Origin of the sequence: Candidatus Nitrotoga fabula, from assembly GCF_905221025.1 — a bacterium.
Taxonomy (GTDB): Bacteria; Pseudomonadota; Gammaproteobacteria; order Burkholderiales; family Gallionellaceae; genus Nitrotoga; species Nitrotoga fabula.
In genome coordinates this window covers 57672-115160 of the sequence record NZ_CAJNBL010000002.1, presented here as the reverse complement: position 1 = coordinate 115160, position 57489 = coordinate 57672, and the positions used below count along the sequence as shown (strand labels likewise).

Annotated in this window: 56 protein-coding genes, 1 tRNA gene, 1 pseudogene and 1 CRISPR repeat array (1 of these 59 cut by a window edge); of the genes and pseudogenes, 33 read left to right on the top strand and 25 right to left on the bottom strand. The window is 50.6% G+C overall.

Going from position 1 to position 57489, the window contains the following annotated elements:
- Positions 1 to 138: 138 nt before the first annotated feature.
- Together KJA68_RS00660 and KJA68_RS10810 are read right to left on the bottom strand one after the other, a co-directional pair.
- Positions 139 to 405 (bottom strand): hypothetical protein, encoded by a 267-nt coding sequence (locus KJA68_RS00660; protein WP_213034997.1) that lies wholly within the window; start codon positions 403 to 405, stop codon positions 139 to 141.
- A gap of 38 nt (positions 406 to 443) precedes the next feature.
- A pseudogene (locus KJA68_RS10810) lies at positions 444 to 904 on the bottom strand (IS3 family transposase); the annotation flags it as partial.
- Positions 905 to 1010: 106 nt separating this feature from the next.
- Between KJA68_RS10810 and KJA68_RS00645 the strand changes: the two are divergent.
- The 5 genes from KJA68_RS00645 (at position 1011) to KJA68_RS00625 (ending at position 5828) form a co-directional block, all read left to right on the top strand.
- On the top strand, positions 1011 to 1790 hold the full coding sequence (locus tag KJA68_RS00645; RefSeq protein WP_246487003.1) for a C39 family peptidase: 780 nt from the start codon (positions 1011 to 1013) through the stop codon (positions 1788 to 1790).
- Positions 1768 to 3240, top strand: coding sequence for a RimK family protein (locus KJA68_RS00640; RefSeq protein WP_213034994.1), 1473 nt, complete (start codon positions 1768 to 1770; stop codon positions 3238 to 3240). Before KJA68_RS00645 ends, KJA68_RS00640 begins: the two co-directional genes overlap by 23 nt.
- Positions 3237 to 4487: a carboxylate-amine ligase gene (locus tag KJA68_RS00635; RefSeq protein ID WP_213034993.1), complete on the top strand. Its 1251-nt coding sequence runs from the start codon at positions 3237 to 3239 to the stop codon at positions 4485 to 4487. Before KJA68_RS00640 ends, KJA68_RS00635 begins: the two co-directional genes overlap by 4 nt.
- On the top strand, positions 4480 to 5181 hold the full coding sequence (locus tag KJA68_RS00630) for an N-formylglutamate amidohydrolase (protein ID WP_213034992.1): 702 nt from the start codon (positions 4480 to 4482) through the stop codon (positions 5179 to 5181). The genes KJA68_RS00635 and KJA68_RS00630 overlap by 8 nt, the downstream gene beginning before the upstream one ends.
- 236 nt (positions 5182 to 5417) lie before the next feature.
- On the top strand, positions 5418 to 5828 hold the full coding sequence (locus KJA68_RS00625) for a hypothetical protein (RefSeq protein WP_213034991.1): 411 nt from the start codon (positions 5418 to 5420) through the stop codon (positions 5826 to 5828).
- An 80-nt stretch (positions 5829 to 5908) separates the two neighbouring features.
- Here KJA68_RS00625 and KJA68_RS00620 read toward each other — a convergent pair whose 3' ends face one another.
- The gene (locus KJA68_RS00620) at positions 5909 to 6538 is read right to left on the bottom strand and encodes a carbonic anhydrase family protein (protein WP_213034990.1); all 630 of its coding nucleotides are present in this window, start codon (positions 6536 to 6538) and stop codon (positions 5909 to 5911) included.
- A gap of 234 nt (positions 6539 to 6772) precedes the next feature.
- Between KJA68_RS00620 and KJA68_RS00615 the strand changes: the two genes are divergently transcribed.
- The 3 genes from KJA68_RS00615 (at position 6773) to KJA68_RS00605 (ending at position 8820) form a co-directional block, all read left to right on the top strand.
- Complete coding sequence (locus tag KJA68_RS00615) at positions 6773 to 7207, top strand: cupin domain-containing protein (RefSeq protein WP_213034989.1); 435 nt, start codon at positions 6773 to 6775, stop codon at positions 7205 to 7207.
- A 51-nt stretch (positions 7208 to 7258) separates the two neighbouring features.
- Complete coding sequence (locus KJA68_RS00610) at positions 7259 to 7960, top strand: pirin family protein (RefSeq protein WP_213034988.1); 702 nt, start codon at positions 7259 to 7261, stop codon at positions 7958 to 7960.
- A gap of 164 nt (positions 7961 to 8124) precedes the next feature.
- Positions 8125 to 8820 carry an SDR family oxidoreductase gene (locus tag KJA68_RS00605; RefSeq protein ID WP_213034987.1) on the top strand — a complete coding sequence of 232 codons (696 nt, stop codon included), beginning with the start codon at positions 8125 to 8127 and terminating at the stop codon, positions 8818 to 8820.
- A gap of 90 nt (positions 8821 to 8910) precedes the next feature.
- Here the strand turns inward: KJA68_RS00605 and KJA68_RS00600 are convergent, their stop codons facing one another.
- The 3 genes from KJA68_RS00600 to KJA68_RS00590 form a co-directional block, all read right to left on the bottom strand.
- Entirely contained in the window at positions 8911 to 9105 is a 195-nt protein-coding gene (locus KJA68_RS00600; RefSeq protein WP_213034882.1) for a hypothetical protein, read from the bottom strand.
- Between the two features lie 63 nt (positions 9106 to 9168).
- Positions 9169 to 9615, bottom strand: coding sequence for a hypothetical protein (locus KJA68_RS00595; RefSeq protein WP_213034986.1), 447 nt, complete (start codon positions 9613 to 9615; stop codon positions 9169 to 9171).
- 329 nt (positions 9616 to 9944) lie between these two features.
- The gene (locus KJA68_RS00590) at positions 9945 to 10238 is read right to left on the bottom strand and encodes a hypothetical protein (protein WP_213034985.1); all 294 of its coding nucleotides are present in this window, start codon (positions 10236 to 10238) and stop codon (positions 9945 to 9947) included.
- On the opposite strand from KJA68_RS00590, the gene KJA68_RS00585 reads away from it, so the two are divergent.
- From KJA68_RS00585 to KJA68_RS00575, 3 genes are all read left to right on the top strand, one after another.
- Entirely contained in the window at positions 10237 to 10656 is a 420-nt protein-coding gene (locus KJA68_RS00585) for an outer membrane lipoprotein (protein WP_213034984.1), read from the top strand. The two genes, KJA68_RS00590 and KJA68_RS00585, sit on opposite strands and share 2 nt — an antisense overlap.
- Positions 10657 to 10811: 155 nt before the next feature.
- Positions 10812 to 11225 (top strand): nucleoside diphosphate kinase regulator, encoded by a 414-nt coding sequence (gene rnk / locus KJA68_RS00580; protein WP_213034983.1) that lies wholly within the window; start codon positions 10812 to 10814, stop codon positions 11223 to 11225.
- Complete coding sequence (locus KJA68_RS00575) at positions 11203 to 11583, top strand: helix-hairpin-helix domain-containing protein (RefSeq protein ID WP_213034982.1); 381 nt, start codon at positions 11203 to 11205, stop codon at positions 11581 to 11583. Before rnk ends, KJA68_RS00575 begins: the two co-directional genes overlap by 23 nt.
- A gap of 115 nt (positions 11584 to 11698) precedes the next feature.
- Here KJA68_RS00575 and KJA68_RS00570 read toward each other — a convergent pair whose 3' ends face one another.
- On the bottom strand, positions 11699 to 12172 hold the full coding sequence (locus KJA68_RS00570) for a CreA family protein (protein ID WP_213034981.1): 474 nt from the start codon (positions 12170 to 12172) through the stop codon (positions 11699 to 11701).
- A gap of 281 nt (positions 12173 to 12453) precedes the next feature.
- On the opposite strand from KJA68_RS00570, the gene KJA68_RS00565 reads away from it, so the two are divergent.
- Both KJA68_RS00565 and KJA68_RS00560 read left to right on the top strand, forming a co-directional pair.
- Complete coding sequence (locus tag KJA68_RS00565; protein ID WP_213035002.1) at positions 12454 to 13812, top strand: glycosyltransferase family A protein; 1359 nt, start codon at positions 12454 to 12456, stop codon at positions 13810 to 13812.
- A 7-nt stretch (positions 13813 to 13819) separates the two neighbouring features.
- Positions 13820 to 14740, top strand: coding sequence for a glycosyltransferase family 2 protein (locus KJA68_RS00560; RefSeq protein WP_213034980.1), 921 nt, complete (start codon positions 13820 to 13822; stop codon positions 14738 to 14740).
- A gap of 58 nt (positions 14741 to 14798) precedes the next feature.
- Here the strand turns inward: KJA68_RS00560 and prmB are convergent, their stop codons facing one another.
- From prmB to dapC, 5 genes are all read right to left on the bottom strand, one after another.
- Positions 14799 to 15707, bottom strand: coding sequence for a 50S ribosomal protein L3 N(5)-glutamine methyltransferase (gene prmB / locus KJA68_RS00555; RefSeq protein WP_213034979.1), 909 nt, complete (start codon positions 15705 to 15707; stop codon positions 14799 to 14801).
- A complete protein-coding gene (gene dapE, locus KJA68_RS00550) occupies positions 15704 to 16837 on the bottom strand; it encodes a succinyl-diaminopimelate desuccinylase (RefSeq protein WP_213034978.1) in 1134 nt (377 codons plus the stop codon). The genes prmB and dapE overlap by 4 nt, the downstream gene beginning before the upstream one ends.
- 7 nt (positions 16838 to 16844) lie before the next feature.
- Positions 16845 to 17201, bottom strand: a complete 357-nt coding sequence (locus KJA68_RS00545) for an ArsC family reductase (RefSeq protein WP_213034977.1) — start codon at positions 17199 to 17201, stop codon at positions 16845 to 16847.
- Between the two features lie 213 nt (positions 17202 to 17414).
- Positions 17415 to 18236: a 2,3,4,5-tetrahydropyridine-2,6-dicarboxylate N-succinyltransferase gene (gene dapD / locus KJA68_RS00540; RefSeq protein WP_213034976.1), complete on the bottom strand. Its 822-nt coding sequence runs from the start codon at positions 18234 to 18236 to the stop codon at positions 17415 to 17417.
- Between the two features lie 7 nt (positions 18237 to 18243).
- Complete coding sequence (gene dapC / locus KJA68_RS00535; RefSeq protein ID WP_213034975.1) at positions 18244 to 19434, bottom strand: succinyldiaminopimelate transaminase; 1191 nt, start codon at positions 19432 to 19434, stop codon at positions 18244 to 18246.
- Between the two features lie 46 nt (positions 19435 to 19480).
- Here dapC and KJA68_RS00530 point away from each other — a divergent pair, with 46 nt between their 5' ends.
- From KJA68_RS00530 to KJA68_RS00495, 8 genes are all read left to right on the top strand, one after another.
- Positions 19481 to 20395 (top strand): DMT family transporter, encoded by a 915-nt coding sequence (locus tag KJA68_RS00530; RefSeq protein WP_213034974.1) that lies wholly within the window; start codon positions 19481 to 19483, stop codon positions 20393 to 20395.
- A complete protein-coding gene (tmk, locus tag KJA68_RS00525; protein WP_213034973.1) occupies positions 20396 to 21013 on the top strand; it encodes a dTMP kinase in 618 nt (205 codons plus the stop codon).
- 306 nt (positions 21014 to 21319) lie between these two features.
- Complete coding sequence (locus KJA68_RS00520) at positions 21320 to 22510, top strand: cell division protein ZipA C-terminal FtsZ-binding domain-containing protein (RefSeq protein WP_213034972.1); 1191 nt, start codon at positions 21320 to 21322, stop codon at positions 22508 to 22510.
- 26 nt (positions 22511 to 22536) lie between these two features.
- On the top strand, positions 22537 to 24558 hold the full coding sequence (ligA, locus tag KJA68_RS00515; RefSeq protein WP_213034971.1) for an NAD-dependent DNA ligase LigA: 2022 nt from the start codon (positions 22537 to 22539) through the stop codon (positions 24556 to 24558).
- Between the two features lie 62 nt (positions 24559 to 24620).
- Positions 24621 to 25502 carry a UTP--glucose-1-phosphate uridylyltransferase GalU gene (galU, locus tag KJA68_RS00510; RefSeq protein WP_213034970.1) on the top strand — a complete coding sequence of 294 codons (882 nt, stop codon included), beginning with the start codon at positions 24621 to 24623 and terminating at the stop codon, positions 25500 to 25502.
- Entirely contained in the window at positions 25492 to 26040 is a 549-nt protein-coding gene (locus KJA68_RS00505) for a hypoxanthine-guanine phosphoribosyltransferase (RefSeq protein ID WP_213034969.1), read from the top strand. Before galU ends, KJA68_RS00505 begins: the two co-directional genes overlap by 11 nt.
- A gap of 160 nt (positions 26041 to 26200) precedes the next feature.
- Entirely contained in the window at positions 26201 to 26947 is a 747-nt protein-coding gene (locus KJA68_RS00500; RefSeq protein ID WP_213034968.1) for an S-methyl-5'-thioinosine phosphorylase, read from the top strand.
- The gene (locus KJA68_RS00495; protein WP_213034967.1) at positions 26937 to 27524 is read left to right on the top strand and encodes a peptide deformylase; all 588 of its coding nucleotides are present in this window, start codon (positions 26937 to 26939) and stop codon (positions 27522 to 27524) included. The genes KJA68_RS00500 and KJA68_RS00495 overlap by 11 nt, the downstream gene beginning before the upstream one ends.
- A gap of 71 nt (positions 27525 to 27595) precedes the next feature.
- On the opposite strand, the gene fumC is transcribed toward KJA68_RS00495, so the two are convergent.
- Positions 27596 to 28978, bottom strand: a complete 1383-nt coding sequence (fumC, locus tag KJA68_RS00490) for a class II fumarate hydratase (protein WP_213034966.1) — start codon at positions 28976 to 28978, stop codon at positions 27596 to 27598.
- A gap of 19 nt (positions 28979 to 28997) precedes the next feature.
- Complete coding sequence (locus KJA68_RS00485; protein ID WP_213034965.1) at positions 28998 to 29789, bottom strand: class I SAM-dependent methyltransferase; 792 nt, start codon at positions 29787 to 29789, stop codon at positions 28998 to 29000.
- Positions 29790 to 30295: 506 nt separating this feature from the next.
- On the opposite strand from KJA68_RS00485, the gene minC reads away from it, so the two are divergent.
- The 3 genes from minC (at position 30296) to minE (ending at position 32363) form a co-directional block, all read left to right on the top strand.
- Positions 30296 to 31180 (top strand): septum site-determining protein MinC, encoded by an 885-nt coding sequence (gene minC / locus KJA68_RS00480; RefSeq protein WP_213034964.1) that lies wholly within the window; start codon positions 30296 to 30298, stop codon positions 31178 to 31180.
- Positions 31181 to 31249: 69 nt separating this feature from the next.
- A complete protein-coding gene (gene minD / locus KJA68_RS00475) occupies positions 31250 to 32065 on the top strand; it encodes a septum site-determining protein MinD (protein WP_213034963.1) in 816 nt (271 codons plus the stop codon).
- Between the two features lies 1 nt (position 32066).
- Complete coding sequence (gene minE, locus KJA68_RS00470; RefSeq protein WP_213034962.1) at positions 32067 to 32363, top strand: cell division topological specificity factor MinE; 297 nt, start codon at positions 32067 to 32069, stop codon at positions 32361 to 32363.
- A 226-nt stretch (positions 32364 to 32589) separates the two neighbouring features.
- Here minE and KJA68_RS00465 read toward each other — a convergent pair whose 3' ends face one another.
- Positions 32590 to 33948 (bottom strand): MBL fold metallo-hydrolase, encoded by a 1359-nt coding sequence (locus KJA68_RS00465; protein WP_213034961.1) that lies wholly within the window; start codon positions 33946 to 33948, stop codon positions 32590 to 32592.
- Between the two features lie 259 nt (positions 33949 to 34207).
- Positions 34208 to 34621 (bottom strand): RNA-binding S4 domain-containing protein, encoded by a 414-nt coding sequence (locus tag KJA68_RS00460; protein ID WP_213034960.1) that lies wholly within the window; start codon positions 34619 to 34621, stop codon positions 34208 to 34210.
- A 130-nt stretch (positions 34622 to 34751) separates the two neighbouring features.
- On the opposite strand from KJA68_RS00460, the gene KJA68_RS00455 reads away from it, so the two are divergent.
- Positions 34752 to 34827: transfer RNA gene (locus KJA68_RS00455), tRNA-Lys, on the top strand.
- Between the two features lie 409 nt (positions 34828 to 35236).
- Positions 35237 to 35731, top strand: coding sequence for a hypothetical protein (locus KJA68_RS00450; protein ID WP_213034959.1), 495 nt, complete (start codon positions 35237 to 35239; stop codon positions 35729 to 35731).
- A gap of 377 nt (positions 35732 to 36108) precedes the next feature.
- Positions 36109 to 36506: direct repeats of the CRISPR family, unit length 37 nt; unit sequence GTTTCAATCCTCGCCCACCCCAAAGGGCGGGCGCTAC.
- 178 nt (positions 36507 to 36684) lie between these two features.
- Here the strand turns inward: KJA68_RS00450 and cas2 are convergent.
- From cas2 to KJA68_RS00410, 8 genes are all read right to left on the bottom strand, one after another.
- Positions 36685 to 36975 (bottom strand): CRISPR-associated endonuclease Cas2, encoded by a 291-nt coding sequence (gene cas2, locus KJA68_RS00445; protein ID WP_213034958.1) that lies wholly within the window; start codon positions 36973 to 36975, stop codon positions 36685 to 36687.
- Between the two features lie 5 nt (positions 36976 to 36980).
- On the bottom strand, positions 36981 to 38018 hold the full coding sequence (gene cas1c, locus KJA68_RS00440) for a type I-C CRISPR-associated endonuclease Cas1c (RefSeq protein WP_213034957.1): 1038 nt from the start codon (positions 38016 to 38018) through the stop codon (positions 36981 to 36983).
- A gap of 2 nt (positions 38019 to 38020) precedes the next feature.
- Complete coding sequence (gene cas4, locus KJA68_RS00435) at positions 38021 to 38650, bottom strand: CRISPR-associated protein Cas4 (RefSeq protein WP_213034956.1); 630 nt, start codon at positions 38648 to 38650, stop codon at positions 38021 to 38023.
- 12 nt (positions 38651 to 38662) lie between these two features.
- The gene (gene cas7c, locus KJA68_RS00430; protein WP_213034955.1) at positions 38663 to 39544 is read right to left on the bottom strand and encodes a type I-C CRISPR-associated protein Cas7/Csd2; all 882 of its coding nucleotides are present in this window, start codon (positions 39542 to 39544) and stop codon (positions 38663 to 38665) included.
- A 5-nt stretch (positions 39545 to 39549) separates the two neighbouring features.
- A complete protein-coding gene (gene cas8c / locus KJA68_RS00425) occupies positions 39550 to 41265 on the bottom strand; it encodes a type I-C CRISPR-associated protein Cas8c/Csd1 (protein ID WP_213034954.1) in 1716 nt (571 codons plus the stop codon).
- Positions 41262 to 41987 (bottom strand): type I-C CRISPR-associated protein Cas5c, encoded by a 726-nt coding sequence (gene cas5c / locus KJA68_RS00420; protein ID WP_213034953.1) that lies wholly within the window; start codon positions 41985 to 41987, stop codon positions 41262 to 41264. Before cas5c ends, cas8c begins: the two co-directional genes overlap by 4 nt.
- A gap of 18 nt (positions 41988 to 42005) precedes the next feature.
- The gene (gene cas3, locus KJA68_RS00415) at positions 42006 to 44258 is read right to left on the bottom strand and encodes a CRISPR-associated helicase Cas3' (protein WP_213034952.1); all 2253 of its coding nucleotides are present in this window, start codon (positions 44256 to 44258) and stop codon (positions 42006 to 42008) included.
- 714 nt (positions 44259 to 44972) lie between these two features.
- The gene (locus tag KJA68_RS00410; protein ID WP_246487002.1) at positions 44973 to 45899 is read right to left on the bottom strand and encodes a LysR family transcriptional regulator; all 927 of its coding nucleotides are present in this window, start codon (positions 45897 to 45899) and stop codon (positions 44973 to 44975) included.
- A 98-nt stretch (positions 45900 to 45997) separates the two neighbouring features.
- Here KJA68_RS00410 and metE point away from each other — a divergent pair, with 98 nt between their 5' ends.
- From metE to KJA68_RS00375, 7 genes are all read left to right on the top strand, one after another.
- A complete protein-coding gene (metE, locus tag KJA68_RS00405; RefSeq protein WP_213034950.1) occupies positions 45998 to 48286 on the top strand; it encodes a 5-methyltetrahydropteroyltriglutamate--homocysteine S-methyltransferase in 2289 nt (762 codons plus the stop codon).
- Positions 48287 to 48526: 240 nt separating this feature from the next.
- Entirely contained in the window at positions 48527 to 49210 is a 684-nt protein-coding gene (locus tag KJA68_RS00400; protein WP_213034949.1) for a glutathione S-transferase, read from the top strand.
- 113 nt (positions 49211 to 49323) lie between these two features.
- Complete coding sequence (locus KJA68_RS00395) at positions 49324 to 50100, top strand: M90 family metallopeptidase (RefSeq protein WP_213034948.1); 777 nt, start codon at positions 49324 to 49326, stop codon at positions 50098 to 50100.
- A 117-nt stretch (positions 50101 to 50217) separates the two neighbouring features.
- The gene (locus KJA68_RS00390) at positions 50218 to 51027 is read left to right on the top strand and encodes a DODA-type extradiol aromatic ring-opening family dioxygenase (RefSeq protein WP_213034947.1); all 810 of its coding nucleotides are present in this window, start codon (positions 50218 to 50220) and stop codon (positions 51025 to 51027) included.
- Between the two features lie 219 nt (positions 51028 to 51246).
- Positions 51247 to 52155, top strand: coding sequence for a ribosome biogenesis GTPase YlqF (gene ylqF / locus KJA68_RS00385; RefSeq protein WP_213034946.1), 909 nt, complete (start codon positions 51247 to 51249; stop codon positions 52153 to 52155).
- Between the two features lie 210 nt (positions 52156 to 52365).
- Positions 52366 to 53757, top strand: a complete 1392-nt coding sequence (locus tag KJA68_RS00380; RefSeq protein WP_246487001.1) for a LysM peptidoglycan-binding domain-containing protein — start codon at positions 52366 to 52368, stop codon at positions 53755 to 53757.
- A gap of 348 nt (positions 53758 to 54105) precedes the next feature.
- Positions 54106 to 56838 (top strand): cation-transporting P-type ATPase, encoded by a 2733-nt coding sequence (locus KJA68_RS00375; RefSeq protein WP_213034944.1) that lies wholly within the window; start codon positions 54106 to 54108, stop codon positions 56836 to 56838.
- A gap of 426 nt (positions 56839 to 57264) precedes the next feature.
- Here KJA68_RS00375 and KJA68_RS00370 read toward each other — a convergent pair whose 3' ends face one another.
- Positions 57265 to 57489, bottom strand: the final stretch of a protein-coding gene (locus tag KJA68_RS00370; protein WP_213034943.1) for a hypothetical protein. It continues 1080 nt past the right edge of the window; the window shows 225 of its 1305 coding nt (coding positions 1081-1305); its start codon lies off the right edge, out of view; its stop codon occupies positions 57265 to 57267.

Genomic DNA, 57489 nt, shown 5'->3' with positions numbered 1-57489 from the left:
GACTTTTGCAGCTCAGCCTGGGCCGAATGTCTCACTGAAAACGGCGCTATTCGATGAAAATGGCAATCTGGCAGGGAGGTAACTTACATGAATCTTCTCCTCCTCCCTTGATCCTTGCGTCCATTTGCCATACCCCCTTCAAACCCGCCCCAACCCCTCCCGCGGCTCCCGCAACATGGCATTCATGCTTCTGGCCATCGCACGAATATGTAGCTTCAAACTGTCCTTGAAAGCATTGCGTGACGATGCCGCCTTGCCTTCCGCTGTCCGTGCGCCGGTGGATTTATCCCACGGTTGCCATTGCCGGATTTTTCTGCCTGCCTTGCCAGCTGTTTGGGGGTCCAGTTCCTCGCTGCCATGCTTCACCTCTAATAGTTCGTTTGGCTGAATTTTAATTTTCCTCACGTGCGTGGCGACGGGGGAATCACTGGTTAGTTCGGGTGCGGGTTGTACCAGGCTTCAATCCATGCAAAGAAAGCATGACGTGCTTCCGTTCTGAATTTCCAGGGACGGCGGTCAATGAGTTCGCACTCAAGGCTTGCAAAGAAACTTTCCGCCATCGCGTTATCGTAGGCATCACCAACTGCCCCCATGGATGGCCTGACTCCCATTTCTTCACAGTGCTTGCCAAAGGCTACACTGGTGTATTGACTACCCCTGTCAGAATGATGAATGACTGACTGAGGTTTCTGGTCAATAGCGCTATATTGAGCGCCGCAATGACAAGGTCAGCTGTCATCCGTTCACTGAACGCCCAGCCTACAACCTTGCGGCTATACACATCGATGACCACCGCCAGGTAGACAAATCCAAACCATGTCGGAAGATACGTCGTGTCCGCAGCCCATAGCTGGTTGATCCCGAAAGCCAGAAATTTCCGGTTTACCAGATTCGGCGCAGAGCGCCTGCTCAACGCTGTGTGATCGCCTTGCTGTAAACAAAATAAATCACTTCTGTATCCTCCATTCTGAATCCGGCCGTGTTATCTTAACGGAACGAGGAATTGTATTGTGCGCGTACTGCGCGCGCTCGGTGCGGAGTGTCGCATGCTGCCAGTTACGTTGATTCTGCCTCTCCAGATCCAGCCGCAGCCGGATGAAACCACCTGCGGCCCTACCTGTCTGCATGCCATTTACCGCTACTGGGGCGAAAATGAAGAGCTTGGCGACATTATTGCTCGCACCCAAAAACTGGAGAAGGGGAGTGGCACCTTTGCCGTATTCCTGGCCTGTGATGCCTTGCGCAAGGGATACCAGGCCACCATTTACACGTACAATCTGATGGTTTTCGATCCTACCTGGTTCGATCCGGGAGTGGACATTGCGGAACGCTTGCGTCAGCAACAGGAGTTGAAAGACGACCCCCGGCTACGACATGCCACCAGCGGGTATCTGGAATTTCTCCAGCTGGGCGGGCGGTTGCTTCTTGCAGACCTCACCGGTCCGCTGATTCGCGGATTGCTGCGACGCGGGCTGCCCATTCTGTCCGGGTTGAGCTCTACCTATCTCTATCGCACGGTACGCGAATATGGTCCGAACGATCTTCCTGACGACTTGCGCGGCACGCCATCGGGACATTTTGTCGTGATCTCCGGATATGACCGAAATAACCGGAGTGTGCTGATATCCGATCCTTATGGCGCGCACCCGTATGGCCCGGTACGGAATTATTGGGTCAGCATCGACCGGGCGCTGGGTGCTGTCCTGCTGGGCATTGTCACTCATGACGCCAATCTTTTGATTATCCAGCCACGAGACGAGCCGCACCATGGACATCCTCATCGTAGTTGACACTCCCCGGGACTGGCCGCTTGCAATCCCCGGCGTCCAGCGGGTAACTGCACGCGCCTATCTTACCGATTCCTTATACGGTGCCGACCGCCCGTTCCGGGTATTCAACCTGTGCAGGTCCTACCGCTACCAGAGCCTGGGTTATTATGTTTCCCTGCTTGCCGAAGCGCGCGGCCACAAGCCGCTGCCCCGAGTGGGTACCATTGAAGACCTGCAGTCCCAGACACTGGTGAGGCATCTTACCGGGGATATGGATGCGCAGATCCAGCCGCTTCTGGCTCCTCTCGGGCCGGATGAATTCGAACTCGGCATCTATTTCGGCCGCAGCGTGGACAGCCGCTTTGACCGTATCAGCCTGCATCTTTTCCATTTGCTGCAGGCGCCGCTATTGCGCGCGCACTTTGAACGCAGGCATGGCCAATGGCATTTGCGCAGCATCCGGGCAATTTCCGGCAGCGATGTTCCGGCTGGCCACCAGGAATTTGCAATGCAGGCAGCAACCGCCTATTTCCTGGGGCGCAGGCAGCGAACGCGGAGGCGCCCCGTTCCGCGCTTTGATCTTGCCATCCTGCACGACCCTTCCAACCCAGAGCCGCCTTCCAATATCAGGGCGTTGCAGAAATTTGTAAAGGCCGCCGGGGAACTGGGAATGAGCACAGAGTTCATTACTTGTCCGGATATCGGGCGGTTACCCGAATTTGACGCATTGTTTATCCGCGATACGACCTACGTCAACCACTACACCTACCGTTTTTCGCGCCGGGCAATGGCAGAGGGGCTGGTCGTGATCGACGATCCGGACTCCATTTTGAAATGCAACAACAAGGTTTATCTGGCCGAACTGCTGGCACGGCATCACATTCCCACGCCGATGACGCTGCTGGTTCATCGCGGCAATATCAACCGGATTGTTCCCTTGCTGGGCCTGCCCTGCGTGCTCAAGCAGCCGGACAGTTCGTTCTCGCGCGGGGTGGTAAAAGTGGAAACGGAAGGGGAGCTGCTGCCAGCGGCAAACGCGCTGCTGGCGAAATCTGAGCTGATCATTGCCCAGCAATGGCTGCCCACCGAATTTGACTGGCGCGTAGGCATTCTCGACCAGCGCGTGCTGTTTGTGGCCAAGTATTTCTTTCCCCGGGGGCATTGGCAGATCATCAAGCGAGACAGCCAGCAGCACAAGCTGAGCGAAGGCGCCACGTTAGCCATCCCGGTGGATGAAGCGCCCGAAGATGTCGTCCGGTTTGCGCTTAAGTCAGCCAATCTGATCGGCGACGGTTTTTATGGCGTGGACATCAAGCAGGCGGGGAACCATTGCCATGTCATCGAGATTAATGACAATCCCAATGTGGATGCCGGCAACGAGGATGGAATCCTCAAGGACGCGCTCTATCGGGAAGTGATGGGTGTGTTCCTCAGGCGTATTGAAGCGCACAAGCTGGGTGTTTCGCGATGAGTGGGCCGCTTCATGCCTTTGCCGGGTATGGCATCGAGCTGGAATATATGATCGTGGACAGGCACACCCTGTCGGTATTGCCGGTTGCCGATAGGCTGCTGTACAGCATGGCCGGGGCCTGGGTGCCGGAGACTCGGCTTCAGCAGGGAAAACTTGGCTTGTCCAATGAACTGGTGATGCATCTCATTGAACTCAAGAATATCCGGCCGGAATCCGCTCTCAATCTCGAAGTTCTGTCTCCCTCTTTTCAGTCTGAAATCGGGCATGTCAATGAAATACTGAAACCCCTGAACGCCTGTCTGATGCCAACTGCGATGCACCCGTGGATGGTTCCGCATGCCGAAACGCGCCTGTGGCCGCATGATCATGCGGAGATATACCGGACTTACGACCGTATCTTCGACTGCAGGCGGCATGGCTGGTCCAATCTGCAAAGCATGCACCTCAACCTTCCGTTTTTTGACGATCAGGAGTTTGCGCGCCTGCATGCCGCCATCCGCCTGACACTGCCCATTCTTCCTGCGCTGGCGGCCAGTTCTCCGTTTGCGGAAGGCAGCAGCAGTGGTTTCCTGGATTACCGCATGGAAAATTACCGCCGGCACCAGTCGAGAGTACCCTCTACCATTGCAGAGGTGATCCCGGAGACCGCAGTGAGCCGTGCCGGGTATGACGCGCAGATCCTCCAGCCGATGTATCACGAAATCACCCCCCTGGATCCCGAGGGCATATTGAAGCATGAGTGGCTCAATGTGCGCGGTGCGGTTCCGCGTTTCGACCGGAACGCCATCGAGATTCGCATGCTCGACCTGCAGGAATGCCCGCTTGCCGATTGCGCCATTGCCGCTGTGGTCATTCATCTCATACGTGAGCTGTATGACGAAAAGCATTCTTTACTGGCCGAACAACAGCAGATAGCAACCGATGCCCTGGTTGCAATCATGCTGTCCTGCATCCGCGATGCCGAGCAGTCCTGCATTGACAATGTTGCCTACTTGCGCCTGATGGGGTTTCCCGGTAACCGCTGCACAGCCGGGGAGCTCTGGAACCACTTGGCTGCAACCCTGTGCAGGAGGGATGTCGGACAGCAGGAAGCATGGCAGGAAGCGCTGGACTGCATTCTGGAGCACGGCCCGCTTGCGCGCCGCATCCTGCGTGCGACCGGCGCGTCATGTACGCATTCCCGGCTGAAGGAGGTCTACCGCCAGCTCTGTGATTGTCTGGCCGAAGGCAGGATGTTCCATGGATAGGAAAGACCGGTTTCTCATTACCTGTGAACACGGCGGAAACCGCATTCCACAGCGCTATCGCCACTATTTTCTGGGCCATGAGGCGTTGCTGCAAACGCATCGCGGGTACGACCCGGGGGCACTGACCATGGCCCGCGAGTTGGCGCAGGCACTGGCCGCACCTTTTTTTTATTCCACCGTCAGCCGGCTGCTGATCGACCTGAATCGCTCCATCGGGCATCCCCGTCTGTATTCCGATGTGATGCGCAAAGCCTCCAGGCCGGATCGCAACCAGATTCTGGAGCAATATTACCTTCCCTACCGGCGCAAGGTCGAAGCTGCCGTTGAAGAAGCGGCAGGGCAGGGCAGACGAGTGATTCATATTGCCTCTCACAGCTTTACACCACAGCTCGATGGCGAAATACGCAATGCAGATATCGGCCTGCTGTATGACCCGCAGCGGCCGGAGGAAAAAGCAATCTGCCTGCGCTGGCAGGAGGCTTTGACGGCCGGTTCACAAAATTTCAGGGTACGCCGCAATTATCCCTATATTGGAAACTCGGATTGCCTGTGCAGCTATTTACGCCGGCGTTTTACCCCCGGGGAGTATGTGGGCATCGAGCTGGAAATCAACCAGCGGCATGCGCTTGCAGGGGGGCATTCCTGGCGTGCCTTGCGTGAAACCGTCCTGGGTGCGTTGCTTCAGGTCAGGTAGTCTCCTGTTTCTATTCCGTTCATTTTTCCATGCCGATGTTTTTTGCAGGGGGTTCGCAGGGCGCTCCGGGAAACATCAACTGTGGCGGGCACTGTGTATCCGTGGTGCAATGCGCTTATAATCGTTTTTTTCTCAGGTGAATGGAAAATGAAGTTCCCACCAGGGAATACTGGCGATTCTTGTCCGGATATTGGTTTCGGGCCTGATTCGCGCGAAACTGAACAGGAGGCATAGGTATGGCAGCAGGCTGGTTTTCGGTATTGAAATACGTTCCCTGGACGGAGGTGATCCACAACGCGCCGAAAGTTGCGGATGGCGCCAGGAAGCTCTGGGATGTTATTTCAGGAAAAGCAGCGCCGCAGGAAAATCCTTTCCCGGATATCGAGCCGGCAGTTTCGTCCGAACCACAGACCTTGGCTACACTGGAGGCCCGTATTATCCGGTTGGAAAAAGTAACGTCCGACATGCACCGCCAGATACTGGCGTCTTCCGAACTGATCAAGGCGCTGGCGGATCAGAACACGCAACTGGTCAGGCGCATCGAAACCAACCGAGTAAGGGTAGTCTGGTTAAGCGCAACCCTTGCAGTAGTGGCCATAGTGGCGCTGCTTGGTCTGATTCTGGTTTTCTGGTGGCATGGTAGCTGAGTTTATCTGCGATGGAGGCTAAACCAGGATCATCCGGGCTCCAGGCGAAAACCTGGCCATGAGCCCGGGAATCCTTTCAATTAGCTTTCGTAGAAATCAATATGTCCGGTGTGCAGGTCGTACATGGCTCCGACGATTCCGATCTGTTTCTGCTCCAGCATTTCTCGCAGTATTTCGCTCCGGCCTTTGATTTCTTCAATGACATTAAATACGTTGGCTTCGGCAACCTTGCTGACAAACTCCTCGTTTTTGGAATTCTGATCGGTTGCCTCTGGATCACGCACTTTCTCCACGACCGGCTTGATTTTGGCGAGCAGGTCGGTGAGCTTGCCCAGTTGCACGTCGTCACATGCGCCTTTGATGGCACCGCAACGGGTATGCCCCACAACCACGATGATTTTTGCCCCGCTGACTTTACAGGCAAACTCCATGCTGCCAATGATGTCGTCATTCAGGATATTTCCAGCAATCCGGATGCTGAACAGGTCTCCCAGACCCTGGTCGAAAATGAGTTCCGAAGAAGCCCGGGAATCGATGCAACTCAGGACTACGGCAAAGGGATACTGCCCATCATACGTTTCATTTAATTGCTGTAGCAGGTTACGGTTTATTTTAAGGTTTTTCATAAAGCGGGCATTCCCCGCCTTTAGAATCTGAAGTGCGATTTCCGGTGTAAGATGCTGCTGGATTTCTTTCGTTTGCGTTCTCATGCTAAAAATTCTCCCAGATAATTATTGACTGAACCAGTATGTGGAAAAAAGCGACTTTGCAAGGCATGAAATCACGGAAAAATTTGGGATGATTTGCAACGGGCCCCATAGCAGTTAACAGATTTAATACATTCTAACATATCAAAAATTGCGGTTTCTATATTGCAGTTGCGGACCGGACAGAAAAACGATGTGGTAGCATTAAAACCCGATTTTTTTCAGAGGAGGTGTATCTTGTCAAAATTGATTCAGTATGGCGCGGTGCTCCTGGCCTGTTTTTTGTTGCCACCCAGTGCCAGGGCGGAACAGGCTTATCCGACCCAGGATTTGCTGTCTACGCAGGTTACGGTAACCGGTGAAGAAATACGGTATCCAACCTCTGGGCCGGCCAGGGTAACGGTCAGTATTGTCACCATCCTGCCGGGTACAATTGCAAAAATTCATCGTCATCCAGTTCCGCTGGTCGGATACGTGCTGGAGGGGGAATTAACCGTGGATTATGGCAATCAGGGAAAAAAGACATTCCGCAAAGGCGATGCGCTGGTCGAGGCCTTGAACGTCCCGCACCGGGGTATGAATCTCGGCCAGGATATTGTTCGCATACTGGCCATTTATCTGGGTGCGGATGGGATTCCCAATGTTTTGCTGGAGGAAACGCCGCAGCCATAGCTGGCCGCATGCTGAACTGTTTTTCTATTCTATTCATCTATAGGAGGGGGCATGATAAGACTCAGAAAATCCGAAGAACGCGGTTACGCAGATCATGGCTGGCTGAAAAGTTATCATTCCTTTTCCTTCGCAAGCTACTACGACCCGGCGTTCAACGGCTGGGGCAATCTGCGCGTAATCAATGAAGACCGCATTGAGCCGGGTAGCGGGTTTGGCGAGCACAGCCACCGCAATATGGAAATCATCAGTTATGTCCTGTCCGGCGAACTGGCCCACCGTGACAGCATGGGCAATGTCAGTGGAATTCCTCCGGGAGACGTGCAGAGAATGAGTGCAGGGACAGGGGTCAGACATAGCGAATTCAACCATGCCCAGGGCAGGCAGACCCATTTCCTGCAAATCTGGATTCAGCCGGATCAGACGGATATCCCGCCTGGGTATGAACAGAAGACCATTCCGGAGGCCGAAAAGGTGGGGAAATTACGTTTGATTGCCTCTCGGGATGGAAGCATGAATTCCGTCCTGATCCATGCCGATGCCAGGCTGTATGTCGGCCTGTTTAATGGAAAGCAGACGGTCACGCTGGAGGTCCGGCCGGATCGAAAGGCCTATGTGCACCTGATTTGCGGAGAGCTGGAAGTCAATGGTTACGGGTTACACTCCGGCGATGCGCTTTTGATTGAGCGGGAGAACCAGATCCGGATTGAAAATGGAATTCAGGCGGAAGTGTTGGTATTTGATCTGGCTGCATAAACCCCAAAAGGTTGGCATTCCGGACCAGGTGCTGAGGCAGACTGGACAGACAACGTGTGTTTGATGGTGAAAAAATGAGCGTTATGCAAAATTTGCAATCATTGCAGGGCTGTTTCAGGAATTTCTGGCGGTGTTAAGAAATTACCGGATGAGCTGATATTTCCATGACCACCCGACTCATTGTCATTACCGGAGTGACCCGCGGTCTGGGACGCAGCATGGCTGAAGGGTTTATTCGTCTGGGTCATACGGTGCTGGGCTGCGGGCGGTCAGCGGTTGCGGTTGATGAACTGAATGTCATGTACGGGGACAAGGATCATCGATTTGATGTGGTGGACGTGGCCAACGACAGTGCGGTACAGGAATGGGCAAGAAGGTCTCTGGACAGGGCCGGTTCTCCCGATCTGCTGATCAACAATGCCGCGCTCGTCAATCAGAATGCGCCGCTCTGGCAAGTTCCGGCTGGTGAATTTTCTGCAGTTATTGATGTGAACATCAAGGGCGTTGCCAGTGTGATACGGCATTTTACCCCAGCCATGATAGCCAGGGGCAGGGGGGTGATCGTCAATTTCAGTTCTGGATGGGGACGTTCGGTAGATTCGGAAGTGGCACCCTACTGTGCTACCAAATGGGCGATAGAAGGATTGACTAAGGCGCTGGCACAGGAACTGCCTCAGGGGATGGCGGCAGTGCCGCTGAATCCGGGCATTATCAACACCGACATGCTGCGCATATCTTTCGGCTTACAGGCGCAGCATTTCCCGGAAGCCATGGAATGGGCGAACACGGCAGTTCCCTGGTTGCTTGGTCTCGGTCCTGAACACAATGGCCGATCACTGACAGTGGGCGACCGTTATTGAATTTGTAACCCCGCAAGCCGCAATGCACGGAATTCCAGTGATTTACCCTGCCAGAATTTCCGGTCTGGATGATCTGACTGCAAGGTACGTTTAGCGGTCACGAAAAATGTATACCATGATCCATGCGCCAATTGTCAATATCCAGGAGATTACCTGGGTCAGGGTCGATGGCTGGAATATTCCCATATAGAGTACCCCGGTAAATGCGCTGAGATTGATGGCAATCACCGAACATATCAGGTAGTAAACGCGAAACGACTTGAGCATGGCAGGTTTTCCTTTCAAACGATCTATAACCAAGCTGGATGATATATAGCCTGTCCTGACTGGCGTGCCCCAGAAAGAATTTTATTCCGGGGTGACATTCATTGGGCTTTCTTTCCGTTTTCTGCCGGGGAGCCTGTACACTCCTTTCATGATTTCTCCAATAATGCCGCCAAAGTTGGCCGATTCCACCACGAGGATGAGGCACAGACCCCAGTAGGCAAGAGGAATTCTGAAAAACAGGTCCACGTACTCATAGGAATCATCGAAGAAGGTCAGCTGGGCAAAGCTGATGGTGCGCACGAACAGCGGTGGCAGGCAGGCCAGCCATTTTCCGTGCCGGCCATAAATCAGGGAAACCACGACGCCTGCAATAAACGGCACGAGAAACACATCGATCACCCAAGGAAAAGTAAAGGTGGCAATTCCACGGTAGATTTCGATGTTGACGCCCAGTGCCATGTCGCCCAGATAGATCAACGCCATTCCGAACAGAACGGCAAATGATCCTTTCACATATTGTGAATTCATGGTTTTTCCTCCTTTCCGAATAGACCACGGGAATATTATAGTCTTTCCCCAGTTCAGGTTGCTTGCAAGACGATGCAATTTTTGATTTTTTCAGACATTCTGCTACAAAATAAAATGATCTCTGCTGTTAGGAATGCCATGGCAGAGATTGCGTGGGAATGCTGGTTTGGCGAAAATAGCATGACCCGTTTCTCATATGGGTAGCAAGGAATTTTAAAACATGGATGATTATTTTTTTTATTCGTATTAATATAAACAAGAGTAGACACCATAGAAAATCCTGTTGTGTCACGTTATTCAGCGGAGTCTGGCCGTAATAATTCAGGCAATTAATTTTCCGGGTTCGAAAGGTAAATCATGAAACAGTCTGGGTGGGCAATCATTTTTTTCGCGCTGATATTGTCAGCCTGCGGGGATAAAAGCGAGCAGGCATCGACGCCTGCCGCGCCAGTTCCGGTAGCGGGCAGTGCGCCTGCCACTGCACCGCCTGTATCCGCGTCAGGGCAGGCGCAGGCGCCAGCCAGTATGACATCCGGGGCCATGCCGGCCCAGCCGGTTGCCGTTTCACCGGCACCGGTGGCATCCCCCAGTCCGCCTGTTCCGGCAGTGGCACAGCCAGCCATGGTCCCGCCACCGCCAGGCGCTGTTTCTTCCGCCGTTCCGCCTCCGGCTGTTCCTTATGCCGTTCCGCCTCCGGCCGAAGCGGTGTGTAATTCATGCGGAACAGTAAGCGATGTCAAGACCGTCAAAATCGAAGGGGAGGGCAGCGGGGTGGGAGCAGTTGCAGGCGGATTACTGGGTGGTTTGATTGGCAACCAGATTGGTGGCGGAACGGGTAAAGACCTGGCAACCATCGGTGTAGCTGCAGGGGGTGCCTATGTTGGCCATCAGGTGGAAAAGCAGGTAAAATCCGATACTCAGTACCGTGTCATCGTGAAGATGGACAACGGCTCCAGCAAGACTTTCAAGTATTCCGATCCAGTCAGTTTTCAGGCCGGGGATCGCGTCAGGGTGAGGAATGGCAAGCTGACCCGCCTTTAGGAATTGCCTGAACGGATTTCGAGAATGGCAATCGGTTCATGTTGTCTTTTGATGTGGATGGATACCCCGCTCTGCGCGCAAGTTGTGCTGACGGTTTGATTACACGAAAGCTTGAAGGTCACAATAACAAGTTTCAATCATGCAAGCGATGAACCATGAATACCCGACCTAAAATCATTATCTCTTCCGTGGATGCGGACAGGCTTGACCGGTTGCTGGATTCCTTATCCAGCGATGTTTTTCCTGGAAAGGAGGAACTGGAAGCCGAGCTTGCGCGGGCAGAAATCGTCGATCCGGAAGATGTCCCGCCTACCGTGGTAACCATGAATTCCACCGTCACATTCCGGGTGGAATCTTCGTCCCAAAGTTTTACCATGCAGCTGGTATATCCAAAGGATATGGATTCCAGCAGCAACAAGATCTCCATTCTGGCACCTGTAGGAAGCGCCCTCCTGGGTCTTTCCCAAGGAGATGAAATTGAATGGCCCAAACCGGGGGGCGGGGTATTGCATGTCCGTATTGAAACCGTAACCTACCAGCCTGAACGTGCTGGAGAATATCACCGGTAACCCGGGATCCCTGCGTGGCGATGGATTGCATCTGGCACGTTATCCCGTACTTCGGGCGAGAACCCTCATGAATCCGGCAAAAGTCAGGCGCTCCTGTGTCCGGCAGCTGACGGACCTGCCCAATGTGGGTCCGGCAGTGGCGGGCATGCTGAAAATGATTGATATTCATTCCCCGGCACAGCTTGCAGGCAGGGATCCGTTGCAGTTGTACCGCGATATCTGCGATAAAAGCGGTAAGCGGCAAAATCCCTGTCTGCTGGATGTCATGCTTTCGATTACCCGCTTCATGGATGGAGAAGAGCCTCAGCCGTGGTGGGCTTATACCGAGGAACGCAAGCAACGATTTGACCGGGTATAAATGATTCTGCCGAATGTTGTGCCATGACTGGCTACAGGTATGGAAAACCATGCCGATTCCGGTTCATGCGATAGATCGCCCGGGCCGCTCACGGCATGCGGCAGGATGATCGACTCTATGGACGGTTTCCCCAGGGCATGACCGGTACTGTGGAGATGCTGTTCGCAGGCGCTCCTTCTATCAGTTTGCGGCTGATCGCCAGATAGATCAGGGTATTATTTGCCTGGTCCCACATGCGAATGATGCGGGTTTCCTTGAACAGAATGGAGGTATCTTCCGTAAAAACGGTTTCATCCTTCGGGAACTTTGCTGGCAGGGTAATCTGCCCTGTCTGGCGACAGGAAAGTGAAAACTGCGATGGATCTTCCGCAAGACCGAGTGAACCGGATACCCCACCTTTTCTGGCCTGACTGACATGACAGGTAACCCCGGGGAGCTTGGGGTCGTGGAAGGCTTCGACGCAGACTTTATGGCTGGCGCCAATGAGCTTCCATGCAGTGGTCACGCAGCCGATGGTTTCTGCATTCGCTGGCCAGCAGGCGATCAGCAGACAAAATGCCAGAAATTTTGCAGATGACGGGTTTTTCATAGGGGATGATCCTGTTCGGGTCGCAATTCCTGTTGCCGTATGCTAGCATTTTCTATCGATTAACTGTTTACGGCAATCCAGAATATGTATTGACTTGGATTTTGAGTGGTTTTAGTTTGAGTTACCCAATGCATTGTTACCTTGGCAATGAATTGGGGTGCAATTTCGGCATGTTGCATACCGGTAGCATTAATGCATGGCTCATTCATTGCGTGGCTCGCCATATCTGCTTTACATAAATATGACAACCCGACAGAATTCAAACACGGCAGGCAGGTGCAATGGCTAACTTGTTGCGAAATGCACCCTGTGCCTGCAACAGTGGTTTGCGGTACAAACATTGCTGCGGTTCATTGGCCGGTGAAACTTCAAAGGGTTTGAATTCCAGGCGTCAGGCTGCGCTCATATTGCAGAAAGCCGGGAGATCCTTTGAGGCGATCGAGGCATACGATGCCATTCTCCTGGAGCAGGGAAATGACTGGGAAGTTGCGCACATGAGGGCTCTCGCGTATCTGCAGATTGGCCTGATGGATGAGGCGCGCGTTGCCTTTGCGGCATTGCTCTCGACTCCTGTGGTGCATTTTGATGGTTTCTGGTCGAATCTTGGCCTGCTGCTGGCTTCTGTTTGCTCCGACCCGCTATCTGTGGCTGTCCAGAGCAAGCTGAATGCATACCGTTGCATGCATCCGGTATTGAAGGCAACCCGCGCCGGCAAGGAACAGACTGCTTGTTCATCGTCCGATAACTATCCTTCCGTATCAGTGGTCATGCCGGCTTACATGCATGCAGGTTATGTCTCCGAGGCAATCGGTTCCGTGTTTTCACAGACCCGGCCACCGCTGGAACTGATCGTGATTGATGATGGTTCCACCGATGGCACGGCTGAGTCCTGCCGTGCAGCTCTGGCTTCGGCTCCGTTTCCGGTTACATTGATCGCCCGCGAAAACCGGGGAGCCGCCACCACCCTGAATCAGGGCATCCAGATGGCAAAAGGGGACTATATCCAGCTCCTCAATTCGGACGACAGGCTTCCGGCAGATCGCATAGAAACGATGCTGGATTCCTTGCTGGAAAGAAATGCGGAGTGGGGTTTTGCGCGGGTATCTTTCATGGATGGCAATGGGCACGCTTTCAGACAGCATGAAAACAACCGCCAGATCGGGTTGATGGCACAACAGAATGCAGCAGTGATGTGCCCCACGCTTGGGCTGGCGATGCTTCGTGCAAATTCCGCCATTACCAGCGGTAATCTCATGTTCCGCAAGAATCTCTGGGAAACACTGGGTGGATTTCATGACTACCGATATAACCATGATTGGGATTTCTGCCTGCGCGCAACACTGGAAAGCGAGCCTGTTCTGGTGCCACATTCCCTGTACGAATACCGTATTCATGAACGGAATACCATCAGCGAATCATTCCATGCACCGCGCATGGAACAGCGCAAGGTCATGGCCAGCTTTGTCCGCGCAGCACTGAACCATCCCCCCCGGGCGAACCATTTTTCTCCTACCCTGGCCAATTGGGGGGGGGAGTTTATTGCACTGCTTGGCCTGACCGAGGCGTTACAGCATTTACCGATCGAAATAGTCGAGCAGGCTCTTCAGGAGCCTCACTCTTTCACCATACCTATAGGATAAGAGAATCATGATGCGCGTTTCCCTGATCGTGACGTCTGAACCGGATGATTATCACCATAAGCAGCGAGATTTCTTTTCCTCGGTATCTGCGCAAAACTATCCTTATGATGCATTTGAATTTATTCTGGTCGATGGCCTGCACAGAATCTCCACAGCAAAAGATTTTGCTGATTTTCGCCAGCACCATCCTGAAATCTCCGCTTCGCTTTTGTCCTGCTCCAGCCCGGCGCGGTCGGTTCAAAACAACCTGGGTGCCGCACATGCCAGCGGCGAATTACTGATATTCCTCGGGGACGATTTCGATCCTTCCCCAGGTTTGATTTCATCTTATGTGGAATATCACACGCTGAATCCGGATGTGAATGCAGTGGGGATAGGCCCCGGATTATTTCCGGATCCTATCCGGGAAGACTTTTTCTGCCGCTGGCTTGAAGATTCCGGTCAGGTATTTGGCTTGCCCATGCGTCGCGCCATGGCAAATTGGCCCAGCCATTTTTTTTATGTCGGCAATGCATCCATCCGGAAAGAAAAATTTCAGTCTCTGGGTGGATTTAATGAAAATTTCCTGAATGATGCCGGAGACGATTTTGAATTTGGCAGGCGTCTGGTTCAGAGTGGTGGATATTCGCAGTTTGTTTACGGGGCTATTGCGACTCACCGGCATACGGTTTCTATCGAGGAGCGTTGCAAGTCCCTGGAGATAGCCGGGAAATCTTCACAACTGCACGAAAATCTGTACCCTGGCCAGGAGCAACCCTGGCATGTCATCACGCATCGAAACGGCGAACCGGTTCTTCCTTACAGCGACGCTGTTCTTTCCGTTCCACCGGCCGGTTCTTCCAGCAGCACCCAGGTTGCCTTTTATGGCAGACGGCTGGAAAATGCATTCCGTCGTGGTTATTTTGGTTCAGGTGAAAAGACAGACTGAATCAGGATATCCCACGGCATCCCAATTTCAGGACAGTCAAAGGCGATATGGGAAGAATTCAGTCCAAATCCTCGCGTCGAAGCAAGAAGACAAACTCATTTCCTGCGGAAACTTCCAGCCAGACAAACGGAAGTTCGGGATAAGCGACTTCGAGTACAGAGCGGTTGTGGCCAATTTCCACGATCAGCAATCCGTCCGGTTTAAGATACCGTGCTGCCTGTTCCAGAATCTTTCGGGTGGCATCCAGCCCATCGTCACCACTGCCAAGCGCCAGACGCGGTTCATGCAGATATTCCGGGGGCAGCGTGTCCATGGAAGGAGCATCGACATAAGGCGGGTTGCTGATGATCAGGTCGTATTGTCTGCCCTTCAGACTTGAGAACAGATCGGATTCAATGAGGTGAACCCGAGAATCTAACCCATATTCCGTTGTATTGCGTTGTGCCACTTCCAGTGCTGCGGCAGAAATATCCACTGCATCTACTATGGCATCCGGGAAGGCATGCGCAGCCAGGATGGCCAGACAGCCGCTTCCAGTGCACAGATCCAGCACGTCCCTGATGCTTTCCGCTTCCGCAATCCAGGGAGAAAATTGTTCCCGGATCAGTTCGGCGATAAATGAACGCGGTACGATTACGCGCGGGTCCACATAAAAATGAAAATCTCCCAACCAGGCTTCACTGGTCAGGTATGCGGCAGGGATTCTTTTTTCGATGCGTTGATGCAGTAGTTCCAGCAGTGCCTCTTTTTCATTTGCAGTGAGACGAGCATCCAGAAAAGGATTCAGCGTATCCAGTGGCAGATGCAGGACGTGCAGGATCAGATAGGCCGCTTCGTCGTAGGCACTGGCCGAACCATGTCCAAAGCTGAGCTTTGCTTCATTGAATGCGCTCACTGCAAAACGCAGCCAGTCCCGAACGGTGTATAACTGGCTGGAAGCGGTATCCAAACAGTGCAGCCTGCTCATGATTGTCTGGAAAGCAGAATGGCCAGCGTGCGCCGGTAAATTTCGGACAATATCTCCAGGTCGTCTACGGCTACGCATTCATTCAGCTGGTGTATGGTTGCATTCAGCGGCCCCAGCTCGATTACCTGCGGGCAGATATCGGCGATGAAGCGTCCATCCGAAGTGCCGCCACTGGTAGAAAGTTCGGTAACGATTCCGGTGACTTGCTCGATGGCGTTGCTTACCGCATCCACAAGATTGCCGCGTGGGGTAAGGAAAGGCCTCCCGGATAGAGCCCAGGCCAGGTCATACTCCAGTCCGTGCCGGTCCAGGATGGCATGGGTTCTTTGCTTCAGGCCTTCTACTGTGCTGGCGGTTGAGAAGCGGAAATTGAATTCGATGTTTACCGTGCCGGGGATGACATTGGTTGCTCCGGTTCCACCATGTATATTGGAAATCTGCCAGGAAGTAGCCGGAAAATATTCATTGCCCTGGTCCCATACCGTAGCGGCCAGTTCGGCGATTGCCGGAGCGGCAAGGTGGATCGGATTTCTGGCAAGATGCGGGTAAGCGATGTGACCTTGCACTCCTTTTACGGTGAGCGTCCCGGAGAGGGAGCCACGTCGTCCGTTTTTAATGGTATCCCCGGTCCGGGTGGAGGAGGTAGGTTCGCCCAGAATACAGTAATCGATTTTTTCTCCACGCAGTTTCAGCTCGTCTACTACACGTACGGTGCCATTGACGGCGATGCCTTCTTCATCGGAAGTCAGCAGCAGGGCGATGCTTCCGTCATGTTCAGGGTGTTCTGCCACAAACTTTTCGACCGAGGTGACGAAGGCAGCCAGGGAACCTTTCATATCGGCAGCGCCACGCCCGTACAATTTTCCATCGCGTATCACTGGAGTAAAGGGGTCAGAATGCCACTGGTCCAGCGGGCCGGTCGGCACAACGTCCGTATGGCCTGCCAGGCATACGATGGGATGCTTCTGGCCACGCCGCGCCCACAAGTTGTCCACGTTCTCGTAACGCAATCTTTCAAGTGTGAATCCCAGCGATTCAAGGCGCGCACCAATGATATCGAGGCAGCCTTCATCCAGTGGGGTGACGGAACGGCAGGCGATCAGTTGTTTGGCAAGTTCTAGAGTGGACATAGCGTAATCAGGTCGTGATAGGGAAGAATTTTTCAAGTGTGGCTTGGTCGAAACCGATATGCAGCAATCTGCCATCCTGTTCCAGTAAAGGGCGTTTTATCAGGCTGGGATTTTCCAGTAACAAGGGTAATGCACTGGCATTGTTCGAGACAGACTTTTTCTGCTCTTCCGATAAACCACGCCAAGTCAGGCCCTTGCGATTAATCAGGCTCTCCCAGCCAGCCTGTTGCAGCCAAAGCTGCGCCTGTTGTGGCGCAATTCCATGTTTTTTAAAATCGTGAAACTGGTATGCGATGCCATGTTCTTCCAGCCAGCGTCGGGTTTTTCTGACTGAGTCACAATTTGCTATGCCGTATAATTTCATCGGGTTGAATGTGTCCTGTACCGGGTAAATTCCGGCCGCATGGAACCATGCGACCGTGATGTCATGTTTGATAGGACAGAGACCGGTTTATGCAGTCTGTTTCCTGTTTTGCCACAGACGATACCCTCCTGCATCTAGCAAACCGGGGTTGCCGTCTTTCCGAGATGAAAGAGGGAATCGATTCCTTTTTTCAGGATCTGCTACGGAGAATGGCTAGATTCCTCTCAGCAGCTCGTTGATCCCCACTTTGGCCCGCGTCCTGGCGTCTACCTTTTTTACGATCACAGCACAATACAGGCTATAGCTACCATCCTTGGAAGGGAGATTCCCGGAAACCACTACGGAACCTGCCGGTACGCGCCCATAATGCACTTCTCCGGTTTCCCGATCGTAGATTTTTGTGCTTTGACCGATATATACCCCCATTGAGATGACTGCACCTTCTTCCACGATTACGCCTTCTACAATTTCTGAACGTGCGCCGATAAAGCAGTTATCCTCGATAATGGTCGGGTTCGCCTGGACTGGCTCCAGTACCCCGCCAATCCCTACTCCACCGCTCAGGTGCACATTCTTGCCAATCTGGGCGCAGGATCCTACGGTAGCCCAGGTGTCAACCATGGTGCCTTCATCCACGTACGCGCCAATGTTGACGTAAGAAGGCATCAGAACAACGTTTTTGGCGATGAATGCCCCCTTGCGGGCCGCAGCCGGGGGCACAACGCGGAACCCGCCATCGCGAAAATCACGCGAGTTGTAATCGGCAAATTTGGAAGCAACCTTGTCGTAATAATTGGTAAATCCTCCTTTGATGAAAAAATTGTCCTCCAGACGGAAAGACAGCAGCACGGCCTTTTTCAACCATTGGTGCGTAACCCACTGGCCATCCTTTTTTTCAGCCACCCGCAACGTGCCCTGGTCAAGATGACCGATCACGGTATCCACGGCATCTTTCAGTTTGGCGTCTGCATTGCGTGGCGTAATTTCGGCACGGTGTTCAAAGGAGGTTTCAATGATCTGTTGCAGTTGTTCCATGATTTTCCTAAGTTAATTTGCGGGTAAATTCGGCAATGCGGTGCGCAGCTTCTATCGTTTCACCCAGTTCTGCAACCAAGGCGATACGAACATGGTATTCACCAGGATTGGTTCCGTTTGAATCACGCGCCAGAAAACTGCCGGGCAGTACGGCGACATTATAATCCTGATGCAGTCCTTGCGCGAAAACCTTATCCGGCACAGGCACCCGCAGCCACAGATAGAAACCGGCATCCGGGAGAGTTACCGGCAATACGGGGTTTAATATTCCACTCACTTGCAAAAACTTTTCCGCATACATGCGGCGATTTTCGGCAACATGTGCTTCATCCTGCCAGGCGGCAATACTGGCAGCCTGTACCGCGGGATTCATGGCACAGCCGTGATAGGTGCGATACAGCGTGAATTTCTCGAGTATTCTGGCGTCGCCAGCAACAAACCCGGAACGCATCCCGGGTACATTGGAGCGTTTCGACAGGCTGAAAAATGAAACCAGATTGCGAAAATCGCTGCGTCCCAGTTCTTTTGCTGCCTGGAGCGCGCCCATTGGTGGCGTATCGAAATATATTTCGGAATAGCATTCATCGGCAGCAATGACCAGGTTATATTGATCGGCCAGATCGAACAATTCTTTCCATTCTTTCAGTCCCAGAACGCGTCCGGTGGGGTTTCCGGGAGAGCAGACGTAAATAAGCTGCGCACGCTCCCAAACCTGCTTCGGCAGCTGATCGGGGTTCAGCCCGAAATTATCTCCAGGCAGCGTATTGAGAAAATAGGGCGTGGCGCCAGCCAGCAGAGCGGCTCCTTCGTAGATCTGGTAGAACGGATTAGGACAAACTACGACTGGATTGACGCGCTTGCGATCAACTACAGCCTGTGCAAAAGCAAACAGCGCTTCGCGGCTGCCATTTACTGGCAACACTTGCGATTTTGGATCCAGCGGAGGAAGGTTGTAACGTTCCTGCAACCAACTGGTCATGCTGTTACGCAGACTATCGCTACCGGTAGTTGTGGGATAATTTGAAAGCCCAGTCAGATTTGCGCTGAGCGCATCACGGATAAACTGCGGGGTTTCATGCTTGGGTTCCCCGATGTGCAGACTGATTGCACGGTAAGTCGGATCAGGGGTAACGGAGCCGAACAGTGCAGCAAGCTTCTGAAAAGGGTAGGGTTGCAGTCGGTCGAGATCAGGATTCATGATTGGTTGAATAAACTGGCTGGGTGCAATTATAAAGGCGTAACAGGTGTCATCAAAACAAAAAATTTTATCGGTTGCAGGCCTGCTTAGCGGCGCTCTGGTTTGGGGGGTGATGTGGTATCCCTATCGTTTGTTGCATGGGATGGGGGTAGGCGGTATTTTGTCCACGCTGATCACTTATTGCGTGGCAATGTTACTGGGCCTGTTCTTCATGGGGCCGATATGGCGCGAATTGAGGCATGCCGGGTGGCAGAGCATAGTCTTGCTGGCAAGTGCAGGATGGACCAATCTGGGCTATGTGCTTGCAACGCTGGAAGGCGAAATAATGCGCGTCATGCTGCTATTCTATCTCGCTCCCCTATGGACGTTGTTTTTTTCATATTGGCTGCTGCGGGAAAAATTGAATTCATTCGGCTATGCAATTATTTTGCTTTCCCTTTCCGGGGCGTTCGTAATTCTGTGGGATGCGCGTCATGGATTGCCGCTGCCGCAGAATCTTGCGGAATGGATCGGCCTTTCTGCGGGCATGAGTTTTGCCCTGATGAATGTCATGGTGCGTCGCATCCAGCATCTGAGCCTGAATTTCAAAGTGGTGAGCGCCTGGTTTGGCACGGCATTGTTCACTGCCGTGCTGGCAGGATATCAAGACAGCTTCATGACCGGTTTGCAGAACATTCCGACGGATGCATGGGGGTGGTTGCTGGCGGTCGGGCTGGCGATATGCGTCATTACCTATTCGGTGCAGTACGGTCTGACTCACCTGCCTGCCAATCAGGCGATTGTCCTGTTTCTGTCTGAGCTGGTTTTTGCAGCTGTATCTGCCTACCTGCTGGCAGGGGAAGAAATCGGCTCAAGGGAAATCATCGGTGCCGGATTGATTGTTTCTGCCAGCTTGCTGTCTGGCAAAATACATCATCATTCATCCACAAACAAAATAAAGTCAGCCTGGGAGAATAAATAAATGAATAAGGCAAAATTTATCAGCTTTGAAGGTATCGATGGTGCAGGAAAAAGTACCCATCTAGGCTGGTTTGCCGACAGTCTGCGCGATCAGGGTAAAAACGTGCTGGTAACGCGTGAACCGGGCGGCACCCCGCTGGGGGAACGCATCAGGGAAATATTACTCAGTCAGCCGATGCTGGCCGAAACCGAGACATTATTAATGTTTGCCACCCGCTTTGAGCATATCGAGCAAGTGATCAAACCAGCCCTGCAACAGGGCACCTGGGTGATTTCCGATCGCTTCAGTGATGCCAGTTATGCCTATCAAAGCGGGGGCAGAGGAATCTCTCTGCCGAAGATGGAACAGCTTGAAAGCTGGGTACACGGTCGTTTTCAGCCGGATCTGACGCTCTTATTCGATCTTCCGGTTGATGTTGCGCGTCATCGACTGTCCGCAAATGTTACCCTGGATCGATTCGAACAGGAAAAAAGGGGGTTTTTCGAGAAGGTGAGGGAAGCCTACCTGTCTCGCTGCAGAAAATATCCAGAACGCATAGTGCTGATTGACGCTTCCCGAACACCAGAGGAAATTAAAAAAGATCTGGGCCAGGCAATTCAATCCTTATTGCTAAAATAAATCGTTATATTTATTCACGAAAGCTGCTATATATATAAATATTTGAATTGCTGGCACAGTATTGCCATGCAACGGTTAGGCAATATTGGTGGTTATTGCAGAAATTTTAAACTATTTGCTGTCTGTCACGGTTACGTCCGAACGGGAATGCCATCGGTCTCATTTATAAGTGGCATCTTTATAAATAAGTGGCATCGCAACAAATCGTGTCTTTTGCCATTTCCCGGCTCTCTTGCGATAATTGAATTCAAATAGGAAAAACTATGCTGCTTAGCCAAATAATTAACCTGCCATATCATTCTCCCTATGAGTGAACTACAAATTAGTTTGATCAGCATCGGTTTGGTCGTGATTCTGATAATCTGCATATACAACTGGTGGCAGCAACGCCAGTACCGCCGTAAATTCAGGGAGGCGTTCCAGCATCAACATGAGGATGCGCTATACCACCAGTCTTCCGATGAATCCGCTTTAAATCCGGATAAGCACTTCATTCCCTCCACGGAAGAAACCCCCATCGCTTCTTCCATCGAACCAGCGGCGATTAACCAGGCAATCGAATTGACATCAGCAGGGCAGCCAGAGGAATTACTTGAAAATACAGAGAAAGAGATGGTTTCTGCTGGTCTGATGTCAGACGAGGAGTCATCCGCCAAACCGGTTGAACAATCCCTTTGCGCCTCGCTGGGCGAAAAAACCGATTATATTGCCGCAATGTCTTTTAAAGACCCGCAGGGAGCCGGAGCTTTGACCTCGCTGTGGCAGCAGAGATTCGATTTTGGCAAGAACATCCATGTGTGCGGCTGGAATGCAACAAGTGGCGAATGGGAGAAGGTAATCGCAGAAAGCAAACCGCTATATCGTTCCTTGCGGCTGGCATTGCAACTTGTCAGCCGCTCGGGAGCGGTGAGCGAACCCAAATTAAAGGATTTTCGTGAATTGATCCGGACGATTGCTACAAAACTGCATGCGGATGTAATCTTACCGGACGTATCAGAAGCAGCTGCTCGTGCGCAGGAACTGGATAATTTCTGCGCAACCGTAGACCAGATCATCGCTTTCAATATCGTGCCTGAAGAGGCGCAGCTGTTTAACGGAGATGGAGTGGCAAGAGCAGCTGAACGTCTTGGCATGCAGTTTCTGGCAGATGGTGCATTTCACATGACCGATACCCATGGGCGTACGTTATTCAGCCTGTGCAATGAAGACAACACGCCATTTCAGTATCACACCCTGAGCCAGTTGCAGATCAGGTGCCTGACCTTGCTTCTGGACGTCCCGTGTGTGGAAGAGCCCGCTCTGGTTTTTGATGATATGGTAATTTTGGCGAGAAAGCTGTCCATTGAACTGGGTGGAAACATCGTGGATGCGAACCATGTGTCACTAAAGGAAAGAAGCATCATGCTGATTCGCGATCGCATTGTTACGGTGGAGACAAACATGCAGCACAGCGGCATGGTTCCTGGAAGCGCCCTTGCACGCAGGCTGTTTTCCTGAAATTTCCTGCTTCCAGGGTAACAAAAATGAATGAACCGGCACCACAGCGGATCGATTTTTTATGTCACGAAATCGAGCGGCATAACTACCAGTATTATGTGCTGGATGATCCGCTGATTTCCGATGCGGAATATGACTCAATGTTCCGTGAACTGCAGTCACTGGAAAGGCAATATCCATCCCTTGTCGCTCCGGATTCACCCACCCTGCGGATTGGAGCTCCTCCACTGCAAGCTTTTGCCAAGATCAGGCATCGCACCCCGATGCTCTCGCTCAATAATGCGTTTAGTGAGGCGGAAGTACTGGCTTTTGATGATCGCATTCGCGAGTTGTTGAACATACCGGTGGTTGAATATGCAGTTGAACCGAAGTTTGATGGCCTGGCGGTAACTCTGGTATATCGCGATGGGCTGTTTGTTCAGGGAGCAACTCGCGGAGATGGTGAAACGGGGGAAGATGTAACCCAAAACCTGCGTACCGTGCGTAATATTCCATTAAGGTTGAATCAGGAACAAACGACCTGTCCCATTCCTCTTATAGAAATCAGGGGTGAGGTAATGATGTTCAAGGAGGATTTTTTTGAACTCAACCGCCGACAGACAGAACGGGGCGAAAAAACGTTTGCCAATCCGCGTAATGCCGCAGCAGGGTCTTTACGTCAGCTTGACCCGCAGGCTACGTCCCGCCGGCACTTGAGCTTTTATGCGTATGGAACAGGAGTAGTGGAAGGATATATCCTGCCTGACACACATTCCGGGCAGATGGAATCCCTGAAGGAGCTGTCCATCCCTGTTCCATTGCAACGCAGGGTAGTGCATGGAACGGAAGGACTTCTTGCCTTTTTCCGGGAAATTGGCGAACTGCGCAAGGATTTGCCCTATGAAATTGATGGAGTGGTATACAAGGTCAACAATATTGCGCAGCAAGCTAGGCTGGGGTACGTGGCAAGGGCACCGCGCTTCGCCATTGCGCACAAATTTCCGGCAGAAGAAGCCCTGACTACGGTTCTGGACATCGAGGTACAGGTAGGGCGCACGGGCGCGTTGACTCCAGTGGCGCGGCTTGTTCCGGTATTTGTCGGCGGGGTGACCGTAACAAATGCTACGTTACATAACGAGGAGGAAATGCGTCGCAAGGATATTCGAATTGGCGACACGGTCAGTGTCCGGCGTGCCGGAGATGTCATTCCGGAAGTGGTACGCGTCCTGATCGAACGGCGCCCTTTGGATACCATGGAATTCCAGATGCCGAAGGTTTGCCCGGTATGTGGTTCACATGTTACGAAGGAAGCGGATGAAGCAGTATGGCGCTGCAGCGGGGGGCTATTCTGTCCAGCGCAACGCAAGCGTGCGCTGCTGCACTTTGCCAGTCAGCGTGCACTGAATGTGGACGGGCTCGGGGAAAAACTGGTGGATCAACTGGTTGACCGGAATCTGGTCCACACTCCAGCGGATTTATACCAGCTTGATTTGCAGACCCTGACCCGGCTGGAGCGCATGGCTGAAAAATCAGCCCAAAATTTACTGGATGCAATCGAGCACAGCAAGCAGACTTCTCTTGCCCGTTTCATCTATGCCCTGGGCATAAGGAATGTTGGTGAAGCAACGGCAAAGGAACTGGCGCGTTATTTCGTCACTCTGAATAAACTCTTGGCAGCCGATAAGGCGAGCCTGCAACTGGTGCCCGACATTGGACCGGTTGTTGCACAAAGCATCGCAGCCTTTTTTTTCGAACCGCACAATATCAAAGTTATAAACCAGTTACGGGCTGCAGGGGTGCAGTGGCCGGAAGAGGTCAACCATGGCGTGCCTGTGGATTCATTGAACGGCAAGATTTTCGTATTGACCGGAACACTTGTCAGCATGAGCCGCGAAGAGGCAAAATCAAAAATCGAGGCGCTGGGGGCACGGGTTTCCGGAAGCGTTTCTAAAAAAACCAGTTATGTGGTGGCAGGGGCCGAAGCAGGCAGCAAGCTCGGCAAAGCAGTGGAACTGGATGTAACCGTGTTAAATGAGGCGGAATTTCTGGCGTTGTTGACGCGAAAATAATCACCCTTCGTTGTTTGGGACCGTTTCCTTGCCACACAGAGCCTAATAATTATCGAGAAAATATGAATAAGATCACTAAAGCCGTGTTTCCGGTAGCCGGGCTGGGAAGCCGTTTTCTACCTGCAACCAAGGCCAGCCCGAAAGAAATGATGCCTGTAGTGGATAAGCCATTAATCCAGTATGCCGTGGAAGAAGCAGTCGCAGCAGGCATTACCGACCTGGTTTTCATCACAGGCCGCAACAAGCGTGCAATTGAGGATCATTTTGACACAGCCTATGAAATTGAAGCCGAGCTTTACGCACGCGGGAAGACCGAGTTATTGCGTGCCGTCCAGGATGTTATCCCCAAGAATGTGAACTGCATTTACATCCGCCAGTCAGAAGCACTTGGATTAGGCCATGCTGTACTTTGCGCACAACCTGTCGTGAACAATGAACCGTTTGCAGTAATTCTGGCCGATGACCTGATCGCAGGGGATATTTCCACGATAAAGCAAATGGTAGAAGTGTATCAGCGCCATCCGTGCTCCATCCTCGGTGTGCAGGATGTTCCTCTCATGCAGACAGGGAATTATGGCATAGTAAGCAGCAGCGTTCTGGAACAAAATGTGGAGCAGGTACACGCCATTATTGAAAAACCAAGACCGTCAGATGCCCCTTCCACTTTGGCTGTCGTGGGGCGCTACATCCTGACGCCAGGTATTTTTGATCATTTGTCGCAATTACAGACCGGGGCAGGCGGGGAAATTCAATTAACGGATGGTATTTCAGCCTTGATCCAGAATGAAAAAGTTCTGGCATATCGGTTTAACGGCACTCGTTATGATTGCGGTTCCAAGCTTGGATACCTTAAGGCGAGCATCGCATTTGGCCTGAAGCATTCGGACACTAGAGAGGAGTTTGCCGCTTATCTCAAAGAGCTATGCGGCAAAAATGAATTCTGATCTGCAGGCCAAAAGCATTCTGGATCAGGCAGAGATCCTGATCCCTGCTGAACAGGTACAGACGGCCGTTGCCAATATTGCATGCAAATTGAATGCCGCATTAACGGGAACCTGCCCGCTGGTATTGTCAGTAATGGGGGGTGCAGTGGTTTTTACCGGGCAGTTACTGCCCCAGCTTACCTTCCCCCTGGATTTTGATTATATCCACGTATCGCGCTATGGCAACAGCCAGGAAGGGGGAAGTTTGAACTGGAAGGTTGAGCCACGCGAAAATGTGTCAGGCCGTATCGTGCTGGTGCTGGATGATCTCCTCGACGAGGGTGAAACTCTGGCCGCGATCCGGCAGCGTGTAATGGCTCTCGGGGCAAGCAGGTTTTACAGTGCGGTGTTTGCAGTCAAGCAGACGAAGAAAATCAGGCCTGTTCATGCCGATTTTTTTGGGGTGGAATTGCCGTGCCGTTTTGTATTCGGTTTTGGCATGGATATACAAGGCAAGTGGCGAAATCTTCCTGCTGTATATGCATTAAGGGAAAAATAAGCACAAACTCATATTATTAACAAATAACTTTATGTTTTCCAATATTATATTGATATATAAGCATATTTTTATATGACCATCACAATTTTGGTGATCTCCGCAAGGGATGAGATTGGGCGACAGGTGAACCATCGGATTTTCATAAGGTGAAGATACAGGAATGTTAGCGATTATCGGAGGTACAGGACTGACGAAACTGTCCAATCTGGAAATCATGCATCGGCAGGTGATGCGGACTCCCTATGGGGAACCTTCCGGGACAATTATCTTTGGTCGTCTGCGCCAGCATGAAGTCATGTTTATTGCCCGCCATGGCTATGGACATACTATCCCACCCCATATGGTGAATTATCGTGCCAACCTGTGGGCGCTAAGAGAGCAGGGTGCAAAAAAAGTAATTGCTGTGGCTGCAGTTGCAGGAATCAGACCCGATTTTGAACCGGGCATGCTGATCGTGCCGGACCAGATTATTGACTATACCTATGGTCGTGCTTTCACTATCTTTGATGGGTGCGACTGTCCGGTTACCAACATCGATTTTACTGAGCCGTATTCTCAGGAATTGCGCCAGAAAATCCTGAATGCCAGCAAATGTGCCAATATACCCTGCCTGGATGGAGGAGTATATGCCGCAACGCAGGGCCCCCGTCTTGATACCATAGCTGAAGTCAACCGCATGGAACGGGATGGCGCAGACATGGCCGGAATGACCGGTATGCCGGAAACTTCTCTGGCCAAGGAACTTGGATTGAGCTATGCCACGATTGCAGTTGTGCTGAACCACGCAGCAGGACGGAAGAGCAGCCGCAACCGGGTATCCCTGGAATCCATTCCTGGTGTGGCGCAAACGGCCATGGTCCATGTGCGTTCCATTCTTGAATGCCTGGTGGAAGCAGATGACGATTAGACAAGTGTTGCGTATGGGTGATGCACGCCTGCTGCGTCGTGCGGAAGAGGTTACCGACTTTGATACTCCGGAACTGCACACACTGTTGCTCGACATGAGAGACACCATGAAATCCCTGAATGGTGCCGGACTGGCTGCCCCGCAGATAGGCGTTCATTTGCGCGTGGTTATTTTTGGCGGAAGATTCAACCCGCGCTATCCGGATGCCGAAGTCGTTCCGGAGACCGTATTGATCAATCCGGTGATCACACCCCTGACAGCATCGGGAAAACCGTACAATTTGCACGGTTCAAATGCGGCCATATCAGACCGTGAAAATATGGAAGATGGCTGGGAAGGGTGCCTGAGTGTCCCGGGGTTACGTGGATTGGTGCCGCGTTTCCGATCCATTCATTATCGCGGTCAGAATGAGTCTGGAACCTGGACAGACCGTACTGTAAGCGGTTTTCATGCTCGCGTAGTACAACATGAGTGCGATCATCTGGACGGAATACTTTATCCTATGCGCATGCGCGACCTGAGCCAGTTCGGATTTACCAGTGTGCTGTATCCCGACTCACATCTGGTAGAAGAATAGCTATCCGGAAGGACCCGGCTGAACTGCACCCGGTATGCAGAATATAGCCGCGGGAAAGTGCGCCGGGTAAGTCAGGTCATGTTCGCTGGTTGTACCCAACGATCAAATTCTTCTTCAGTGACATAACCAAGCAGCAATGCTGTCTGCTTGAGTGTGCTGCCGTCCCGGTGGGCTTGCTTGGCAATTTTGGCTGCCTTGTCGTAACCGATATGCGGGGTCAGGGCAGTTACCAGCATCAGGGAACGCTCCACCAGTTCCGCGATACGCTCATGGTTGGCCTGGATGCCGCGTATGCAGTGTTCCTCAATACTGGTCATCCCATCTGCGAGCAGCCGAACACTTTGCAGGAAATTGTGGGCAATGAGCGGTTTGTAAACATTGAGTTCAAAATTTCCGGCAGCCCCGCCCATGTTGATGGCAACATCATTGCCAAAAACCTGGCAGCAAAGCATGGTTAATGCTTCGCACTGGGTAGGATTGACCTTTCCCGGCATGATCGAACTTCCCGGCTCATTTTCCGGAATGCTGATTTCTCCAAGGCCAGAACGCGGCCCCGACGCCATCCAGCGTATGTCGTTCGCAATTTTCATCAGGACGGCGGCAAGTGTTTTGAGCATACCATGGGCAGCCACAAGGGCATCATGCGCAGCCAGTGCCGCGAATTTGTTGCTGGCGCTCCGGAAAGGCAGGCCGGTGCTGCGAGCCAGATCTTTGGCAACACGCTCCCCGAATTCTGCATGTGTGTTGAGTCCGGTGCCAACTGCAGTGCCTCCGACTGCAAGTTCACACAGAGAGGGCAGGGAAGTCTGGATCAGGGATTCAGCATATTCCAGCTGAGCCACATAGGCAGAAAATTCCTGACCCAAGGTCAGTGGGGTTGCATCCTGCAGGTGTGTACGGCCAATTTTGACAATGTCATGAAAAACGCGGCACTTTTCCTCCAGAGACTGGCGCAATTTACCTAATGCGGGAAGCAGCGCCTGCGCGATGCCGAGGCTGGCTGCGACATGCATGGCAGTCGGAAAGATGTCATTGGACGACTGGCCGAGATTCACCTCGTCATTAGGATGAACCAGCCTATCCTTACCCCATTTTCCCCCGAGCAATTCCGAAGCACGGTTCGCGAGTACCTCGTTCAGATTCATGTTGGTCTGCGTACCAGAACCCGTTTGCCAGACAGAAAGGGGAAATTCATGTCCGTTCCGGCCGGCAAGAATCTCATCTGCCGCCTCCACAATGGCTTTCGCCTTGGCTGGGTCTAATAAACCCAGGTCACGATTGACCGATGCGCATGCCCGCTTGACCATGGCCAGGGCAAGAATGATTTCCTCAGGCATACGCTCGGTCGAAATGTGGAAATATTCTAGAGAACGCTGCGTCTGCGCACCCCAAAGGCGATCTGCTGCAACCTCGATAGGGCCAAAAGTGTCATACTCTGTTCTGGTTTGGGTCATACCGCTATTTTTCAGTTTATTATTTGGTAATAATATAAGCTTGCTGAATGCCAAAGCCTCCACCCGAAAAATCTTTCTCTATGTCAAAGAAAATCCGGTTAATCGGGTTGAAACCCGGGTATGCAGATGGATCGGTTACCAGTTCCCTCAAGAAGCGCGAGCCCAGGTAATAAATGGACGAGAACTCGTTCATCTTGTAGGACAGTACTTTCTTTTCATCAAGAAATTCATTCAGCTGATCTTTTTTCAGAAAACGGTTGGAATCATGCTCGATCAGGGGAGGCATATCCTTGAGCTGTCTCATTGCATTCAGCAAATTGAACGGCTCCAGAAAAGGCTCGGAGAAAATCACTTTGCCTCCCGGCTTGGCAACCCTCAGACACTCGTTCATGGCGATTTTCTGATCTTCCCAGGTAGGCATCAGCGTGATTACCCGTGTGGCATAAACGACATCGAATTTATCATCCGGAAATGGCAGTTCATTTATGTCACCGACCTGGAAATTTACGATATCATCCTTAAGCCACTGCGCTTTCTTCAGCAGGTTGGCCTGCTTAATCATGTTTTCAGCAAAATCCACTCCGGTAATGGAGCCTACATCCCTGTGTCGCTCCAGTTGCTGGAATGCAGAATATCCATTCGCGCATCCAACATCCAGAACATGATCCCCAGCCGAGATATGTTCGCTGATGGCTTCTATTTCCAGCTCGATCATGAACTGATCGCTCCATGATGCTAAAAAAGAGCCTTTATGGGTTTTCGCCTGATTTTCCCAGTATTCTTTAGCAGCATCTCTTTCGATCTTTTCCACTCTCTCTCCTTACGGGTTAAACTTAAAACAATGAATGATATAGGTTACTAGAAATAATTTCCTGCAATACAACTCATAAATTGCGCTTGTGAATGCCATCGCAGGTGCTGCCATGGCAATTAAACATGTAATATTACCATTTTTAACAATTAAAAAATCAATTGCCAAGCAATTGCCGCCTGTATCGGAGCGGCTTGCAATTGAATGATAATTTAGGTTAATTAATTGTTTTATTATATTGATTATTTAGGTATAATATCTAAAAATTTTTAATGGGAATCCTGAATGATTCGTTTCTGCCATTTCTCCAGAATGTGTGGAACAGGCGCGTCTGAATCTGAATGCTGATCATGTTACCATTACTAAATGTATTGTCATGGTTGGCTCAACCAGCCCGGGAATCAAAATGCCAAACCTCAGGCTTGCCCGTGAAACCGGGGACAGGGAAGCTGGATGCTTCGAGCCACCATTAATCCTTCCCTGCAACATATTTTTAAAACATAAAAATGGCACGTGTAGAACCGGCATTCAAACTTAAAACTGCAAATCTTTCCGTATTTGTGCTTCATATCAATACAACCGATATGGCGCAACTAAAACAGGAACTGGATGAGCGCTACCGAAAAACGCAGGGTTTTTTCTCAAACTCTCCGGTGGTTCTTGATTTATCTGCTATCGCAACTTGCGAGGCGACCCCTGATTTTTCAGATCTTCTATCATTCATGCTGGATCATGGCATGCGTGCATCGGGGGTAATCGGGGGCTCGGACAAACAGCGTTCAGCTGCAGCCCGATCTGGCCTTGGGCTGTTTACTGATCCTGCCTTTCGGTCCACCGTCAAGCCTGCACCCTTGCCCATTGCCTCGAATGAAAATCCTGCTCAGGAGTCTGAACCACGCAAGGAAGGCCATTCAAAGTCTGCGGCAGAGAAACCCGTGGCTGATAAAAAAATCGTAGCCGATAAAAAAGAGGAAGAAACGCAATCTGGAAACAGCCATTTTCCCGGGCAGAGTACAGGGCCGGCACAACCGGTTTTTGAGCCTGGTTCTGTTTCGAGTACCTCCATGCTCATCGACAAACCGGTTCGCACCGGTCAGCGAATTTATGCAAAAGGTGCAAGCCTGGTGGTTCTTGCCGCGGTAAATGCAGGGTCAGAGCTGATTGCAGACGGAGATATCCACATCTATGCTCCACTTCGTGGCCGTGCCATTGCTGGAGCCAATGGAAATGAAAAGGCACGCATCTTTACAAGCCTCCTGGAAGCGGAGCTGATCTCCATTGCAGGTTGCTTCAAGGTGTTCGAGAACGGTATTCCCGAAAATCTGCGTGGAAAACCTGTGCAGGCATTTCTGGATGGTCCCAATCTGGTCATCCGGCCTTTGCAGGATTAAAGGAAATTTCTGCATTTTGTAATTTAAATTTATAGGTAAAATACACAGATCTTGTTCAGGGGTAGAACCGTGGCTAAAGTTATTGTAGTGACATCAGGAAAAGGTGGGGTAGGGAAAACCACAACCAGTGCCAGTTTTTCCAGCGGCTTGGCTTTAAGGGGAAACAGGACCGTGGTTATTGATTTTGACGTAGGTCTGCGTAACCTGGATCTCATCATGGGCTGCGAGCGGCGCGTAGTTTATGACATCATCAATGTCATAAACAATGAAATATCCCTGAAGCAGGCCCTCATTAAGGACAAGAACTGCGACAACCTGTACATACTCCCTGCATCCCAGACACGGGACAAGGATGCGCTCAGCCTGGATGGTGTTGAAAGAATTCTCAACGAATTAAAAGAAACCTTTGATTTTATTGTATGCGATTCCCCTGCAGGCATTGAATCAGGCGCATTTACCGCAATGTATTTTGCAGATGAAGCCCTCATCGTAACCAATCCGGAGGTCTCCTCGGTACGGGATTCCGACCGTATCCTCGGAATACTCGCAGCCAAATCCAAGCGGGCTGTGGATGGCTTGGATCCGGTAAAAGAGCATCTTTTGATTACCCGTTATGATCCAAAGCGGGTTGAAGCTGGTGAAATGCTGTCTCTTACGGATATTCAGGAAATCCTGCGCATTCCACTGATTGGCGTGATTCCAGAATCGGAATCAGTACTCCAGGCATCCAATGCAGGCACCCCGGCTATCCATCTGGAAAAAAGCAATGTTGCAGAAGCTTACCGGGATGTAGTCGGACGCTTCATGGGAGAAGAAAATTTACCGATCCGGTTCACTACCGTTGAAAAGAAAAGTTTCCTGCAACGACTTCTGGGAGGTCGCTGATATGTCGATGATTGCTGGCTTAATCAGCTACCTGAGAGGCACCGAGAAAAAAACAGCTGTCATCGCCAAGGAGCGTTTGCAAATCATCCTGGCTCACGAGCGCGCAAACCGAGGAGCAGCGCCTCCGGATTATCTGCCTGCGCTCCAGGAAGAACTCATGGCCGTGATCGCCAAATACATCCACATCGACCGAGATGCGATTCATGTTCAACTGGAGAAACATGGCGACTATGATGTTCTCGAGCTCAATATTACCTTACCAGACAAGCTACGAAGTCCAGCAATCCATCCTGAATGATTTTTTGGGTCTGCCTGCGTAATTTCAGAACCACTTTCCACCATATTCATTCATATTCATTCTTCCAATACCCCACAAGCACTCAAGGCAGGTGGGGGATATCGAATTTTGGAAATAGATCCATTATTCATGCACACCATATTTGACATAATATACATTATGCGAAGTAATGATGGATGCCATGTATTACCCCAAAACCCCACAGACACCCGATCTCGCTGATATTTCAGCTTAGTTCCACAGTTTCCAGATAGTCCGGCACTTCAACCGGCCAATGCAGCTGTTCTTCAATATGCAATCGCATCATGTCTGCTGCAACCGGCTCGCCATGCGTGATGAAAGTTTTCCTGGGCGGCTTTTCAAAGCCATGCAACCAGTCGAGGATCTCGGAATAATCCGCATGCGCGGAAAGATTGGAAATCAGCTCAACCCGGGCGCGCACCGGCACATATTCACCGTGGATCTTGATCGCATCCGCACCATCCAGCATGGCAGCCCCCCGCGTGCCGGCGGCCTGGAAGCCGACAAACAGCACTGTATTATCGGGGTTGGGCGCAAAGGCCTTAAGGTGATGCACGACACGCCCGCCTGTAGCCATCCCGCTCGCGGAGAGTATGATCATCGGACCTTTGGTTTCATTCAGCCGTCTGGACTCTTCGGCACTGCTTACCATGCGTGCCGTCTTGAACAGGGAACGGCATTGCTCGGGTGCAAGCCGGTGTTCGCCACAATGCTGGACAAATATTTCCGTGGCATCCACCGCCATCGGGCTGTTCAGGTAAACCGGGATGTCCGGAATCTGGCCGGAGGATTTCAGCAGATGAATGTAATAAAGCAGCTCCTGCGCCCGGCCTACCGCAAAGATGGGAATCAAAACAATTCCATTGCGGTTTGCTGTCTGGTTGATGATCGTAGCCAGTTTCAGCTGTGGATCACTCTTGTCATGCAGACGGTTGCCATAGGTTGATTCCACTACCAGATAATCGGCTTGCCGGATGCGCACCGGGGCATTCATCAGAATATCATTGGGACGCCCGATGTCTCCTGAAAAAAGGATGGATGTGCTTTTATGATGTATATGTACAAATGCGGAACCTAAAATGTGGCCATTCGGGAAAAATTTCAAAGACAGACCCTCTCCCAGATCGACTGCTTTCTCAAAATCCACCGGAACAAGCTGCCTGAGCGCCCTGCCCGCATCCTCCTCGGTATACAGGGGCAAGGCTGGGGAGTGCTTGGAAAACCCGCGTTTATTGGCGTAGTTGGCTTCTTCTTCCTGCAAATGAGCAGAATCCGGCAACAGGATTTCACAAAAATCCCGGGTTGCGTGTGTGCAGTATACCTTTCCGGTAAATCCTTTTTTGATCAGCAGCGGCAAATAACCGGTGTGGTCAATATGGGCATGCGTCAATACCACTGCGCTGATCTCTTTCGGGTTGACCGGAAGTGCCGCCCAGTTTCTCAGACGTAACTGCTTCAGTCCCTGAAACAAACCACAATCGACCAGTATCTGCCTTGATCCACTGGACAACAGGTATTTAGACCCAGTGACCGTGCCCGTGGCCCCCAGAAAAGTTAATTTCATGTCCGATTCTCCCCGGTTTCTGTGATTGAGTATTTTACGCCCATCTGGATTTTTTCTCGTTATTAAATATTAATATTCAATATATAATATCACTTTGTTATTTCATTACGTTAACTATATTTCCACAATGTCCCATCCTCGCGGGAGATCGCAGAAAAATAAACTGTTCCATACGCGCAGGCTTTTCTCAGTGCATGAAATTCCAATTCGTACCCTCTCGCTTTCATCCCTGCCCGCTTTGTCTGGAATCCAGTAACCCTCACCAGACATTGCCTTTCAGCTTGTCAAGCTCCCTGCGGTCTCGTTTGGTCGGCCTGCCTTTGAGATATGCGGGTGGCGGATGGGCTTTCAACTCCTCTGCCAGCGCCTTCCTGCGCAGCACGCTTTCCTCCGTTTCACGGTAAAGCAGCTGCGCCTGAGGGGCCGGCCCACGCTTGCCGGATAGTGCCAGTACCTCCACAATAAATTGAACCGAACCAATACGGATGGACAGCATATCCCCTGCCGCCAGTGATTTTGCCGGCTTGATCCGCACGCCATTGCATAATACCTTGCCGCTCTCAATGGCATCTGCAGACAAGGATCGGGTCTTGAAAAAACGTGCTGCCCATAACCATTTATCGATCCGCAACCGGGTATCTTCTTCTTTCCCTTTCCCTTTCTCGTTTTTCATACACAAAAACTCAATATCTGTTCCTTCTTTCCGGTTTTACCTGCTTGCAGAAAAAGCCGGATTTGCGGTACAAAAAATTTGACCATTTTTCCCATTATGCCTACAATTCACTTTCTGGAATCATTCTATAGGGTTGTTAGCTCAGTTGGTAGAGCATCGGACTCTTAATCCGCTGGTCGAGCGTTCGAATCGCTCACAACCCACCAAATAATCAATCCATTACATTCTATCCTACAAAATTAATCTTATTGGGGTTACATTGGGGTTACTTTTCGTAAAAGGCTGACTCTAGAAGTTCAATGTGGTGATCTTATCGGCTCTACCCCATTAACGGGGGATGAGCATTCATCAGACCCGGTTAATTACACCGTTCCATCCGCACTGAGCCAAGACTCGCATGCGGTAATTTTCAAAATTTCTGAACGCCTTATCAAGCTCAGGCTATGTAAGCTTGCATGAAGGCTTTACGACCCATTAACCTAGGTACAACATCAAAAACCATGTCAAAGTTAACAGTTGTTTCATATCGTACCTCACGGTACAAATGAATCGTGAACCCAGTATTTTTTACTGGGTTGCACGAAAATCAACGATAACTCACAGAAAGATAAAAATATGTTTAAAAATATATTGTATAGTGTTGTTTCAACGGTTCTTTTGTTTGCAGCTACTGGAGCCAAAGCGGATACTCTGGCTATTTCCGCAGAACTGGTATGCAAGGCCGGTAAAGCGGGAACGGATACGGTTGTCGTATCGGGCAAAGGTTCTTACGTCAATCTGGGAACAGGAAGTTACGATACGCAGCCTCTTGCTTACGTGCTGGGACAATTGAACCCGCCGGTTGAAACAACCGATTCGAACCTGCAAAATCAGAACATTCCATGCAGCCTGGCCACCGCTGCAGTGGATGCTGCCGCATTGAAAAACCTTTGTATTAACTCATTAGCACTATCTTTGGGTATCACCATGCCAACCAATACCCTGAATATTGGTGTAGATGTGAAATTCGCCATGTCTCCTTCCACAACCGTAGTATTAAACAATGGAAATATCGTTCATCATTGGCATGGTATCTGCAGCACAGATCTCTTCCTCGGTCTGGGGGGCTGATAGCAATCGGTTAAAATAGCTGTTGCTGTCGGGTAACAGCTATTTTTCTGGTCAAGGTTGATTGGATTGTAATGATCCACCGCAACCGTCACATGTTTATGGCATCGGGTCAAGTACGCTGCACTAAATAAGTGTGACCAGGCACCAGTTTTCCAGACAGATTGCGGCGAAAGCATCTCTATTACATCCGGGCGGAAATTCCGCACGATGGTTTGTTACTATTACTTACTTGCAGATGGCCTGACTCGTCTTATGCATGGCAAAATTTCTTGCCATTCGTTCGCTCATGGCGCTTGTTCCATTTTCGTGCTGGTTGTTCGCCCACCCCAAAGGGCGGGCGCTACCTGGAGAATGGATTTTTGCGTAAAGTATTAAAGGTTTCAATCCTCGCCCACCCCAAAGGGCGGGCGCTACCAGTCCAGTTGTGTGAGTCTTAAACCCTCCCTTTTGTTTCAATCCTCGCCCACCCCAAAGGGCGGGCGCTACAGAAATACCAAAATTAAAAGCGGGGTACGTATATGTTTCAATCCTCGCCCACCCCAAAGGGCGGGCGCTACCGAAAACAAGCTAAATTTTTAAACCAAAAAGGAAATGTTTCAATCCTCGCCCACCCCAAAGGGCGGGCGCTACTAGCATCGTGCTAGCATCTTGCACCAACTCAATAGTTTCAATCCTCGCCCACCCCAAAGGGCGGGCGCTACACAGCACGCAAAGCATTTGCATCGGCTGTCTGGAAGGGTTTCAATCCTCGCCCACCCCAAAGGGCGGGCGCTACAGTTTGCTTATAACATTATGATTTGTAATGTTATAAAGCACACTTTGTGCGAACTCTCGAACTTTGTGCAGTGGAGAGCCCGAACAATTAAACGATGAAAGAGAAAAATCCACTTCCATCAATATATTGGCCATAACGCGAACTTGCCATGTTTAGGTCATTACTACTGGTTCGCGCATCATAATACCAATGCCCCCTCAAAATCCACAGCCCGAAAATTTCCATACTCTTTTATGTGTAATTCCACCGGCTCAGTCAAGCGATATAAGCGCAAGCTATCTTCTTTTTCGTGTATTTCAGCAAGCAACTTTCGCTCTAATTCTTCAAGCTGCATTTGATTAACCTGACACTCAAAGACTGAATTCTGGACACGCTGCCCAATACTTTCGCAAACTTTCGCAACGCGGCGCAGCCGCTTACGTCCAGCTGCGGATATTGTGGATACATCATAAGTAATAATAACCAGCATGGAATTTAACGGTAAAGAAATGGAAGATAGCCATCCATTTCTCCACGCAATACCCGAGCCATGAAACGTGCCTGAAATAATGGTAGCAATCCAATTGGCACTTTGGTCTGAAGAAGAGGATGAATTACTTCTTCTTTTTTACGTTCTTGATAGGCGATTACTACAGTACGGCGTGTATCTTCTTCAATCAATACCGCACCACCTTCCCGTTCTGCAAAATCGTTAGTATTGATCTGTCCTCTGTTGATTAGAGTAAGCGCTAATCGGTCAGCAAAAATGGCACGAAATTCTTCTGTCAAATCTAGAGCAAGTGCAGCTCGACCGGGGCGAACCGTATGTAAGAAACCAAGCTGAGGATCGAGCCCAACTGATTCCAATGCGGAGCGGCAGTCGTTCATTAGCATAGAATAGAGAAATGAAAGCAACGCGTTGAATCGGTCACGTGGTGGCCGGCGAGTGCGTCCATCCATCATAAATTTATCTCTTACCCCGCGCTTGATAATCAGAGGTAAGGCCGAAAAATAATTTTTGGCGGCATCGCCCTCGATGCCACGCACCACATCCAAATCTGGAGCGCGTGGCAGGTTACGCAACGAATGAGCGAGCTTTTCTACAACAACTGTAAGTGCACTGCTATCCTCCGCATCACTTGCTTCACGCGCGCCGCGCAGCAAGACTTGACGGGCATTGCGCAATTTCCCTGCAATTGCACTCTTGGCGATACTAAGCGCAAATTTTTTATCCAGTACCAATCTATGCTGTGCCTGCCGTAACAGAATATTACCTGAAACCGGACCTTCCAGGCGAGCCTTGAATCGGCCCTGATTATTTAATAACACTAGACTAATGCCGTCTTCTGCACAACGGTGCATCAGCGCAGGTGAAAGCATAATATTGCCCAAACAAACAATACTACCTAAGTGGTGCAGTGGTACCTGAAGTTTCTTCTCGCGTTCTACGTCCACCCGCAACGTGTCATTCTCCAAATGTAGATAGGAATTCGATGTCATAACGTAGAGAGTGTTAAGAAGCTGGTACGCCATGTTTACATTATTTCTGGTTTGAATAAATCTGCCAACAAAGCATTCTGCATTTTAAGTCCAGCGACAACTTGCGGCTGGCAAATTTCTTTTAACGAACACTCCTTGCAGCGTGCGTCATTGGCGGGAGGCGGTAGACTGCCTGAATCCAGAATGGCCCGGATGGCGTGAACAGCATTTTCCACCGCGTCGCGCAATTTTTGCGTAATTTCAACTTCCCGCCTGCGCCGTGAACTATGGTGATAAATTGCGCCATGTGTAATGTGTTTGCCAGTCATTTCTTCCAGACACATTGCTTGTGCGGCCAGTTGTACATCATCGTGCTTTTTTCCACGCTTGAGGCCATGTTTATATTCCACTGGATAGACACGCCCGTCTGGATGAAATTCCACCAAGTCGCATTTGCCGATTAACCCCATCCGATCTGACCACACCGGCAAAGCACGCTCGGTACGCACGCCCTCGTAAATTGCAAATCCCGGGTCATCCACTCGCTCATGCGCGGCATTGCCACGCATGGTGAAAACGTTCTCATCAAATACTTGCTCGACATGAATCAGTGCGCACTGGCGTGGGCAATAACTCCAGTGTTGAAGAGCAGAAAGCATGATCGGGTCTACTGGGTCATCCTGCATCACGTTTCACTTTCACCCAACCAAGCGAAGTAAAGTGACCCCTGCAGGTAATCCAGCATCATTTACATTCACCGTGTAATCGTTGAAATCACGCGCAGGTTCATTTGAATTTTTCTTGATTTGAATTAATTCGAACAACTTATGCGCTGGGGCATTGCCCAGTTCGCTTTCATGCTTGTAGACGTAAAGCCCTCGCGTTGTCATTTCGCCTCTGGCGGCAGAACGGTCATGCTCAAACATCTGAGCTAGCGCCTGCCAGAGTAATTCCAGATCACTTTCATTAAATCCAGTTTGCTTGGCAAGAAAGGACGACACAAATCCATGAGCTACATATAGGCCATAAGGAACAGTGAATTTGCGCCCCATCGTTCTGTTATCACCAGATTGTTTTTCGGCTTCTGCCTCAGTGGCAACCGCCATGCGAGTAATTGAATGCTCCAATGCAACTATAGGATCAACAGAACGGGCGAATGTTAACTGGACAGGGCCTCGTACTTGGCCGCAATTGATACCTGTGGACATGACCGCGCCGAATGCCCTTACGTCAAAGAAATTCCGGCACATCCATTGCCTTGCTTGATCAACTGAGTCACCCCCCTTGCGTTTTTTGTCGTCTCCCTCAAGCAATTCAGCCTTACCGATTTCAATATATGCGCGCTTATGTTGGTTATTGAGTACCGCTTTTTCCTTAACATAAATTTCAAATGGCGGCCGCTCACCCTTCACCAGCCCAACGAAGTTTCGTACCTTACGCTTGAGGCATACGTCAGTTACCAAGCCAAGCCCGCTTTCCGCATCCATGCGGGGCAAATTGCCAGCTTCAGGATCGCCATTAGGGTTGCCGTCTTTTACATCAAAAACCAAAACGAAGTCATAACGATTATTTAATGTCATGATACTTATTCCCCTTTATTGGTAGATTCAGATTTATTGGTAGATTCAGATTTAGTGAAAAATGCTTGCCTCTGATGGTAATAACCAATTGCGAAACGCCCTTGGTCAGCAAGGCTCAAATGTGCTGGAAAATCATTGATAGAAGACATAATTTGTCCGATGAGTTTTTCAAAATAGCGTTTACGTCCGTCATCCAGTTTGGCAAGATGGTGATTTTTAAGCTTCATTAGGTTGGCGAACACCGTAACCGGTGAGCTGGAGGCTGCGCCGTAGAAACGATCACGAATCGTAGCGCTAGGATTAACAGCCTCTTCCTGTGCTTTTTCCAGCGCAGCAAAAAGGCGTCCGATGCGATAACCGCAGTTGGTGTTGGAATCATCTAGTGACACAGCAATCTCCTGTTCTTGTGAAGGTGAATAACGTGTTTGCCTGTTAATACAGGCTTTAATTAGTGCTGCGCGTGGATAGGTCACTTTACGTTCGGCACGGATGCGACGAATGCTTGCTTGTAACAGTGTTTGCGGATAAGGCAATCCAGCAAGAATGGCACGCATGAATTCACCCCCATAATTAGGTGGGATGTTTTTTGAGTCTTCTTGAGTAGCAATGGACTTCAATAATTGAAAAAGTGAAAGATGTGGTTTCTCAAAACCAGCGTGGATAATTTCCAGGTCTTGGAAATGTTGGCGAATCCGCACTGACATTTCTGCAATGGTACCGACCTGCCAGAAACGTATGCTGATGCGCGCGGCATTGGGTGCGAGGCCTAGCACATAAAAACGGGTTTTTTCTCCATCATCGTTATATGTACCCGTTTGCGGCGCCTTAAACAATGCTTCGATAGCGCGTGTTTGCTTTGCTGGATCATCCTTGGGCGGTTCGTTAAACAAATCAGAAAACGTGTCCTCAAATTCAGTGTGCTGTTCTGACCAGAATATGGTCGAAGCATCGCCAATTTGAATGCGCTGAGCGCTCTCCTTGCTTAGCAGGTAATTGAGTGCCGTGGTATAAGCGAAGGCAGCGCGCTTGCCAATGGGTGCATTTGCGCCCTGCTCTTTTCCAAAAGAATTAAATGCATCTTTGTTAAAAGAAACGATATTTGCTCCACTGGTTTGTGCACCCCAAACACCCTTGATAGAAGCGTGCAGCCGTTCGAAACCATCGGGCTCTCCACTAATCGCACAGATAATTTTTTCTGTCTCCATGCCAGCGCCTTCCAGTACTGCCCTAATGGACGGTCGTTGACAAACCAGTTCGAAATCACCATTGAGGCGAAATGTTACAACAGCATTCGTTTCCAGGATTTCCGACCAAAGCGGATCTATTTCCAGTCTCGATGTGTCGCGAATTTTTAAAAAAGTGAGCACTGCATTCAATCCGGCATCGTTAGTTTTGTCAGCCAACTCATCTAGCTTTACCTGGAAAGCGGCATGCTGTTCCTGTACTCGATCAGGCCTGCCTAGCTTGGTTACACCTAGAACGTATTCAGCGCTATCCCATAACCAGTTTGCAGCAATTCCTGATGTCTTCTTTGCACCTTGTGGGACAAGAAAATTCCTAGGAAATTTCTTCTTCCCTTCAGAGTATCGAGTATCTTCAATTTGCACCAGATGCCCAGCAGGACTGAGTTCAAAAACAAATGGAATGGCCTTGATTTCAAAGCCTAGTCGAGGCAGGTCAGGCTTGCGCCTGTAGTAATCACATAATGCATGAAGAATCATCCCCGCACCTCCACATCAGCTAAATTCAACACGCCGTTTTTCATTTCTGCACGAAAAAAATACGGATTAGGGCTGCTCGGGTCGCTGTAGTCCATGTCATGGAGCATCCAGCCTAGATCGCGGCTTTCTGCAATCGGAGGAGTTTCGGTGGAAGCGTCCTTGATTAATCGGAAACTGGCTGCAAATTCGCGGCAACCCAGATAGGGTTGATTCACACACTGGCCCTTGCTGGCTCGACGCTCGAACATGTTTAAAAATTTTGCAGGTATATTTGCTGCGTCAGCAGAATGCTGTTCGTCTGGGTCGTTAATACGAACTTTTACAAGATGCGGATAATTTTTTTTATGATGGGAAGAATCGCGTAATTCAAATCTGGCATGTATCCGATAAGCGACATCGCGTAGAAATAAACCGGCACGCTGCTGGCGTTCGTCCTCAATATAAAGTCCAAGGTCTCCACTACCATTGTTTATTGCGGTTTGCACATTGCGTGAAGAAGTTACTGCGCCAACCTCGTTGCGCCGAAGATTGATCCACTTGATTGGCTTCAGAACCTCGATTTTAGTCACTTGCCAGCGAATAGCAGGCTTCCACAGGATGGCTTCGAACACGGCACGGGCGGCAGAAGGTGTAATCACATCGTAGCTGACACGTTCTACCTTCATTTCAGGCCGAGTAAAGCAAGCAAAATCGCCTGCGACTTCTAAGCAAAATGTTTTCATGTTTCCTTTCCCTGATTTTTATATAACCAGTTCATCGGGGGCTACGTTGCCATCAATCACCACACCCAGCAAATCATCATAAAGTGTGTTGCATACCTGAAAATAAATTCCCGGCAATTTTTTGCTTTCCTGTATATCACCCTGCTTTTCGAGTTGATTAAACAAGCGCTTGGGGAGATTCACCGAATAACGTTGCAGCTTTCTCATCAACTTATGATGCGGGCCATCTATTTCCAATCTGTTGAGTAATTCATCGCTATCGCAATAGCGTACCAGAATGGGCTGATAAGTGCTGTCATCTATCAACTGGAATTTTTTCGTAACAGTGCGAAATTGAATCTGACAATCGTGCGCATCGCGTGTAAGGTCGTCGGAAATACCGTGTTTATCTAGCGAAGGTGCGCGTACATAAAGGTGCTCAAAAAATTGCCTGGAAAGATCACGCCCCAATACATTGTTTACCCCACCAGATAACAGGCTGACGGATATTTGCGCAGCTTGTCGCAACATGCCTGGTGGTGGCGGATTCGGCGGAACAAATATTACTACCTGACCCATAGCATTCTGCTTTCCTTCGCGATTGCATCGCCCTGCTGCCTGTGCAATCGAATCAAGTCCTGCCAAAGCCCGGTATACAACAGGAAAATCAATATCCACTCCTGCTTCAACCAGTTGGGTGCTAATAACACGCACCGGTTCATTGCGATCCAATCGCGCCTTAATGTCAGCAATAACTTTGCTGCGGTGTTCACCACACATTAATCCGGATAAATGCAATGTATTTTTTCCATCCTCTTTGGCTGTCATCAGGCGATACAGCTCGCGCGCATCATCGCGGCGATTGACAATCCACAACACCGATGGATGTCGGATCAATTCTGACGCAACACTTTCCCAATTGCTTGGTGTTCGCAAATCAGTTGGAATGCTGACTTCCACCCGCTTCAGTTTTTGATACAGGACATCAGGGTCATCCATAATTTCGCAAACCTTATCTAGCCCACGAAAAGGCTTGCCGCCAAAAAATGTGAATGAACCAAGCGTTGGCTGGGTGGCGGTAGAAAGTACGAACGTCACACCGTAATTTTTAACCAATTGGTTCATAACATCGGCAATTGGTTGCAGAAATTCTGGAGGTAACAACTGTGCTTCATCCAGTACCACCACGCTATTTACGATGTTGTGCAATTTGCGACAACGGCTGGTGCGTGAGGCAAACAGTGATTCAAAAAACTGAACGTTGGTGGTAACTATGATTGGGGCATCCCAGTTTTCCGTAGCCAAACGCGAGCGAGCATTTTCTATTTCCGGGTCAAGATTAGCATGATGTTCGACTACGTTATCACCAAATATGTCGCGAAAAATGCTAGCCGTCTGCTCAATGATACTGGTGTATGGAATGACGTAAATGATGCGCTTCCTTTTATTCCTTATAGCGTGTTGCAAGGCGAATGCCATGCCTGATAAAGTTTTACCACCACCAGTGGGCACGGTCAGAGAAAATAGACCTGGTGTAAGCGCAGCTTTTTGACGGCACTGACGCAAAATATCGGAACGAATAGCATTAACTGTGGAGTTTTCTGCATTTTTCTCAAGGTGTGTCATGTGGTTATCGAAACGATCCATTAAATCGCCTATACCAAGATATCTAGAGCGGGCAGCTGCCTGAGTATTATTCATAAATTTTTCAGTATCAAGGAAGTCCGCATCCACTAAACTGGAGAACAACATGCGCAGCCACAAGTGCAAGCCTTCAGCGCCGCCAATCGGTTTAGTAGATGGCTTTGGTCTTGCGAAAATTTCTTGTGGGATGGCTAGAGCAGGTATGCGATCAAGCAAATGATTTTGCTCTATCCCAATTCGAATGGAGAGTGCTTTTCCTCCTGTTTCTGCGGAATGCCAGTCAGGTAATCCGGCATGATGACCTGCAATCAGATAAGCCAAAATTCGACCATGTTTGCCGAATTGTCGAATTGCGTGTATTGCACCAGCCGTGGAATGGTCAACTCGACCCGGTGCGCCTTCGATATGTGCTTCAGTATCGTAGCCGCTTGCGGATTTTATATATCGTTGAAATTCCATGCTGAACTTGCCAATGTCGTGCCATAACCCGGCAATGCTCGCCCAGTCACTGGAACCAAAATCAGCGGCAAAATCGGCAGCAAGTCCAGCTACGCCTAGCAGATGTTCGTCCAGTAAATGTTCGTGCCACTTACCACCATTGTCTTGGCGTACATGTGCAAGTACTAAATTCTTTTGTTTGCCGTTCATGCGAATATCTCTGCTGTTTTAAGGTCTGCACTTTTCACAAATATTTTTTATCTAATCATCTCATGCTGGCAAATAATCTAGCTGTTCAGCAATATTCTGGATAGCAAGTACCTTGACAATAAATCTTCGTTTGCAATTTAAGTAAGGGAAATCCATAATCATCAATACACCATATTTACAAAGAACAATACCATTCCACCAAACATGCATCCGAAAAATACCATTCGGTCTGGATTATTTCTGATGACACTCCACATGAATTCCTCCTTGTTGAATAAATTTGGATGAACTCATAATAGAAGCGGTAGTGGCTCATTGAGTGAGCCATATTCAAAATATTTTCAGATTTATTTCATAGGAACAAATCCGAATATTTTTCGGGCGTTATTTCTTCAAAGTCATGGCTGTGGTTATGAATTGGTTTGACACGAACGATAAAAAAGCGTTGTAAATGTGACTTTATCTTATTTTAACAACCCAGTATGAAATAATTCACATCGTACCTCTATGCATAAGAGAATGCATGGCACGGCAAGTTGCGGCAGCTACTGTTTCAGCCCTCACCGGCATCACCACCGAACAAGAAGAGGAACCCATGCAAGCCCTGCAGCCGAACTGATTGCCGGATCCACCGCTAGATGTTCAAACTTCGCACTTGTAGCTTGTTCTGCGAGGGGAATGGCCGCTGGTTTGGTGGCAGCCCCATGATTCCGTTCAGGCTGGCGATAACGGGATCAGCCCGGGCAAGGTATTGAAACTGACTGCCCGCACGGTTTCCAGAAAATCCTGCATATAGGCGGTTTTTGCGGCTTCCCCATGCGTAACGGCATAGAGTTCACCGAACAATCCTTCTTTGCCCAGGCGCAAGCCTTGCACATAGCCCGTTCTCAGGTAGCCTTGCACTGCCCAGCTCGGCATGGCGGAAATCCCCCTGCGGCTGGCAACCAGTTGCAGGATCGCCACCGTCAGTTCTGCGGTTCGCCGCTTCGGCTCGACCCCGTGCGGTTTTAGAAAAATACGGATGACATCCAGCATTTCTTCCGGAACCGGATAGGTCACCAGGGTTTCGTCCGTGAAATCCTGCGGGGTGAGGTATTCTTTCTGTGCCAGCCTGTGCAGTCGGGACACAATGCCGATAATTTCGAAACCGAACAACGGGTGATAAACCACTCCGTTCGCCCCATGCTTGCGGTGTTCGGATACCACGACCAGATCGGCGCGATCTTCGCGCAGCAGGGCAAGCGGATCTGCATGGAAACCGGATACCAGGTCCAGTTCGATTTCCGACCAGTGCTCCCGAAAAATATCCATTGCGGGCATGAGCCATTCAAAGCAGGTATGACATTCCACTGCCACGCGCAGGCGACCCGCCTGCCCTTCCACGATGCGGGCGATGTCGCGCTCGGCCTCTGCCACTTGCGCAAGCACAGTTTCCGCCAGAACATGCAGCCGTTGGCCGGTAGCCGTCAGCCGCAACGGCTGGGTTTTGCGTTCGAACACCAGTACGCCGTAGTGATCTTCAATCTGTTTTACCTGATGCGAAATTGCCGACTGCGTCAGGTGCAACCGCTGCGCGGCACGGGAGAGATTGCCGCTTTCGACCAGAGCTTTCAGCATATGCAGGTGGCGTAATTCCAGCATAGATATCATGAATAAATTTAATGATAAATATTTAAATAATGAATTTGCATAATAATGCAGATTTGCCGAAGATACCATCCTTTTTACGAAGGATGATCATGACCATTACGCACAATCTCGGCTTTCCGCGCATCGGCGCGCAACGCGAACTCAAGAAGGCTCTGGAAGCCTACTGGAAAAACGAACTGGATGAAACTGCCCTGCTTGCAGTGGGCAAAGCCTTGCGGGCAAGGCACTGGGCGGTGCAGCGCGATGCAGGCCTGGACCTGATTCCGGCGGGGGATTTCGCATGGTATGACCAGATGCTGAACATGACCGTCCTGCTGGGAGCCATTCCGGAGCGTTTCGGCTTTCAGGGAACCACCACCCTCTCCCGCTATTTCCAGCTTGCACGCGGCAATGCACAGCAGCCCGCAATGGAAATGACCAAATGGTTCGACACCAATTATCACTATCTGGTCCCGGAATTTCGGGAGACGACAGAATTTCACCTGGGCAGCTCCTGGCTGTTCGATGAAGTGGCAGAAGCCAAGGCGCTGGGAATCAATGTCAAACCGGTATTGATCGGCCCGCTCACCTACCTGTACCTGGGCAAGGAAAAGCAGGATGGATTCTGCCGCCTGGACTTGTTGCCCCGGCTCATCCCGGTATACCGGCATATTCTGGCGCTCCTGAAAGCGCAGGGCGTGGAATGGGTACAGCTGGACGAACCGGTGCTGGCACTCGATCTGCCGCCAGAATGGGTCGATGCGCTTGCCGGAACCTATGCCAGCCTGTCGCAGGAGTGCCCCAAAATCCTGCTCACCACCTATTTTGACAGCGTGGACAACCACGCCGAACTGCTGAAAGCCTTGCCGGTATCCGGGCTGCATCTTGACCTGGTGCGCGACCCGCTGCAGGTGCATGCCTTTATCCGGGAGTTTCCGGCAGATAAGGTTCTTTCCGCAGGCATTGTGGACGGGCGCAATATCTGGATCAACAACCTGCCTGCTTCGCTGCAGATACTGGATGAATTGCACGCAGCGCTGGGCGAGCGGTTATGGATTGCCCCCAGCTGTTCCCTGCTGCATGTGCCCGTGGATCTGGCACAGGAATGCCGGCTGGATGCAGACATCAAAAGCTGGATGGCATTCGCCACGCAGAAACTGGAAGAAGTCGTTACCCTGGCGCACGGCGTTACGCAGGGCAAGCAAGACATTGCCGCGCAGGTGGCCCGAACCAATTCGATACTGGAGAACCGGTTGTTCTCGACTTTGTGCTACGACCCTGCTGTTCATCAGCGAATTTCTGCCTTGAAAGCTGCTGATGAAAACCGCGCCTCCCCTTTCCCCGATCGCATTGCAGCACAGCAAAGGCGATTTCGGCTCCCGCCTTTTCCAACGACGACCATTGGATCATTCCCGCAAACCGAAACCATCCGCAGCGCACGCGCAAGCTACCGGCAAGGCCGGTTGAGTCCGGAACAATACCGCACGGCAATGCAGGCTGAAATCCGGCATGCGGTGGCAAAACAGGAAGAGCTGGGGCTGGATGTGCTGGTGCATGGAGAAGCGGAACGTAATGACATGGTGGAATATTTTGGCGAACAGTTGAAAGGGTTTGCCTTTACCGAGCATGGCTGGGTACAGAGCTATGGCTCGCGCTGTGTGAAGCCCCCCATCCTGCATGGCGATGTCTCGCGCCCTCAACCCATGACCGTCGAATGGAGCTTGTATGCGCAAAGCCTGACCGGCAAACCGGTAAAGGGGATGCTCACCGGGCCGATCACTATCCTGCAATGGTCATTCGTGCGCAATGATATCCCTCGTGCCGATACGGCGCTGCAAATCGCCCTGGCCATTCGCGATGAGGTTCTGGATCTGGAAAAGGCAGGAATCGGCATCATACAGATAGATGAAGCTGCCCTGCGTGAAGGATTGCCTGTAAAACGCAGGGACTGGGCGCATTACCTTGACTGGGCGGTTCGCGCATTTCGCATCAGCACCGGCGGCGTGCAGGACACCACGCAAATTCACACGCATATGTGCTATTCGGAGTTCAACGACATTCTGCCCGCCATCTCTGCGATGGATGCCGACGTGATTACGATCGAGACATCGCGCTCGGACATGGAGCTGCTGGAAGCTTTCCGGATCTTTCACTATCCGAACGACATTGGCCCTGGGGTATATGACATCCATTCGCCGCGCGTGCCCAGCCAGGAAGAAATGCTGCGCCGGATGCACAAGGCGTGCGATGTGATCCCGCCCGAACGTCTATGGATAAACCCGGATTGCGGCCTGAAAACACGCAACTGGCCGGAAGTGGAACAGGCGCTGCGCAACATGGTTGCCGTGGCACAGGCACTGCGCAACACATGGCCTGAAAATGCACCCGTCCGGGCATGACCGCACCACGGTTCATGCGATGATCGGGAGACAGAAGCGGAAATCCGGAAAATCCTGTACCTTTCGGGCTATCATTCAGGTGATTTTTCCTAGGTGATTTTTCCGGATTCCCGGCAATGACGTAACCAGTCCGATTTTCTCGAGGATTCAAAGGGTTCCAGAATCATTCAAGGGTTCCAGAACCATCCGGATACAGCTTCGAATTTTCACCTTCAGACAGAATTTAAACCGGAATCCGGCATGACTGACAAAAAACCGTTCATCCCGCCTGCAGTGCCTGTTTTATACAGTTTCCGGCGTTGCCCCTATGCGATGCGGGCACGTCTGGCGATTGCCATAGCCGGGGTTGAGGTGGAGCTTCGGGAAATCGAGTTGCGCCACAAGCCTGAAGCAATGCTGGCCCTGTCTCCCAAAGGCACCGTTCCGGTATTGCAGCTTGAAAATGGCAGCGTGATTGATGAAAGCCTGGACATCATGCTTTGGGCATTGCACAAAAACGATCCGGCCCAATGGCTCGGCTCCGGGGTGGAGATGAAAGATGACATGCAGCTGATCCACAGGAATGATCTGGATTTCAAACCCGATCTAGATCGCTATAAATATGCCGACCGGTACCCGGAATTTTCCCGATTCCATTACCGGCAGCAGGGAGAACGGTTTCTGGCTGAACTGGAACAGCGGCTACAATCAAACCATCATGTAACTGCGCCTCATTTTGCGCTAGCCGATGCTGCCATTCTCCCGTTTGTGCGGCAGTTTGCAGCAGTGGATGCCGAATGGTTTGAATCATCTCCCTATCCGGAAGTCAGGCAGTGGTTGAATCGATTCCTGAATTCCCGGCTATTGGCTGTATCCATGAAAAAATATCCACCGTGGCGTCCCGGTGACCCGTGCCTGTTTTTCGGGGGAGCCGGTTTCAGTTGATTTTTAAAACCGACTCCCGGTGGAATAAAACGGTTTCCCGCAATGCTGCCTGTTATCATGGGGCCACAATTCCTTGCTCAAGTGCTTCGTTTTTGAAGGAACAGCCTGCCCATATGAATTTTTTCAAACGCATGAAAACCCGTTACGTCCTGCGCCGGCATGCACTACGGCATGGCCACTGGCAAGCTGCAACCGGGAAATTGTGGATGCTGGATGGATTGAGTGCGGTCGAAAAAGCCCGCCTGAGAAAGCTGAGCACCCTGTTCCTCCATCAAAAAAATTTCGTTGGCATTGGTCTGCCCGTTACTCAGGAAATGCGCGTCATGATTGCAGCGCAAGCTTGTCTGCCGATTCTGAATCTGGATTCTGACTTGCTGTCTGAATGGACCGATATCGTGATTTATCCAGCATCCTTCCGCGTAAGCCGGGACGAAATGGATCGCGATGGCGTTGTTCACCGCCATGAGCATACGTTAAGCGGAGAATCCTGGTTTAAAGGGCCGGTAGTGCTCTCCTGGGATGACATTGAACTGGATTTGCATCACCTCCAGAATGGGCATAATGTCATCATTCATGAAATCGCCCATAAACTGGATATGCTGGACGGAACCAGCAACGGTTTGCCGCCGCTTCATGAAAGCAGGTCTATTCCCGGATGGGCAACGGTATTCAGCACGGCATATCAGCAGTTACAGAAAAAAATGGAACAGGGACAGTACACCGGCATCCACCCCTATGCCGCAACCAGCCCGGCAGAATTTTTTGCCGTGTCCAGTGAATATTTTTTCTGCGCACCCGCAGTTTTGCATGCGTTCTCTGCAGAAGTGTACGAAAATCTGCAATCCTTTTACCGGCAACACCCCTTAATCCGGTTTCATGCGCATGGGTAACATGAACGCTACCCGGGAACGCTGCCCGGCACAGGCATCGACTGCACCGGCTGCCGGTGGCAACTCGGTCAGCAAAGAATTTTGTGGCATGTACACTACAGGGAACGGAGGACAATCATGAAACCCAAAAATCCAGATCAACCCGGCCGCGTTCTGTTCCTGCCCCATGGAGGCGGTCCATTGCCTCTTCTGGGTGACGCAGGACACCGGCAGCTTGTCGATTTCTTGCAGAGGGTGCCGCAACAATTGGGAAACCCGTCTGCAATTGTAGTGATCAGCGCACATTGGGAAGCGGATATGGCTACCGTAACCAGCGGCAAAGCGCCTGCGCTGCTGTTCGATTATTATGGTTTTCCGGAAGAATCTTACCAGATACAGTATTCTTGCCCCGGTTCCCCGGAGATTGCAGGAAAAATGGTTCACCTGCTGCAGCAGCATGGCGTGCAGGCGCGTCTGGATGCGCAGCGAGGATTCGATCATGGCCTGTTTGTCCCGTTAAAAATCATGTTCCCAGCAGCATCCATTCCTTGCGTTCAGCTATCACTGGTTCATAGTCTAGACCCGGAATTGCATATAAAAATCGGGAAAGCCCTGAGAAGTTTGCGACAGGAAAATATCCTGTTCATTGGTTCCGGCTTTTCTTTCCACAACATGAAGGCATTTTTTGCATCCGGCAAGGGGGAAGATGAAAAAAATGTCGCATTTGACGACTGGCTGGTTGAAACCTGCACTAATAGCAGATTTTCAGCACAGGAACGTGAAACCAGACTGATTCATTGGCGAGATGCCCCCTACGCTGATTACTGCCATCCCAGGGAAGAGCATTTGTTGCCGCTGCATGTCTGCACCGGCCTGTCTGAATCTCCCGCTACCCTGGTTTTCAATGGCAAAATACTGGGAAAGAAAGCCAGTGCATTTCTATGGTAACGGTATTCCGCTGTGCGTGATGACAGAATCCGAATAAACAATTTGAATTTTCTATCATTCATTTCAATAGGTTAAATCTAATTGTTATTTCAAAACATGAAAAATCGGCAGCTCGTCTAAATTACTCTCATCCGCGGATGATCCGGGAATACGAAACAAACAAGACGCATCCTCCCGAAACAGGTAAAATAGATCGGGTGATTCACCCGTTGATTTCGAATGTCCATTCAGTGGTTCCCTGGTCACATGGTCTCTGCCCGCAAAAAAGCTGCAGAAACCATGGAGCATGTTGATATAATTATTGAAGTGCATGACGCACGCTTGCCGGAAGCCGGAAGCAATCCCGTCATAAAAGAGCTGCGCCTGTTTCGTCAGAAGCCTTGCCTCAAAATCCTGAACAAGGCTGATCTGGCAGATCCTGCAACTACAGCAGAATGGCTGGATTTTTATAACAGGCAGAAAAACGTCAAGGCGATTGCATTATCCTGCAAGAAACCCGGTGATGTAGCCAGGATTCCCGCCATATGCGGAAAGCTCGCCCCCCATCGTGACAGCAGGCTGAAACCCTTGCGCATGATGGTTATGGGTATCCCCAATGTCGGGAAATCCACGTTAATCAATGCATTGCTGAAACGCAGAGTAGCGGCCGTGGGCGATGAGCCCGCGATAACCAAAAACCAGCAGGGATTCGAGCTGAATGAGCAGATGACTGTGATCGACACCCCGGGGTTAATGTGGCCAAAAATTGAATATGATTGCGACGGCTTTATGCTGGCTGCAAGTCATGCAATTGGCAGAAATGCCATAATAGATGAAGAAGTAGCCAGTTTTCTGGGAGAAATCCTGTTAGACCGCTACCCTGCCCTGCTGGGAAAACGCTATGGATTTTCTCTGGAAGCACTGGATGGGGAAGGCGTAGTGGATTCGATTGCAAAAAAACGCGGTTATCTGCTTAAGGGAGGCGTGCCGGACAGGGAAAGGGCTGCTTTCATGCTATTGCAGGATTATCGCACCGGAGCGTTAGGACGTATCAGCCTGGAAACTCCTGTTAGCCGAAACAACATGTTACTCAGCCATGTGTTGGCTGAGGCTGGAAAAACGGAAGAAAATTCAGCTGACACACACTAACAGACGTGCCATTTATTTTTAGCAGCCCATGTTTCACATGGCTTGGGTTCCGCCAGGCTGGATTTTGGATTTAATCAATTTTTTATCAAATACTTACTGATGTTTTTTTACGGATCACTATAAGTGAAATTAAAGAATCTTCTTATTTTTGTTTGTGTTACCTGTATTTCGACTGTCGAAATACGATCAGCACTCGCAGAAGGAGATGTCTTGACGAACAGCGATTCCGCTGTCAGGCCAGAGGAATCGCTGTTACAGCCTCCTTCCTTTTCTACCAGTCCTGAACCGATTTCCAATGCCACCCCCGTTCACTTGCACAATGATTTATGGCAACGTATCCGCAATGGCTACGCATTACAGAATACGGATAACCAGCTAGTTGAAAATCATGAACAGTGGTATGCCAACCGGCCGGACTATGTGCGGCGGATGACGGAACGCGCCAAACGCTATCTGCATTTCATTGTGGAAGAAGTGGAACGAAGAGGAATGCCATCAGAAATCGCGCTGTTGCCGATGATCGAAAGCGCTTTCAATCCGGGTGGTTTTTCTTCCGCCAATGCAGCCGGCATCTGGCAGTTTATTCCTTCCACTGGAAAAAACTTTGGCATGAAGCAGAACTGGTGGTATGACGGGCGACGCAATATTGTCAGTGCAACCATTGGTGCGCTTGATTACCTGCAGAAATTGCATGGCATGTTCGGCGACTGGGAACTGGCACTTGCAGCCTACAACTGGGGGGAAGGTGCAGTAAAGCGCGCTTTGGATCATAACCGCAGAATCGGACTGCCCACCAATTATGCCAGCCTGAATATGCCATCCGAAACACGGAATTATATTCCCAAGCTTCAAGCAATAAAAAACATTGTCGACAATCCAGCCAGCTATGGACTGGAGTTGCAGCCTGTCCCTGACCGTCCCTATTTTGTTGCAGTCAATACCGAAAAAAATATGGACGTAAAGCTTGCCGCAAGATTGGCAAATGTTACCCTGGACGAGTTTCGTGCACTAAATCCGGCTCATAACCGACCCGTGATCCTTCAGGAAAATTCCGAAGCATTGTTACTGCCTGTGGACAAGGCGGAAACTTTTCAGACAAATCTGGCGAATAACAGTCAACCGCTGGTTTCCTGGAAAACATACAACAGCAAGAAAGGTGACAGGCTAGACAAACTAGCAGCACGCTACGGCACATCCGTAGAAACGCTGCAATCCGTGAATGGTCTTTCACCCAAAACCAGGCTTACCCAGGGGCAGATGCTGCTGGTTCCTGCAAATGAGGAAATCGCGAAAAATGATTCCAGGGTATTTGAAACGCTTTCTGCCCTTTCCGGCAAACAGGAACCTGTAAAAGATACCCGATATACGGTGAGCAGAGGAGACACGCTCAGTAAGATTTCCAGGGATTATAAGGTAAGTGTTGCACAACTCAGACAATGGAATGGCAACCTGAGCATACTCAAGCCAGGTCAGCGACTTATCGTCGCTCCGGAAGAAAAACCACTGCTCGCAACCAGAACAGGCAGAAATCATCGCAAGGTCTCGTTAAAACAAAAGAACATTAAAGACAAGAACAAAAGAAAGGGTACAAGCCAAATTTAAACTGCTTTAGCCTGAATACAATCATTTTTTTCCCCGCCCCAGGCTTGCCAAGCCAATCCTGCAGATCATAAGTTTAATTATCCCGATCTGTTTTTTGATTTCAATTCATACTCTGAATGTCGCGTTGCATCCCAGGTTGCATCAGAAGAAAAGAAGTGAGACCCTATGGCAGGCCATCCTCATCATGTCCTGCTCAGGAACTCGAGACCGGTCTTCCTGAACCCGGAAGCCGCCAAATGAACCGGATGACTTTTCCCAGTGTGCTATATAGTTCTGGCGCATACTTATCTATCATGCAGCAAGCAGGAGATTGAACCGCAACATCACCCGCCATATGGAGGCATTCAATTGAAAGCTGTTGATCGAACTGATCCTTGTCCAACATTTCTTTGGCATACGTTGACCCAGGCAGAGATCGAACAGACCCTGAAAACCGGGTCCGCCGGCCTGAATGCGGCCGAGGTATCCCAGCGTATCAAACAATATGGCCCCAATCGGCTGTCTACGCAAAAACGCCGGGGTGTGCTATTCCGACTGTTCATGCAGTTCCACAATATCCTGCTTTATGTGATGCTGGGAGCAGCTGTCATTACAGCATTGCTCGGACACTGGATCGATACCGGGGTGTTGCTTGCGGCAGTGGTGATCAATGCCATTATCGGCTTTATCCAGGAAGGCAAGGCTGAAGCAGCTCTGGATGCAATCCGAGCAATGCTTTCCCCGCGTGCCACGGTAATCCGGAACGGTAAAAAACACGAAGTAAATGCAGAAAACCTGGTGCCCGGCGATTGGGTTATCCTCGTAGCGGGGGATCGCGTTCCAGCAGATTTGCGTCTGGTTTCAACTACAGAGCTGCGCATCGACGAGGCCGCGCTCACAGGCGAATCCGTATCCGTTGAGAAAAACACGGATACAGCACAAGCCGCAACGCCACTGGGCGACCGTTACGGAATGGCCTATTCCGGGACTGTAGTGGTATATGGTATGGGAACGGGCATAGTCATTGCTACTGGAAGCATGACTGAGCTGGGGAAAATCAACCAGTTACTCACAGGCATCCAGAGTTTGACCACCCCTCTTCTGCGTCAGATCGACGGTTTTGGCCGGGTACTGGCCATCGTCATCATTGCCCTGTGCGTCATAACCTTCATTCTTGGCACGATGTGGCGAAATATTGCACCTGCAGAAATGTTCTTGATGGTTGTTGCGCTGGCTGCATCGGCGATTCCTGAAGGGTTGCCTGCGATCATGACCGTCACTCTGGCAATTGGGGTGCAGCGTATGGCCCGGCGCAACGCCATCATCCGCCGCCTGCCAGCAGTTGAAGCTCTTGGGTCGGTTACGGTGATCTGCTCGGACAAGACAGGAACCCTTACACGTAATGAAATGACTGTACAGCGCATAATCTGCGCCGGCCACATTTTCGATGTCGGGGGTACGGGGTATTCCCCCGTTGGGGACTTTAGCAAAGAAGGCCGTATCATCGACCCGGACCACTACCCGGCGCTATCCATGGCCATTCGCACAGGGGTGTTATGCAATGAAGCGCGCCTGTGTGAAGAAAATGGACAATGGAGCGTGGAAGGAGACCCCACGGAAGGAGCTCTGCTGGTAGCGGGCAATAAGGCAGGATTTCACCAACATATTGCAGACGCGGCATGGCCCAGGGTTGGCTCCATTCCGTTCGATTCGCGGCACCGCTTCATGGCTACCTATCATCGCGATTCCGATGGCGAACCCTGGATCTTCGTCAAAGGGGCGCCGGAACGGATACTGGAGATATGTTCCATGCAACTGGATGACGATGGTGAAAGGCCACTCGTTGCTGATTACTGGCACCGCAAGGCCAGCCGCACCGCTGCCAGTGGATTGCGTCTGCTCGGCCTGGCGTGCAAACGCGCCACTCCGGCAAAAGAGCATCTTGATTTCTCTGATGTGGAAAGCGGATATACCCTGCTGGCCCTGGTCGGCATCATAGATCCACCACGCGAGGAAGCCGTTCAGGCAATTGCCGAATGTCATCGTGCGGGAATACAGGTAAAAATGATTACCGGGGATCATGAAGAAACCGCCCGCACAATCGGTGCGCAACTGAATATCGGTATTGGCAAAAAGGCAATGAGTGGCGCGGACATTGCCTTGGTGGATGATGCTCAATTACGCCGGATAGTACTGCAAGTCGATGTTTTTGCCCGTGCCAGCCCGGAACATAAGCTGCGTCTGGTTCAAGCGTTACAGGAAGATAGCCAGGTCGTAGCAATGACTGGTGATGGAGTCAATGACGCCCCTGCGTTAAAAAAGGCCAATGTAGGCGTGGCTATGGGCATGAAAGGCACCGAGGCAGCCAAGGAAGCCTCGGATATCGTTCTCGCCGATGACAATTTCGCCACGATTGTCAATGCGGTTCGCGAGGGTCGGACAGTCTATGACAACATAAAGAAATTCATCCTGTTCATGCTGCCCACAAATGGCGGAGAAGCGCTGGTGGTTATCGCGGCGATCCTGTTTGAACTGACCTTACCGCTGACACCGGCGCAGGTGTTGTGGATCAATATGGTCACATCCAGCACGCTGGGACTGGCACTGGCCTTTGAACCTGCCGAGCGGAACATTATGAGTCGTCGTCCTAGACCACCTGAAGAACCTCTCTTGTCTGGATTTTTCATCTGGCGCGTACTGATGGTCTCCATGCTGATGATGGGGTGTACGCTTTTCCTGTTTCTGTGGGAACTGAATCACGGAACCAGTATCGAATCGGCGCGCACGATAGCCGTCAGCACCATCGTCATGGCAGAAATTTTCTACTTGGTGAATAGTCGCTACATTTTTGCTTCAGTAATGAACCGCGAAGGATTGACCGGAAATTATTATGTGCTGATTTCCATCGTCATTTGTATCGCGCTGCAATTCGCTTATACCGAAATTCCTTTGTTGCAGGCAATATTTCAATCTACCAGCCTGTCTATACTCGAATGGCTCAAGGTGCTGTGCGCCGGCCTCTTGATATTTTTTATTGCCGAACTGGAAAAAATGGCTTTACGTGCCGGTATAGCACCCGCGAGAATTCAGCACATGCGGTAAGCTTGATTGTTATGGAGGCGTACCGGTAAATGGAATGAGTCAGCAGGGTGACCCTTGGCATCAGAATTAAAAAAATAGGCGCCAGGGAAGCAGCGCCTATAATAAAGTAACGCACAAGGAGTTATGAAAAATAGCAATGTTGCAACTTTGCGATAAAAAATGATCTCACAAAGATGAATATATTGTACATCTTTAACAGATGAAAGCAAGCCCGGGTCGGTTTCTCCACGGAAGAAATTCCATGAACTTCCCTGTCTTGTGCCCCATTCTTCGATTTGTACAGATGTTTCGCCCACAAGCGCCTGCTAACTCTCACAACAGACCCATTTTTAGGTACTCGTATCAGACGCTCCGAACACAGGCAGAACCTGACTTCAGTCCATTCGTCATGCATGCCTTCATGAATCGGATTACCAGTGCAGTCTCTTATTTTTGAACTTGCACTTCCGGAATTTTAAAACCAAGATAGGTGCCGGCGCTAATTCCCATCAAGGCCAGCAATGTGGTGCTAAATTCGGGCATGCGCAAGGTCTTGTAAACTTCTACGCAAAAAATGAAACCCATAACCAGTGTCCAGACCAGCATCTGAAACCGATGGAAATTTACGCCACTTGCATCCGAGAGCAAATCTTTGATAAACCCCCGGGAAAT

Excerpts from the sequence above, each read along its gene's own strand:
- metE (WP_213034950.1), top strand. The coding sequence starts at position 45,998 with ATGACCATTACGCACAATCTCGGCTTTCCGCGCATCGGCGCGCAACGC.
- prmB (WP_213034979.1), bottom strand. The coding sequence starts at position 15,707 with ATGAGCAGGCTGCACTGTTTGGATACCGCTTCCAGCCAGTTATACACC.
- cas7c (WP_213034955.1), bottom strand. The coding sequence starts at position 39,544 with ATGACATTAAATAATCGTTATGACTTCGTTTTGGTTTTTGATGTAAAA.
- KJA68_RS00570 (WP_213034981.1), bottom strand. The coding sequence starts at position 12,172 with ATGAAAAACCCGTCATCTGCAAAATTTCTGGCATTTTGTCTGCTGATC.
- KJA68_RS00390 (WP_213034947.1), top strand. The coding sequence starts at position 50,218 with ATGAAACCCAAAAATCCAGATCAACCCGGCCGCGTTCTGTTCCTGCCC.
- KJA68_RS00605 (WP_213034987.1), top strand. The coding sequence starts at position 8,125 with ATGACCACCCGACTCATTGTCATTACCGGAGTGACCCGCGGTCTGGGA.
- tmk (WP_213034973.1), top strand. The coding sequence starts at position 20,396 with ATGAATAAGGCAAAATTTATCAGCTTTGAAGGTATCGATGGTGCAGGA.
- cas1c (WP_213034957.1), bottom strand. The coding sequence starts at position 38,018 with ATGGCGTACCAGCTTCTTAACACTCTCTACGTTATGACATCGAATTCC.
- dapE (WP_213034978.1), bottom strand. The coding sequence starts at position 16,837 with ATGTCCACTCTAGAACTTGCCAAACAACTGATCGCCTGCCGTTCCGTC.
- KJA68_RS00640 (WP_213034994.1), top strand. The coding sequence starts at position 1,768 with ATGGACATCCTCATCGTAGTTGACACTCCCCGGGACTGGCCGCTTGCA.
- KJA68_RS00560 (WP_213034980.1), top strand. The coding sequence starts at position 13,820 with ATGATGCGCGTTTCCCTGATCGTGACGTCTGAACCGGATGATTATCAC.
- KJA68_RS00500 (WP_213034968.1), top strand. The coding sequence starts at position 26,201 with ATGTTAGCGATTATCGGAGGTACAGGACTGACGAAACTGTCCAATCTG.
- KJA68_RS00595 (WP_213034986.1), bottom strand. The coding sequence starts at position 9,615 with ATGAATTCACAATATGTGAAAGGATCATTTGCCGTTCTGTTCGGAATG.
- KJA68_RS00520 (WP_213034972.1), top strand. The coding sequence starts at position 21,320 with ATGAGTGAACTACAAATTAGTTTGATCAGCATCGGTTTGGTCGTGATT.
- galU (WP_213034970.1), top strand. The coding sequence starts at position 24,621 with ATGAATAAGATCACTAAAGCCGTGTTTCCGGTAGCCGGGCTGGGAAGC.
- minE (WP_213034962.1), top strand. The coding sequence starts at position 32,067 with ATGTCGATGATTGCTGGCTTAATCAGCTACCTGAGAGGCACCGAGAAA.
- ligA (WP_213034971.1), top strand. The coding sequence starts at position 22,537 with ATGAATGAACCGGCACCACAGCGGATCGATTTTTTATGTCACGAAATC.
- KJA68_RS00505 (WP_213034969.1), top strand. The coding sequence starts at position 25,492 with ATGAATTCTGATCTGCAGGCCAAAAGCATTCTGGATCAGGCAGAGATC.
- KJA68_RS00585 (WP_213034984.1), top strand. The coding sequence starts at position 10,237 with ATGGTCCCGCCACCGCCAGGCGCTGTTTCTTCCGCCGTTCCGCCTCCG.
- KJA68_RS00460 (WP_213034960.1), bottom strand. The coding sequence starts at position 34,621 with ATGAAAAACGAGAAAGGGAAAGGGAAAGAAGAAGATACCCGGTTGCGG.
- KJA68_RS00610 (WP_213034988.1), top strand. The coding sequence starts at position 7,259 with ATGATAAGACTCAGAAAATCCGAAGAACGCGGTTACGCAGATCATGGC.
- cas2 (WP_213034958.1), bottom strand. The coding sequence starts at position 36,975 with ATGCTGGTTATTATTACTTATGATGTATCCACAATATCCGCAGCTGGA.
- ylqF (WP_213034946.1), top strand. The coding sequence starts at position 51,247 with ATGTCCATTCAGTGGTTCCCTGGTCACATGGTCTCTGCCCGCAAAAAA.
- rnk (WP_213034983.1), top strand. The coding sequence starts at position 10,812 with ATGAATACCCGACCTAAAATCATTATCTCTTCCGTGGATGCGGACAGG.
- dapC (WP_213034975.1), bottom strand. The coding sequence starts at position 19,434 with ATGAATCCTGATCTCGACCGACTGCAACCCTACCCTTTTCAGAAGCTT.
- KJA68_RS00400 (WP_213034949.1), top strand. The coding sequence starts at position 48,527 with ATGACTGACAAAAAACCGTTCATCCCGCCTGCAGTGCCTGTTTTATAC.
- cas8c (WP_213034954.1), bottom strand. The coding sequence starts at position 41,265 with ATGATTCTTCATGCATTATGTGATTACTACAGGCGCAAGCCTGACCTG.
- KJA68_RS00410 (WP_246487002.1), bottom strand. The coding sequence starts at position 45,899 with ATGCTGGAATTACGCCACCTGCATATGCTGAAAGCTCTGGTCGAAAGC.
- fumC (WP_213034966.1), bottom strand. The coding sequence starts at position 28,978 with ATGACCCAAACCAGAACAGAGTATGACACTTTTGGCCCTATCGAGGTT.
- cas3 (WP_213034952.1), bottom strand. The coding sequence starts at position 44,258 with ATGAACGGCAAACAAAAGAATTTAGTACTTGCACATGTACGCCAAGAC.
- KJA68_RS00630 (WP_213034992.1), top strand. The coding sequence starts at position 4,480 with ATGGATAGGAAAGACCGGTTTCTCATTACCTGTGAACACGGCGGAAAC.
- KJA68_RS00395 (WP_213034948.1), top strand. The coding sequence starts at position 49,324 with ATGAATTTTTTCAAACGCATGAAAACCCGTTACGTCCTGCGCCGGCAT.
- cas5c (WP_213034953.1), bottom strand. The coding sequence starts at position 41,987 with ATGAAAACATTTTGCTTAGAAGTCGCAGGCGATTTTGCTTGCTTTACT.
- KJA68_RS00590 (WP_213034985.1), bottom strand. The coding sequence starts at position 10,238 with ATGGCTGGCTGTGCCACTGCCGGAACAGGCGGACTGGGGGATGCCACC.
- KJA68_RS00450 (WP_213034959.1), top strand. The coding sequence starts at position 35,237 with ATGTTTAAAAATATATTGTATAGTGTTGTTTCAACGGTTCTTTTGTTT.
- KJA68_RS00545 (WP_213034977.1), bottom strand. The coding sequence starts at position 17,201 with ATGAAATTATACGGCATAGCAAATTGTGACTCAGTCAGAAAAACCCGA.
- KJA68_RS00625 (WP_213034991.1), top strand. The coding sequence starts at position 5,418 with ATGGCAGCAGGCTGGTTTTCGGTATTGAAATACGTTCCCTGGACGGAG.
- KJA68_RS00635 (WP_213034993.1), top strand. The coding sequence starts at position 3,237 with ATGAGTGGGCCGCTTCATGCCTTTGCCGGGTATGGCATCGAGCTGGAA.
- KJA68_RS00465 (WP_213034961.1), bottom strand. The coding sequence starts at position 33,948 with ATGAAATTAACTTTTCTGGGGGCCACGGGCACGGTCACTGGGTCTAAA.
- KJA68_RS00620 (WP_213034990.1), bottom strand. The coding sequence starts at position 6,538 with ATGAGAACGCAAACGAAAGAAATCCAGCAGCATCTTACACCGGAAATC.
- cas4 (WP_213034956.1), bottom strand. The coding sequence starts at position 38,650 with ATGCAGGATGACCCAGTAGACCCGATCATGCTTTCTGCTCTTCAACAC.
- minC (WP_213034964.1), top strand. The coding sequence starts at position 30,296 with ATGGCACGTGTAGAACCGGCATTCAAACTTAAAACTGCAAATCTTTCC.
- dapD (WP_213034976.1), bottom strand. The coding sequence starts at position 18,236 with ATGGAACAACTGCAACAGATCATTGAAACCTCCTTTGAACACCGTGCC.
- KJA68_RS00495 (WP_213034967.1), top strand. The coding sequence starts at position 26,937 with ATGACGATTAGACAAGTGTTGCGTATGGGTGATGCACGCCTGCTGCGT.
- KJA68_RS00565 (WP_213035002.1), top strand. The coding sequence starts at position 12,454 with ATGGCTAACTTGTTGCGAAATGCACCCTGTGCCTGCAACAGTGGTTTG.